The sequence below is a fragment of the Paenibacillus cellulosilyticus genome (assembly GCF_003182255.1).
Classification (GTDB): Bacteria; Bacillota; Bacilli; order Paenibacillales; family Paenibacillaceae; genus Paenibacillus_T; species Paenibacillus_T cellulosilyticus.
The window spans coordinates 1-48,520 of record NZ_QGTQ01000040.1 but is presented as its reverse complement, the minus strand read 5'-3'; the positions used below and the strand labels follow the sequence as shown (position 1 = coordinate 48,520).

The following is a 48,520-nucleotide window of genomic DNA, read 5'->3' as shown; positions in this document are numbered from 1 at the left end:
TTGGTAATTCGTTCGATACGTTGATTTGTTGGGTCATTTCGAGTAAACTTCATATACAGCGCCTCCTGATGGGTTTTAGGACATTGATCCGTTCACACCCCCATCATACGAGGCGCTCCTTTTTTTGTCCAAGCTCAAATCTTAGACTCTACAGGAATGTTTAGTGTTTCGGGGGACACCGCCCCGTCCGTCGTGTGACCAAGCATCGCGCTGGGAGCAACGTGAAGTGGCAGTGCCGTTCCTCAAGCCGTGGAGCGAAGCGCACACGACTATGAACCAGTTCCGTGAGCGGATCTCAGACCGCGAACGACCGATCTCCCACAAAGCTGGCTGAGCGCCGCAGTACCTCAGCGGAGAGGGCAGCATCATACTGTAGAAGCGCAGCTTTCGCCTTTGAATCAATACAATCTGGGGACAACAGCGATCGGAAGAATGATGCTGCCCTCGGAGCGCACGAACACGCCTCGTCTTTTCCCAGCCTACTAATCCCCCTACATCAAAGCAATAACGAGCAGTTCAAACAGCACCAGCGGCAGAATCGCATTATAAGGCGCAAAGCCGCGCGGATCGAACCAGGCACATTGCAAGTACAGGCAGCGCTCATCCACATGGACGATAATGCCCGAATATTTATGCCCATCGACCGTCTCTACCATCACATGGCGGTGCATGTAGTTACCGCAGATCGGATTGATCTTATTGCGAATGTCGAGCACATGCTTCGCATGAGCCGGATCGGCTTTGTAGATTACCTTTTGCTCATGAATCGCTACTTGTTTCGGCTTCTCGTGCTTATCGTGTTTCTCGTATTTGTCATACTTCTCGTACTTGTCGTAATGGTCGTACGCATTGTGTTGACCATAGGGTTCGTATTGGCCATACTGACCGTAGTGATGGTGCTCGTGATGCTGATGAGGTTGCTTGTCGTATTTCTCGTGTTTCTCATGCTTGTCATGCTTTTCGTATTTATCGTGCTGCTTCTCGTATTTATCATGTTTTTCGTACTTATCATGCTGCTTCTCGAGCTTTTCCACCTTTAGTGGCTTCTCCAGTTTTTCTGGCTTCTCCAAGGCAAATCCCTCCGGGCACTAGGCATATTGCTATATGCTATGCGGGCGATGGCCCGGCGGTGATTAGAAAGCGCCGATCGTGTACAATGAAGTAAGGTAGACCTTAAGCAGAGCAGGAACGAGGTGGTAGGGTGAACGTTTCCTTTTCCAGCGTATTTTTCATCAACTTGAGCGTACTCATCACGATCGCTTATTTATTCAACATTGGTTACAAATATTTATTCCCGAGCATCTCCGAGAGGATGAAGAAGGGCATCTCATTGTTTGTCTTCATTCTGGCGGGCTGGCTGACGATGCTGTTCGGCTTGCAAGTAGGGGAGACGCAGCTGTTCGATCTGCGATTTGTCCCGCTTATTATGGCGATTCTTGTCTTCACGCGTCCGAGTACCTTCGTCTTGATTGGCATCGGGATCGGCGTCGGAAGGCTTATGTATGGGCTGAACGAGACCTCTTGGGCGGGCTGCATGAACATGGCGCTGCTCGGCGTATTCGCGGCGGCCATTAACGCGTTTCTACAGGCGGTGGATTGGCGGTTCGTCTGGAAGACGACGGTTGCCGTTGTCGTCATTAACGTTCTGAACGCATTCGATATTGCGATGATGGGATCGATTCCGTTCCATGAATACTGGACGGATGTAGCGCCAATTACGCTGCCGTTGTCCACGCTGCTTAGTGGTTTCTTCGTCTTCATGATCCGCGACTTCCATAAGGAGCAGCTGCGGATAGGCGAGCTGCGGGGCATGAACATTATTCTGCGCCGGCAAACGAAGGAGCTGCGAGAGGCCAAGCGGGACCTTGAAGAGAAGGCTAGGCAGCTGATGCTCGCCTCGAAGTACAAGTCGGAGTTTCTCGCCAACATGTCGCATGAGCTCAAAACGCCGCTGAACAGCATTTTGCTCATGTCCCAGCTTATTCGGGACAATGACGACGAGCGTTATGGGATGGATGAGGTGCGCTACGGCGAAATTATTAATGCAGCGGGCAATGAGCTACTGCAGCTTATTAACGACATTCTTGATCTGTCCAAGGTCGAAGCGGGCAAAATGGATATCGTTATCGAGCCGATCTCACCGCTCGATCTTGTGCAAATGCTGCAGGCGATGTTTCAGCCGATGGCGGACCAGCAATCGCTGCCGTTTATCGTGGATATCGCCGAAGATGTGCCGGACACGATGTATACCGATGCGCTCCGGGTGAACCAAATTATGCGCAATCTGCTCGTTAACGCCTTCAAATTCACGGAGCAGGGCTCCATTACGCTTCGTATCGCAATGGAGACGTTGACCGATACGGCAGTAACGAAGCGCCGCATTCGTGATTGGACGACCGCGCTTTATCGCGGACGCCCGACTTCGTCATCGCCGGGGATTATCGTTCGGTCCGGTCAAACGACGACGGGTCGTATCCGCAAGAGCGTCTATGAGGCTGCTGTTGCACCAGCGCTCTCTGTGCTCAAGCGAGGAGAAGGAGCTGCGAGGCAGGAAGCTGCGGCTGGTCAAGATGATGCGGAGGTACAAGCATCTGCCGTATTGGAACAGCAAGCACAACAATCCGATACCATACCAAACGATATGCAGGACACGGCTAGCAGAAGGCTGCGGAAGCAGGAGATGGTGCAGCAGGAACGCTGGCTGACGATGTCGGTGGTCGACACGGGCATTGGCATCGATGAGGAGAAGCAGCATCTGATCTTCGAAGCATTCCAGCAGGAGGATGGTGCCGTTAACCGTAAATACGGCGGCACCGGACTTGGACTGTCGATCAGCCTGCAGCTCGCTCGGCTGTTGGGTGGTTCGTTGTCGCTTGCGAGCGTGAAGGGAGAGGGAAGCACCTTCACCCTGCGACTGCCGCTGCAATCGGCACCGGATATAGAGCCAGAAGAAGAGTAAAATTTTTGTCTAGAAAAGTGTTGACTTCCGTTCGCCCGCGAGGTATATTATAAAAGTCGCTGATGCGACGAAGCCTCTTAACAAGGCGGACATGCTGATGTAGCTCAGCTGGTAGAGCAACGCATTCGTAATGCGTAGGTCGGGGGTTCGAATCCCTTCATCAGCACCACTTATGAACTTTCGAACGCGATTCCTTCGGGAATCGCGTTTTTTGCGTTTTTATAAAGTTTCATTTGCTCGGTCCAGAGACTGATGCATGTTCAGGCTTTCGGCGCTGTAAGAAGCGGCAATGTTTAAGTATGATAAGGACAGATCAGTTGTTCATGAATCGGACTTGGGCGCAAGAATGGCATTTTGTTATGCAATACCAGCGTAACAGTGTTATGTTACACGGTTGCGCAATGTATCGACCGATCGGAAAGGAGAGGCAAGATGGAACAAGAGCTTATTTCAAAAAAGGATTTGCTCGAGGAGATGGGAATTTCCTACGGCCAGCTGTATCGCTGGAAGCGGAAGCGGCTCATTCCAGAGGAATGGTTTATCCGCAAATCGACGTTCACGGGGCAAGAAACCTTTTTCCCCAAGGGGCTTATTCTAGGACGGATCAGTCATATTCTTTCGATGAAGGATGATCTTTCGCTCGACGAGTTGGTTGGTAAGCTATCGACGCTGCAGTCTGATATCCGCCTACGCATAGAGGAGATGCACGGTCGCATCGTATCACCGATCACGATGGATCGCTATGCAGAGAAGATGCTCACGGACGGTACGCTGGCTTTCGATCAAGCCTTTTATTTGTTCGTGGCAGACTGGCTGCATCGGGTGCTGCCCGGTGGGATGACAGAAGAGGAGGGCGCTCGTCTAATCAAACTGCTCGTCAGCCGGATACCGCAGCTTGAAGAACGGGCTTGTAATCTCGTCGTGCTGCAAACAGCCGGTAAGCAGCGAGTCATCTTATTGTTAGAGGGCGGTCCGCTGCACACGGAGGAATCGACCGTAATCGCGGCAAGTCTATCCATTGATGAAGCAGCAGAGGCCTTCAAGGCGAAGCTGTACGCATATGAATGATAGCTTTAGACAGGAGGATCCGATTATGGACATCAACAAAGAGACAAGTCGCGGCGATCTGACGATTAACGGAACGGGGCGGGCGGCCGGTGGCTGGTACCGGTACGTAAACGTGGATGGGATTGCAACCATCAACGGCAGTGTGAAGTGTGAGACGCTCCGAGTGAATGGGATTAGCAAAATAAAGGGCGGCATTGAGGCGGATCGGCTCGACGTGAACGGCATTATGAATGGAGAAGGCGATATTGCTGCCAATACGGTCGCTATTGATGGGAAAGTACGGATGCGTGGTTCGGTTGCTGGCGACGCCATCCGTCTGAACGGATGGCTGAAGCTCTCAGGTGACTGCGAAGCGGAGAAAGTGATTGTGCACGGCGGGTTTGAGCTGGACGGACTTCTGAACGCGGGGCAGATCGAAATTGGTCTTCAAGCTCGCTGCCGGGTGAATGAGATCGGAGGCACGTCCATTCGGGTGAAACGGACGAATAAGCGCTGGGTCGGACCGTTGCGCTATTTAGTACCCATGATCGTACCGAAGCTGGAGACTCAGATGATTGAAGGAGACGACGTTACGCTGGAGGCGACATCGGCAGGGATCGTTCGCGGGCGCAGCGTCATTATCGGACCTGACTGCACGATCGGACGAGTGGAATACAAAACGGAATTGAAGGTTGATCCATCGTCTACGGTGAGGGAACGCATACAGATCTAACGGAGGAGGAAGAACGGTGATGAACGCATCTTATCGGGGGAGTGCCCGGGTGGTCGGTAACGGCTCGATCGCAGGCGGCTCCTATGACACGGTTAGAATTGTCGGTGACAGCGAAGTGCTGGGTCCAATTGAATGCGATACGTTCAGCTGCATGGGCAACTGCAAGATCAAAGGTCATGTCCATGCAGACAAATTGTTCAAGGTAACAGGCGACGTCACAGTCGAAGGCGAGTGGAGCGGCGAAGAGCTGAAGCTGCTCGGACAGCTCAACGTCCGTGGGAATGTACGCGGAAGAATCGTGAAAGTGACTGGAAACCTGGAGGCGCAAGGATCCGTTGAGGCGGAGCATCTTACAATCAAAGGCGCCATTACTGTTGACGGTTTAATAAATGCCGAGCATGCGGACATTCAATTATACGGTCCATGCCGAGTGAAAGAGATTGGCGGCAGACGAATCGATATACGCAGAAGCTCTTGGATGTCTGTTAAGAACTGGATCAAGTCGCAAATGAAGACGGAGCTGACCGTATCGGTTATTGAAGGGGATGATATTACACTGGCGTATACGAAGGCGGATATCGTTCGCGGCAACAAGGTTCATATCGGCAAAGGCTGCGAGATCGGCCGCGTGGAATATCGGCGCTCTCTACATGTTGCGCGTACAGCTAAGACGGGCGTTGAAGTTCGGTTATAGGTAAAATGAACGTACAGTAACAAATCAACTTGTCGCTTATAGGCGGTTATAAGTGAAGGATGGGCAGATGCTGCCCATCCTTCTTTGTGTATAACCAGCATTCACCTCCACCTGTCCGATAAGTGGGACTGCCCGGATACGCATTTGACTCCTCCGCAGCTGCCAGGATGCCGGGAATGGTTCAGTTCTAGTACGAGCTGAATAATGCGCGGATATCGGCTAGTTCTTGTCCATACCTTCTCGACGTCCTGACATAGGATATGGTGAGCATTCGAAAAGGAGAGGGAAGAATGACATTGAAATCGGCTACTATGAGTTTCACGCGCGTCCGTTATTCCGTTGCACAAAAACGCGGTACGCGGACAAGCTGGTCGTCCTCGAACTCGTGCGGCTGCGGACGCAGCAGCGGAGGCTGTCGCTCCGGCGGCGAGGATCCAGCAGTGGATGCAATTCAGGACGCTGGCAAAGAGATAAGCTGCATTTTCAACCTTATTCAGCACAGAGAGGTAGCAGAAGAATTGGCGAAAGCGATTCGTTGGCGTGAGAGCCGTGTTATTCAAGAAATTCTGAAGCATTGCGGTTGCGATTGCAAAGTTGTCGGCTTCTTTTGCACAGGCGAATCCGATTGCGTACGCATCTGCTGTGAATTTGGCAAATGGAATGAAGTTAAAGTGACGTTCGACATCTGCATCAAACGTAGAAAATCGTCCTGCGGTCGATAATAGCATCATCATATACACGGTTACAGCGGCTTCCAACTAGGAAGCCGTTGTTTCTTTGTTGGGCGGCAGGCAGGGGATGTCACGGGACAATAAGGGAGCGCATATGCTACAGCACGTGAGAGTATGGGCTATTGTTGAAGGGGGCATTGAAGCATGCCGACAATTCCAAATTTCCCTCCGCAGCTGCTGGAGGAGCACCGGTTGTGGCACCATGCCAATCATGTGAACGGGACATTCGTGCCGGTGGGCTGGGGCGAAAGGTTCCTGCGATTCCATCGCCAGTTCATTCGCCGGGCATTAAGCTGGTATGAGCAGCAGGGGCTTGATACGCGCTGGGTTGCGCCGTGGCCGCAAGTTCCTGAAGCCATTCGGCGTGCGCCGTGCTATAACTGGGCTGCGGAGAATCGGATTGTGAATCAACCTGAATCGTTCGCTACGCTTGATGAGCTGGGGCGCTTTATGGAGTCAAGCCAAGTTCACGCATGTATCCATGTGACGGCGGCGAGAATCTATGGCGAGCCGGATATTAATGATTTCGACGTGGCGCCGCGCAACACGGTGTTCTATAGCATTCATGGGCTAATCGATAATTGGTATCGCAATTGGGAGCAGACGACAGGCCAGCAGCGCGGGCGCAGACCGATGCGTACGGATGAGAAATAGACGATCTTCTTGGCTGAAAAATAAAACCGGAGCATGCAGCTGCATGCTCCGGTTTCTTTGTGTACTGCGCAAAATAATAAGTGCTTAATTAAGTAAGCTCCTGCAAGGCGCGGAGCACTTGAATGTAGTAGGCCGGATCGCGCGGCACGAATTGTGATGCACGAACCGTCGTATGGCTGGCGACATTCACGCTGCCGCTGTCGCTCTCTTGAACCATAATGCCGGAAGCTTCAACGGCTTCGATCTGCCCCGCGAACAAGGCGATCATATCGCTCAGCTCCGCTTCATAGAGACCGGCAACCTCATCGACCTGCAGGCGCATCGCTGCCAGCGGCTCGTCCCATACGAGACCGAACACATGGCTGAATTCACGGTCGATGTAAGGAACACCATTCGCTTCGCCTTCGTCTTCCTCCTGCCAGCGCAGAATCGGGACAAGCTGCTCGAATGGCACTGCTACGCCAAGCTCTTCTTCGAGCTCGCGCACGGCTTGAGCGACCGTCTCGCCCGCGGACAGATGACCTGCTGCTGTAATGTCGTAGCAGCTCGGATTGGTATCCTTGGTTGCTGTACGGAGCTGAAACTGGACGAAGCGTTGTTCGCCCTCGCGCCGGGTCAGCCAGCAGTGAAACGTCTGATGCCAATAGCCCTTCGCATGGGCTTCCGCTCTTGTCGCTTGACCGATCAGATTCATGCCCTCATCGAATATATCGAATAGCTCAGCTTTCATGTATTGCCTTCACTCCTTCTAAATGGCCGTTCCACCATCAACAGAGGGTTCCAGGTGCGATGTGCAATGTTTGCAGCGAGTCGCTTTAATCGGTACAGAGGACAAGCAGTACGGGCATTCCTTCTCCGCCGGTGCCGCTGGCTTCTCTTCCTCGACACGCTTCGGCAGTTTACTGATCAGCTTGACCATCAGGAACACAGATGCCGCGACGATCAGGAAATCGAGCACGACGTTGATGAACTGCCCGTATGCGATGACCGGAATGCCGTTCTGTTGAGCTTGTGCAAGCGACATAGTACCGCTTTCGTCGATGTCATTCAGGTTGATGTACAGATCGACGAAGCTCATCCCGCCCAGGAGCAGGCCGATTGGCGGCATGATGAGATCGTTAACGATCGAGGAGACGATTTTGCCGAAGGCGCCACCGATAATGACACCGACTGCAAGATCGATCACGTTGCCTTTTACTGCGAACGCCTTAAATTCTTTCAACAATGTTTTCATTTCTACCGTACCCTTCCTACCACCATAATCTTCGGTTTTCGTTCTATTATACCCGCAATTCCGGTCCGTCGAACAGAATCGATCGCTAGAATTGAAGTAAAGCGGGACTAGCGGAATAATTAGGCCTAATGTACTATGTAAAATAATTGGAAAATAAAAAGGATTATATGGAAAATTGTCGAATTGTAACGAAGCGACTAGACTCAGTGAAGAAGGTTTGTGGCTATCTATGAATGATTACCTAGGTATGAGTGTTAGAACGGAGCTTCTCGTATTTTTAATATTGGCGTTCGTCATTATCGTTTTCTCTTCCTTCACGATGTTCACGCTGATCGGCCATCTCAAGCGAGAGCAGAACCAGCGCCGTCATATATGGCTCTTGTGCGGCTCTGCTGTTATCGGAATCGGTCAATGGGCGATGCACTTCTTGTCGCTGTTATCGACTGAGCAATATGCTTTTATTAATGTCCAAATGCTGCTGACACTCCTTGTAGCGGCGGGGCTTGCTTATTTCGCATTCCTAGTTATTGGTACGGAGCGGATTCCATACTTTTCTTTGCGGATTTTTACGGCGGCGGTGCTGCTCAGCTTAGGGGCACTGTCGTTACATTATTTGAGCAGATTGTCCTCCTCGTTCCTATCCATTGATTTTGACCCGGTTCTATTTTCTTTGTCGTTTGCGATTATGTTAATTGGTACAATGATCGCCCTGCTGCTCCATGAGACGAATATGGAGACGTCAGTCTGGCCGGCGAGCATTGTCCTCGGCAGCTCTTGTATGATGATGCATATGCTCGGCATGAGGGGGCTGGTCATTCGGTACAGCGAGGTCATGACAAGCGAGCGTCTTAATGAATTTTATATTGTACTCGCTGTTGTGCTGGGCGCTGCGACGTTGACGATCCTTGTTATTAGTCTTATGACGCGAGTAACCGATCGGCGTTTCCGGCTTGCGGATCAACGCTATAAGCTGATTGTCGAGAATTCCATCGACATGATCGCCGTGCTGAGCGGCAATCATTGGGAGTATGTGAACCGCTCTGGACTTGTGATGTTCAATGCATCCTCGCCGGAAGAGATGGTCGGCAAGTCGATCTATTTGTTCCTCGATCCGAAGCATCATGAAGAGATGGCAGGCTACATCGGAACGCTGGAGCCAGGTAAAACATACGGTCCCGTTGAGCTCGAATGGTTCACTGTCACCGGCAAGCGGTTGTATAGCGAGATCGTACTAGCGCCAACGTCGATGCACAATCAACCCGCTTTCCAAATTATTATTCGAGACATCTCGGAGCGGAAGAAGAACGAGGAGCTGTTGATCAATTCCGAGAAGCTGTATGTGGCAGGCCAGCTGGCCGCGGGCATTGCGCATGAAATTCGCAATCCGCTCACTTCGCTGAAGGGATTCCTGCAGCTTATTTCCTCCGGACGGGGAAGCGGCAAGAACTACTTCGATATTATGAAGTCGGAGCTGACACGAATTGAATCCATCGTCAGCGAGATGCTTATGTTGTCGAAGCCGCAGGTGTATGATCTGACGCATCAAGATACAAGACGCGTCTTGTACGATGTGGTGACGCTGCTCGAAGCACAGGCTGCGCTCCACAATACGCAAATATCGGTTGATGCTGGCGTGGAGCCGCTCTGGATATTCGGTGTGGAGAACCAGATCAAACAAGTCTTTATTAATATACTGAAGAACGCGATTGAGGCGATGATCGATGGCGGGACCATATCCGTCGTCTGCAAGCGGGAGGAAGATATGGTCCTGATACGAATTGCGGATGAAGGGCCGGGCATCTCGCAGGAGCAGCTGTCCAAGATGGGGCAGCCGTTCTATACGACGAAGGATAAGGGGACAGGGTTAGGTCTCATGGTCACGTACAAAATCATCGATAACCATCAAGGCACCGTTCAGGCCCATAGCGAGGTTGGAGAAGGGGCGGTCTTCACGATTTCGCTGCCTTACGCAGCGCCGCCAGCGAATAAGCTGGATCATATGCCTGCCGAAGAGCAGTCTCCTCAGCGGGCTGCATCAGATACGGTGCTGCGCGTTGTGCCATGGCCCCCGCAGATGGGCATGAGTACACGCGAGCGCAGCACATAGTCGATAGATGGTGGATCGCAGCACGGCAAAGCCCCGTCTGTTCCAGCTCTGTTAAAGAGCGGAATAGACGGGGCTTTTGTTTGCCGTGATCAAGTATTTATTTCTCCGAGCGTGTATCCTCAGGATGGCGCCGCGGATGCTGCATATGCGCCTCCGGATTATCGTCATCGTCATGCGGCACGAGCCGCGGGTCCGTGTGACCTTTATGATGGTTATCAAAGTCCAGCTCGACCAGTTCCCATTCCGTATTACCGAGCATCGGATCGGAGGGGAACAGCTGACCGCGCTCCATTTTCTCTTCGCGGCCCCATTCGTTGCGATATACGCCTTCTACTTCAACCTGTTCGCCGGAGATTGGCCCCATCTTATTATGCTGATTGTCACGACTCATACGGATATCCTCCTTCGTGCTACTCGCCCGAATACAGCACCATCGCTGCCAGCCTTGCGATGACCTTCCATATCAGGCTCACAGCCCGTGTTTAGGAACGGCCGCGCTGTCTGCTTCAGATTGAAGTTCGCTCGCTGTTGACTTATTGGCCTGGCCCCGATCGGCTAGCGATTGTTGTTTACGTGCTGATTTCTGTTTGTCAGATGGCAATTTGCCGGACATACTTGGATATTCTCCTTCCATGATGGCATGGCTGGTCTTCACCAGCGCTTCGGAAGCTGCTTCAACAGTGTGCCACAACAGACGCTAATTTATAACGGCTGACGCACACGGAAGAGGGAATTGGGCTTGTACGACATTTGTCGGGAAGGGAGGAGCCAATAAGCTTATACCGAATGGGCATCGGCGCAAAATGAAGGCAGGAAATCCGTAACGATCATTGCAGCCGCAAGCCGCATGAGGGGCATTCTTTGTGCGATTCCGTTACAGTGTCGCCACAAGCGGGACAAGCTTCCACGAATGGTTCCAAGGCGGCCGCCGATTGTGCGGCCGCTTCTTTGTTGTCGGCTTCGCTTTTAGCGGCTGGGCTCGAGCGAAGGTGGGCAGGCGTCTCGAACAACGTCTCGACCATGTCCTTGATTACCTTATATTTACCTGAATCATCGGATGATAGCTTAATGATTAAGAACATGGCCCCTAGCAGGCCACAGGTCAGCAGCAGCACGAGGGAGGTCGCGCCAACTGAGAACCAGTTGATGCTCATCGTCATTGGTGGGGTCGACTCCCTTTCATTTGAGCGCGTATTTGCGTTCCAGCTGCTTGCCTAAGAACCACATGACGGCCAGTACCGTAATCAACACGAAGATCCGCCATGGCTGGCGTCCGAGACTGGAGATGTCGGCACTGACGATCGAGATACTGAAAATCATGACGGATTTGCCAAGCAATGTGGCGAAGAAGAACGTCTGGAATGGCAGCTTGCTTAGCCCTGCAACAATATTAATGAGTGCGGATGGCGTGAATGGGAAGCAGGCCAATAGAAACAATGGCGTGAACCCTCTATGCTCGACCCAATCGAAGAAACGCTGCGACTTGGGGAACCGTCTTCGGAACCAGCCTCCCAGTCGTCGGCCAAGCTTGCGGGCAAGCCAGAACACGATGTTAGCCCCGATCGTAGCGCCGATCCAGGACAATAGGAAGCCATACCATAACCCGTAAATGTTGGCATTGGCTGCGACGATGACAATGAGCGGAAGCGCAGGTATGAGCGCTTCCGCGATCGGCATGAGCAATCCAGGCAGCGGTCCGTACGCTGAGTAGCTGCGAAGCGTACGCTCCATATGCTCGAGATCGAGTGTTTTGAGATGATGCAGCCAATCTTGCCATTGACTCATGCTGATAACTTCACCTTATCCTTTCTTGCGTGAATCGCTTTGCAACTCTGTGAAACGATGAAACGGAAACCACAAGTAGAAGAGGCCGATTAGCCCAAACAGCGCGGCGCTGTACCAGACCACCGCCGGTACGCCGATCCGCGATGCAATAACGCCGCCTACGATTGGCCCGATCATAACACCAATTCCTTCAACCGTCGAGAACAATCCCCAGCCAAGCCCCTGCTGTTTGACAGGTACATAGGAAGCGAGAAGGGCATTCCAGGCGGGAAGGACGGCGGCATACGAAAGTCCGAGTATGGCTGCGAGCAGCAGGCATTGCCAGAATGAAGGCGTCAATGCGAGCGAGTAGAGCATGATCCCGAAGCAGGCGAAGCCGACAACGAGGAACCACTTCTTCCCGCCAAGCTTGTCTGCTAGTCGGCCAAGCGGCATTAATCCTCCAACGGTGAAGCCTCCTCCAATGATAAGAAGCAGCGAATATTGAGCGCCGGTTAGGTTCAAATGATCAGTGGCGAAGCTTGGCAGCACCGGCACGAGCATGCTGGCACCAGTCGTCTGCAGAACCATGCCCGGCAGCAGAAGCCGCATCTGGCGAAGCTTGCGCTGAAGGATGCTTAGCTGCTCCATGAATGGAATCGTCGCCACGCCCGCAGCGCGTCCCGGCTTCATGAGAAGCGACAATGCGAGTGCAGCAACGGAGGCGATCAACAGCATCATATAGGTGCCGAACTGCGTGTAATCGAGCAGCACATTGGCGACGATTGGGCCTGCGCCAAGTCCGATGAACCAAACCGTATACAGATAACCCATCTGTGTTGCGCGTCTCTCGTTGGATACGCGGGTGAGACAGACAATCCAGATCGGCGAAATACCGATACCGAACAAGGCGGATGCAAGGATGAACATCCAGGGGCTATGGCTGTAAGGCAGCATCGCGATGCCCGCAGTCGTAAGCGCAAGACCGACCTGAACGACGATTCGGGCGGAAATACGATCGAGCAAATAGCCGATAATTAACTTCAGTATCGTATCGGTTACGTAGTGGGCCGTAACGGCAATTCCGATGACATCCAGCGATAATCCAAGCGTCTTCTCTCCGTAAATCGGCATGAAGCTGATGACGCCTGCGCCTCGGATGAACTCGACAAGAAACAGAATAGCGGAGAATAGTAGATTCTCCGCGTTGAACCATCGGACAGCTGTAATCACGGCAAAAGCTCCTTCAAGAAGTACTTCAATAATGAGTAGGAGAGGACGCCTCTTCCATTATAAGACATTGTTGCAAAATATCCAAAGCAACCGTATCGGCCGCTCCGCTGCGGCCGAGCGCGCGTGCCGCCTGTCGATGGACAGCCAATTGTATCGGATTATGCAGCAGCGACCGAATAGCGGCGCTGAGCTCCTGCGGGTGACGGGCAATCTGAGCAGCGCCCTTGCTGTGCAAGAAGAGGGCATTGTGCTTCTCCTGCCCGGGCACGGGACGGTAGATGAACAGCGGCAAGCCGGCTGCAAGTCCTTCGGACAACGTGATGCCGCCCGGCTTCGTGACAAGACAGTCTGCAATCGCCATCAGCTCATGTATGGTCTCCACATAGCCGAACAGATGCAGTCGTCCGCCGGTTTCCGCTAGTTGATGTTGAAATCGAATGCGAAGCGAGGCGGCCAGCGTTTCATTGCGACCGCATACGAGTGCGATATGAACAGCTTTGTCCTCCAGCAAGGCTTCGCATACCTCCGGTACATCCGGCATGACGCCAGCGGCGCCAGCCATGACGAGGACGATAGGGCGATCTTCAGGGAAACCGTATTTGGCATACCATTGCGGATTAGGCTGGAGTTCAGCAAAGCTTGGCTTAATCGGAATACCGCTCACAGTAATACGGCGATCGGCGATTCCGAGCTTCACTAATTCAGTTTTTAATTCGGCAGTAGCCACGAAGTAGCGGTCCACATGCGGATGCACCCAGCGGCAGTGAAGGTCGAAGTCGGTTACAACAGCAGAAGTTGGGACATGAGGGTACGCTTTTGTACGAGAGGCAGGAGCAGCGAATACGGGGAATGTATAAACAACAGCATCGGGGCGTTCGGTCAGCAGTAAGCGTCGCAGCTTTTCTTTGCCGAAGGAATGGAGCCAGCCTCCGAACAACGAGTCGTGCTTCATCGGTCTCGTTCGGTCGTAGACCCAGCCATAAAGTGTCGGCAGCTTCGAGTAGCTGTGCATGTAGAAACGGCGGGATACTTCATTCAGCAGCGGGCTGGCCTGAGCCATCAGGTCGACGAGCCTAATGCGGCTCGCTTCAATGCCCTGGCGCTGCAGCGCATCGCGGATGGCACGGGCAGCTTGCAGATGGCCATCTCCATACGAAGCGTAAATAATCAGAATGCGACCGGCTAGCATGCGACACACCTCCTGCACGGAGTATACGATGCAATTGTCATCGGAGCGTTATCGGTGCTTGAATTTGGGGTTGAGATTACACTGTGCTATTATAGCGAGGTGATCATTGCCATTTTGTCATATACAAGATTAGGAGAGTGAAATGAAGATGGAATTTACGAAGCTTGGTAAGTCCGGTCTGCGCGTAAGTCGTCTCTGTCTTGGCACGATGAACTTCGGTGTTGATACCGATGAGCAGGAATCATTTCGCATTATGGACGCCGCGCTGGACGCGGGCATCAACTTTTTTGATACGGCTAACATTTATGGCTGGGGCGAGAACGCAGGACGGACGGAAGAAATTATCGGCCGTTGGTTCGCACAAGGCGGCGGACGCCGCGAACGGACTGTGCTGGCAACGAAGCTATATGGCGATATGCATGATCCACTGGATGGACCGAATCGGGAAGCGGGTCTATCCGCGTACAAAATCCGCCGTCATCTCGAAGGCTCGCTCAGAAGGCTGCAAACCGATCATATCGAGCTTTACCAAATGCACCATATCGACCGCAGCGTAAGCTGGGAAGAACTGTGGGGCGCATTCGAGATCGCCGCTGCACAGGGCAAAATCGGCTACGTCGGCTCGAGCAACTTCGCGGGTTGGGACATCGCTGTCGCACAAGGCGAAGCGAAGGCTCGCGGCAGCATTGGTCTCGTCTGCGAGCAGCATAAGTACAACCTGCTCTGCCGTCTGCCAGAGCTTGAGGTGCTGCCGGCTTCGAAGGCGCTCGGACTCGGCGTCATTCCTTGGAGCCCGCTCGATGGCGGCCTGCTTGCAGGCAATGCCCGCCATGGCGGCGGCAGTAAGCGGAGCGGCGATGCGAAGCGGCTGGAGAAGCACGCGGCGCAGCTGGAGCAGTTCGGCGCGCTATGCGACGAGCTCGGGGAGCGCGAGGATACGGTTGCGCTCGCATGGCTGCTGGCACAGCCAGCTGTAACGGCGCCGATTATTGGCGTCCGTACGATGGAGCAGTTCGAACGCACGCTGCGTGTGGTCGAGGTGAAGCTCGACGAGGAGACGCTGAAGCGTCTCGACGAGATTTTCCCAGGGCCGGGCGGCGAAGCGCCGCGGGCGTACGCTTGGTAATTTCATAGCTGGAGGGCTCTGGTCGATTGAAGCGGCCAGAGCCTTTTTTGCGGGATAGATCGAGTGAATTCCGACTTAGAACCAGCCATCCGCGTCCGATACAAGCAGCAGAATGAGCACGATCCCAAGCAGCGCAGAAGTGATAATCGGAGTAACGCGGCTGCTTCTGCCGGCTCGTTGAAGTGCAGTACGTGCATACATCCAGGTACCGGCAGCAATAAGAAGCGATTCGAGTGCGATCGATATCCAAGGGTACTGCCACAGGCCGAAACCTAGCAGAGGCAGATCGCCCCAGTTTCCTGGCAATAGGGGCATGTCGGCTCGATGGACAAGAAGGTCGAGCAGCCAATGGCTGAATACGACAGCCCCAATGATGACACCGGCTTGCTTGCCCCAAATCCATCTTCCTACGCACGCAGCAACGATTGTAAGTAAGAGTGCACCTAATAAGGAGTGTGTATAGTCCGCATGAATGACGACGCCTCCATAGCCGCCCCCGTACACCGTCTCATCCATCGATTCCGTCCCCGTCATCACCAAAGGAATGAATACAACATCCAACAGCTGTGAGCTGACCATAAGTGCCCATAATGGCACCTTACGGGTTCTAGACTTAACCAACGCGGCTAAGCCAAAGTGTCCTGCGAACATCAACAACACTCCTTTTTTTCACAAACTAATACCATTAGTTTTATTGTCGAGAATAAGTTAACCTTTTTATTCCAATTGTGTCAAGAGGCAAACATCCTGGATCAAGGTTACGAAATGTAACTTTTATTCACAAAAACTTAAATTTGTAGTTACAATTTGTATCACTCTATGCTAGAATCATCGTGGGAGAGGTTGATAGGAACTAGTGCGTAGGTAGGTATTCAGATTGCATGAAGTGCTAAAGCGCTAGAGCTTTACGGCCTCTGAACCACACAACGCCTTACAAATACAATTGAGAGAGGAAGTATCAGAATGGAGCAGTCTAGAAAACAATGGCAAACGCCAGCATTGGACGTGCTTGATGTCAAAATGACGATGGCAGGCCCAAGGCCGGGCGGCGGTGGCCCTGGCGGCAGCGGTGGTCCTGGTAGTGGCGGCGGCCCAGGCGGCAGTGGGGGTCCTGGTGGCGGCGGCGGTCCTGGCGGCAGCGGCGGCTCAGGTGGCGGCGGTCCTCGCATACCAGGATTTCCAGGCGGTCCTGATCCATCCTAATTAATAATCGGCCCCTATAGGACATGCTCATGTAGGGGCCGATTTTTTTATCACAATGTTAATGGGAGGCGGAAGGATGGGCAGCAGGGAGGAAGGAACGATGTATGATGCTTTTGGTATGCGCATTGCATGCTGTATCGAGATGCCGGAGTTGTTCGCGTGCGAGGCGCCAGTTGGTGAACAACCGGACGTGGATGTTGTAATCGGTGACTTGACCGATGCGTGGAGCCGATATGGGCAGCAGGGTGGATACTATGGATTTGGAGAGGGCCTGTTTCTGTTATACGTGCCAGGGGCAGCGATCTTCGAGGTGCGAGATGGTAGACGAATTACGATTTCTCCGTTCCCAGAAGCCGATGATCGAACGATTCGATTATATCTTCTTGGAACGTGTATGGGCATGATTCTGATACAGCGGAGAACAATACCACTTCACGGGAGTGCCATCGTCATGGATGGTCAAGCGTATGCTTTTGTTGGCGAATCAGGGGCAGGCAAATCCACGTTAGCAGCGGCGCTTATCAACAGCGGGTTTCAGCTCATGACGGATGACGTCATTGCGGTATCGCTCGATAGCAGCGGAGGCGGGGCATTGCCAATCGTACATTCTGCTTATCCGCAGCAGAAGCTGTGGCAGAACAGTCTCGAGAAGCTTGAGATGGAAGCGGGTCATTATCGAACGATTTATTCGAATAAGTTCGCTGTACCGGTCGCAGATCGGTTCTATGTCGGGACGCTTCCGCTTGCGGGCATCTTCGAGCTTGGTCCTACCGATAAGAGCGAAGTCGATTTTAAGCCATGTGTTGGTTTAGATAAACTAAGAATTTTGCATCAGCATACGTTCCGGCGGTTTCTGATCGATTATATTGGCGAGCAGCAGTGGCATTTTCGGACATTGTCGGCCATTGCCGATCGGGTCCCTGTCTATCAGCTGTACAGACCAGCCGAAGGGTTTACCGTTTCGCATCTCATGACGCGAGTATTGGATACGGTTCGTGGTGTTGTGACCAGCTAAGGGGAGAATGGAATTGGCACAAATTTATCTGTTTATCCGCAAGCTGCATCATTTTGCTGGCGTCAAATTGTATATCAGCTTTATCGGCATGTTACTGTGCAGCGGACTCGAAGGTGTAAGTATTTTGCTGCTTGCGCCTATGTTGAACGTTCTTGGACTCTTCGATTCGACCTCTTATCAAATCCCGTATATTTCTTCGCTGGCTGCGCCTCTATCTCATGTGTCGGAGGACTATCGTCTCCCGTTGTTGTTAGCATTGTTCGTTCTATTGATTATGATCAAAACCTATCTGGACCGCGTGTTCGCGATTATGGACGCCCGGATCGAGCAAGGGTTTTATCGTCAATTGCAGCTAGAGGTGTATCAGGGGCTGATGCTGTCCAACTGGTCATTTTTTCTCCGCAAACGTAAAGCCGACTTCATTCATATTGCCACCTCGGAGCTGCCTCGTGTGAATTACGGTGTTTATCAATCGCTTAACTTATTCGCGACCTTCTTGTTTACTATCGTTCAAGTAGGCATTGCATGGATGCTCTCGCCATCGCTTACGGGAGGCGTTCTATTATGCGGTATTCTGCTCGCGCTCTATTCGAGAACATTCGTCAAGAAATCAAGAAGGCTTGGCGAGGAAGCAACCAAGCTGTATCAGCAGTATTATGCAGGGATGACGGATCATCTGAACGGCATGAAGGACATTAAGAGCAACGGAATGGAAGAGAAGCATATTTCGTGGTTTCGATCCGTCTGTGAGCGAATCGAGAACAATAGCATTGTTTTTACACGAGTGCAGACGACTTCCGGCGTTTACTATAAGCTGGCCTCAAGCTTGCTGCTGGCGGGATTCATTTATATGGCCTATGCGGTGCTGAAGGTCGAGCCTGCGAAGCTCATTTTGATCTCCGTTATATTCTCGCGTTTATGGCCCAAGTTCGCCACCCTGCAGTCCAGCTGGGAGCGCCTGGCGCAATCGCTGCCTGCCTTCACTACCTTGGCTAATCTGTTGAAGGAATGCGAGGCTGCGAAAGAACTGACACTGGCAGATCTACATCTCGATGACAAAGCGCCGCGTATGACGCAAGGAATCGAGTGCCGTGGATTGTATTATCGTTATGGCGATAACAAGACGTACGCGCTTGATAATATAAATCTCTACATTCCAGCTAATAGCATGACGGCGATCGTCGGTAAATCTGGGGCTGGAAAAAGCACGCTGATCGATACGCTCATCGGAATGGTGAAGCCGGAGAGAGGCGAGGTACGGATTGACGGACGTCCGCTTATTAGCGCCGAAGGCGAAAGCGGGAACGGAAACGGCAGTCCGTTTGCGTTCCGGCAAACGGTCAGCTACGTCTCCCAGGAGCCGTTTCTATTCCATGCAACGTTAAGAGAGAACCTGCTCATTGCCGCACCGGATGCATCGGAGGCACAAATGTGGGAAGCGCTGAAGTTCGCGGCTTCGGAGGAATTCGTTCGTCGTCTGCCGCAAGGGCTTGATACGGAGCTGGGCGATCGCGGCATTCGGCTCTCCGGGGGAGAACGTCAGCGGATCGTGCTCGCAAGAGCCATTTTGCGCAAGCCGTCCGTCCTTATTCTTGACGAGGCGACGAGCTCGCTTGATAGCGAGAACGAGGCGCATATTCAAGCTGCGCTGGAGAAGCTGAAGGGGAGCATGACGATAATCGTCATCGCACATCGGTTGTCGACGATCCGCCATGTGGATCAAGTCCTCGTGCTTGAGCAGGGAAGACTGATCCGCCAAGGCGGCTATCAACAGCTGGCTGCGGAGTCAGACAGCGTGTTCGGCAAGCTGCTCAGCTATCAGCAGACCGGCTATGCTGCGGCTTCCGTTTCTAGCCAATGACACGGGACGTTGCTGTGGCTGGACGCTGCAGTTTTGATGCCAGGTCTGCGAACGTATCGAGCGCACGATGAATCCGATCATAAATGCCGGCATGATTCTCGAAGTCGCCGCCTTGTTCGAATGCCTCGCGCTGCGATCCGCCGACAGAGATCCATTCCGGGCTGTTGATGCCATGCAGATTGCGAATAATCGCCTGCAGCTGCTGAAGCGAGCTGACGCCAACCGGACCGCCCGCCGTGCTGATGGATAAGACGGTTTTGCCGCTGAAATGGGACTGTCCGAGGAAGTCGAGCGCGTTCTTCAGCACGCCTGAGAAGCTGCCATGGTATTCAGGGGTTGCGAGAATTACGGCATCCGCCGCGAGCATCGCTTGCTGCAGCGCTGCCGCTGGCTCGCTTGCTCCAGCGTTAAGGTCTGGGGAATAGAGCGGCAGCGGCTGTGCGTGCAGATCGAACAGTCGAACCTGATGGCCTTGCTGAGCCAGACGTTTGCCTGCATAGTCGGCTACCTTCGTGCTTGTTGCTCCTTGACGATTACTGCCAGCAATAATAACGATTTGCATGGCTTACTCCTCCTCCGTTAAGCGCATTGGCTTAATTTCTATGTAGCCTTATCGTAACGGATTTGAAGCCTTGCAGCGTCAGTGGTAAGGATGATTATGGAAGAGGTTGTTGTTCGGCTTCGGTTGCAGTCCTTTCTACGACTTTCGTCGTAGAAAGGCTGAAAGCGTGTGGGAGTTGAGAAGCGGGAGGGCACGGCCTCTTGGAACCGTGCTCCTAATCGAGGCCGTGTTTCACAGCGAATATTGCAGCTTGCGTACGATCAGCGAATCCGAGCTTATCGAGCACGTGGCTGACATGCGTCTTAACGGTTTTCTCTGTAATCGTCAGCAGATCACCAATTTCCTTATTGCTCTTGCCTGCGGCAATGAGCCGGAGCACCTCCATCTCGCGTTTGGTCAACTCGGCCAGACGGGAGGAGGAGGTGTCTTCGTCGTTGCTTACGGCTTCCTGCGTGGAGAGCAAATTCATCAATCGAACCGCAGCATCGGGATGCAGCTCGACCTGTCCCTGCCATACGCGCCGAATGGCGCGAACGAGTTCATCCGGTTCTATATCCTTCAGCAGATACCCCTTGGCGCCAGCGCGAATCGCAGGGAGGACGTGGTCCTCGTCTGAGAAGGACGTCAGCACGATGACCTTCACATTCGGATGGGACTGCTTTAGCCGTTTCGTTACCTCAATGCCGTCTAGGATCGGCATATGCAGGTCCATCAGAATCATATCGGGCGACAGCTCGTTCGTCCGATCGATCGCTTCCTGACCGTTCGACGCTTCGCCGACAATGCGCAGATCGGATTGGGTCGATAGGAACATTTGCAGACCTTTGCGCACCATCGCGTGATCATCGGCAAGCAGAAGCTTGATCGTCATCGTTCGTTCACCTCACTCCCGTTGGATCGATCGGACGCAAGAAGCGGAATGGTCACTTCGACGGCTGTACCGCCGCTGTGTCTGCGCGAGATCGAGATCGTTCCGCCAAGCGCTTCCGCGCGCTCGCGCATCGTCGATAAACCAATCGAGGTAGCCGTGCCTCGCAGCTTCGGGCTGCCTTCCGGCATTCCTTTGCCTTTGTCGGAAATTTGAAGCGTCACTTCTTGGCTCGTTATCATCAGCGTCACATCGGCAGATGTTGTGCCGGCATGCTTGCTGACGTTGTTCAGTGCCTCTTGGCCGATACGCCATAACGCATCTTCGATCGGGCGAGGAAGTGTACGTACGCCATCAAGCTGTGTATGAATACGCAGACCAAGCCGCTCGCCGTATTCACGAAGCGCCGTGACGAGTCCAGCTTGCAGCTCGGAAGGGCGAAGCTGAAGAATAAGCGAGCGCATCTCCTTCAGCGCGCTTTGCGATAAACTCTGCAGATCGCGGACGGCTGCCAGTGCAGCCTCCGTATCCGGCTCCGGGCCGGTCAGCAGGCTTTCGACGCCGCGGGAGGTCATCGACAACGAGAAGAGCAGCTGGCTGACCGAATCATGCAGATCGCGAGCCAGCTTATTGCGCTCTTCGATCCGGGTCAGCTCCTTGCGATGATCGGCAAGCAGCGTACTCTCCAGCGCTCCCGCGATATGCTCGGCAAGCGCTTCGAGAATCGGGCGGTCCTCTGCCTTAAGATCATCGCGCTTCGTGCTGCCGATGACGAGCACGCTGTAGCCGATATCGCCGAATGGCAGCGGGATAGCCGCAGCCTTCGCCAGCTTGGTCGATGGCCGGCGTTTGCCGTCGCCGGTTTCACGAACGAGCAGCAGGGCAGCCTCTTCGGCAGCGACGGTCCTCAGTCGACGGTTTGTTACAGCTTCACCCAGCCAGCCCGCTTGTTCGAGCGTCATACGCTCAGTCAGCTCGAACGATTCATCACACAGGTAAGTGGAGCGCAGCGAGAGCTTATCACCAGTGGACTCATAGAGCGCGGCGATCGGCCACTGGAAGTGCTCGCCGATCAGATGCAGCGCTGCCTTCGCCACCGGCACCAGATCGGAGCATCCGCCGGTCCGCCCAGTGAGCGCGCGGCTGAACTCGTCCAATCGAGCGAACATTTCAGCACGGCGCTGCTCAGCGGCATACAGATGAATGCGTTCGATGGCGCTGCCCATTTGGAAGGCAACGGATTGGAGAAGCGCAAGCTCCTCATCGGTGAAATGTACCTTCCCTGGAGCAGCCACATTGAGCAGTCCGACGAGCTCCTTGCCCGTTCGCAGCGGCACCGTTGCATGATGAGTGATGCCTTGCGTATCGCCCCAGCGGAAGGTAACCGCGTCCTCAAGCCGCTTGCAATTCAGAATGTTGATGGCATTGACGAGTCGGCCATCCCAATACCGATCGAGACACCAGCAGGAGCCATGATTCATCCGCTTGCCATTGTTGCCGGTCAAGGCAGGAGGGAGATTCTGCTCCGCAACGCAGCGGAAGTCCATATAGCGGTCGGATAAGAAAATCCAGCCGGTCGTCAGCCCCGTCAGTTCCAGCAGCTTCTCGAGCACCGAATGCAGCATAGAAGATAGCTCATGCGATTGATTCAGCGTCTCGGCAATTGCCTTGAGCAGCACCATTTCGTGTACGCGATGCTTCGGCATAATGAGCGAAGAGGAGCCAGGTGCCAGCGCAGCCTCCGCACATCTCTTATCTTCATGAATCGAAGCGTTGATTGCCTTCTCACATTCGTCATCGCACTCGACTTGGATGGAATCCGCGCGGTTATGATCGCGTCCTGGCTGCTCATCTTCGCTGCGCAGAGCCCCCTTATCCGGTGATGCCATCGTCCATTCCTCCCTAAATCAACAAATTAAACAGCAGTGGATCTTTGTTCAGCTCGTAGAACGTCAATCCTTTGGCATACATCCGTTCCATGAGTGCGGCATAATCTTCCCGGTGCTTCAGCTCTATGCCAACGAGCGCCGGTCCGTTATCTTTGTTGTGCTGCTTCGTATATTCGAATCGTGTAATATCGTCATTCGGGCCAAGCACATCATCGAGAAACTCGCGCAAGGCGCCTGCACGCTGCGGGAAGTTCACCATGAAATAATGCTTCAACCCTTCATAAATAAGCGAGCGTTCCTTAATTTCCTGCATCCGGTCAACGTCGTTGTTGCCGCCGCTAATGACGCAGACGACCGATTTGCCTTTGATTTGATCCCGATACAGGTCCAGCGCAGCAATCGGAAGCGCGCCTGCCGGCTCAGCGACGATCGCATTCTCATTGTACAGGTCCAGCAGCGTTGTGCATACTTTGCCTTCTGGAACGACCAGCACATCGTCAACGAGCTCTTGGCACACTTCGAACGTCAGATCGCCGATCCGCTTAACGGCAGCGCCGTCCACGAACTTGTCGATCTCATCAAGCGCGACGACCTTGCCTGCATTCAGCGAACGCTGCAGGGAAGGGGCGCCCTTCGGCTCAATGCCGACGACGCGGGTTGTAGGGGAGACAGCCTTCACATAAGAAGCAACGCCTGCCGCCAGACCGCCGCCGCCTACTGTAATGAATATATAATCGGGCGAGCGTTCCGCCGCCTCCATAATTTCCATGCCAATCGTGCCATTGCCGGCGATGATCTTCGCGTCGTCGAAGGGGTGGATGAAGGTCATTCCCGTCCGTTCGCTTTCTGCGACTGCCTGTGCATACGCATCATCGAACGTATCGCCAACAAGCACGATCTCTACCTCTGAGCCGCCGAAAAAGGATACCTGCTTCACCTTCTGACGAGGCGTCGTGCTTGGCATATAGATTTTGCCGCGAATGCCGAGCGTGCGGCAGGAGTAGGCTACGCCTTGCGCATGATTGCCTGCGCTGGCGCAGATGACGCCGTGCGCAACCTGCTCCGGCGACAGCGATCGGATCATATGATAGGCGCCGCGAATTTTGAACGAACGGACAATTTGCAGGTCCTCCCGTTTCAGGTAGACGTCGCACTCATAGCGCTCGGACAGCACACGGCTGTGCTGAAGCGGCGTACGCGTCACGACCTCTTTCAAGTGCAGGTGGGCTTGCATGATTTCTTCGAGTGAAACTTTGCGTGATTCGTGACTGCTCGGTGCGTTCATCTGGCGTCATCCTTTCAATGGCTCATAGCCCATAATAGCATTGTACACAAAAAAATCTCGTCCCTCATAGGGACGAGATTAACTCGCGATACCACCCTTGTTCTGCTATCTTAGCGTAACGCACGGTATGCCTTCTGCAGCAGGCGAGTGACCGAACGCTTATCGTCATAGACAGCAACACTTTGTCGCGTACGTGTTCATACGCGTTCCCTATAACGGGGGACGGCCGTCCGCGCTTACAGCTCGACAATGTTGAGCTTCTGGTTCAGCACGGCTTCTCGGGGAGGATGTTCGATCCGAGCGCACACATCGGCTTTCAGCGGCTGCCGACTCTCTGGGGAGTGCGTGATACGGTGAACGTGTTCCCTTCGTTGAATGTAACATGTCATCCTCTTGCAATTATGCTTCGTTTGGATTGGTAATGTTATACTCCCGTCTGAACATTTTGTCAAGCTGTGTTATTTGGTAACCCCGGATCGCCGAGCAAGTTTGGCCTGTGACGCCAGCATGGAGAAGGCCATGCCGCGTGTCGAGATGACGAATAGGACTAAGGCGAATGGAAGGCCGATCACAGCGAAGAGGCCAAGACCAATCCATAACGAATGTGAAACCCCTGCTGTCGGAAGCGATTCAGGCAGCACGTACTGATTGAAGAGCATAGGCGCAACATAGGACAGCATCATGAAAGGCAGCCCGATGGCAGATAGTACCGGATATTTCGCGGTGCTGTACTGCACGTGGCTGACAAGTGTCCCGAATATGATGTAAACGGTGAACAGGAGCAGGACATAGGCTGCAGTGTATAGGCTATTGCTCGTTCCAATGGAATCCGGACGGTTCACGATATAGCGGATACCTGCGCCGACCGCTGCGGCGAGTAAGGCACCTCCCAGCCACAAGGCGGTAGTCGCCCATATCGCCAGTAGGCGGGAGAAAGCGAGCTTAAGCCGGCTGTAAGGGAAGCCAAGCATCCATTCGAGTCGGCGTTTGCCCATATCGTTCGCATACGTGAGCGTCATATGCGTAATGATGAAGATGCTCGGAATGACGAGAATAGCCCGAATCATGTCAATCCATTCGCTGTTACTGAGGGAGAAATAGCCGCCGACCATAATAGCTAACACAAGAATACCTCTAACGAGCTGCAGCCACTTGTTAGCTGCAATGCTGCGATGTCTGGAGCGCTCCAATTGAAACAGGCTGCGGAAGCCGGCTGCGGTTGGACGACCGCGGACTGTGCGTTGTGCGGCGCTCGCAGGCCGATGCAGATGGACCAAGGCTTTACCTGGTTCATGTGAGGCAAGGCCTTTCATTGCAACCTTCGCGACACCGACAATCGCAACGTGATACAGAATCCATCCGAGCAGCGCCCCGGCACAGGCATACAGCAGCACCATTGGCGTTTGCAGCCAACGATCGGTTTGCACTTCACCTTGAAGCAGACTGCCCAGATTTCCCATCGGGAACCCCCAAAGGACGAGGTAAGGGAAGATGAGAAGTCGATACCATCCGTGTAAGGCGATAGGCGCGAGAGTGGCAAGGCATGTGATCAGCAGGACGATGGCGGCGAATAGCAATCCGTACGAAGCGGCGTCGGCCCATAGACGTCCCAAGCTCGCATGGAATGGCGATTCCGTCAGAACGGCAGCGCTGAAATTATGAACCGTCACAATGAGCCAGATCGCCGCAGCGATATGCGCGTTCAGCCGAAGAGAGGCGAGCAGCTTCGCTCGCACAAGCGTGCGGCGATCCAGCGGAAACGTCAGCCACCACTCTTGGAATGGCTGAGACGGTTGTTGAAGGGCGCGAATACTCATTGGCGCAATGAAGGAAACCCAAGCAAGGGAGACGCCTAGCACATAGACGGCTTCCGGCTCATAGCGGTCTCCGAATCCGATGCGGCATGCAAAGATCGCGATGATAATGCCGAGTACCCAATAGGATGCCGTTTTCTTTGTTGTAGGAAGGTAGGGGGTAAAAGCGCTGTGCTCGAACTCGACGATCGGACTAAAAGGACGTTGGCGGCGGCTCATGCGAACACTTCCCTATAGCAGGATTCAACGGAACGGCCGTCATCGCGAAGCTTCTCCGTATCGTATACGCCCTTGATCGTGCCGTCGCCGATCAGAATAATGCGGTCGAACATCGATTCCATCTCGCGGATGTCATGCGTAGCAATAAGGAAGGTGCGGTCGCCGTCAGCCGTTTCTTCCGCGATTGCGGAGGAGATGCGCTCCCGCGACAGCAGATCGACGCCTGTGAATGGTTCGTCGAGTATAACGAGCTTCGTCCGCCGCGATAAGCAGGTTAACAGCTGCAGCCGAGCCTCTTGACCGCGCGACATCGTCCCAATGCTCGTGGAGCGGTCTACCTCCTGCTTGCGTACCCACTCGCGTTCGAGTGCAATGTCCCAGTCCGGATAGATGCCGGCTGCATAGCCGAGCCATTGATCGGCTGTCAGCCAATTCGGCAGGTGCCCGCGATCCGGCAGGAACGACAGCTGTCCGAGCGTCTCTACGCCAGGCTTGCGTCCAAGCACTTCGACAGTGCCGGCCGTAGGCTCTAGGATGCCGATTAGAATGCGCATTAGCGTCGATTTGCCGGCGCCGTTCGGCCCGAGCAGACCAACGATGGAGCCGCTCTTTGCAGCGAACGTGACATTGTGCAGTGCTTTCTTTTTCTTGAAGGACATCTCAACAGCTGTGCATTGGATCGTTATCGTGTGGTCCATCATGATTATTCCTCCTCTTTGGCTAAGGCAATGAATTGCTCAAGCGTCATGCCGATCGATTGCGCGAGCTCTTCCAGCCGCGCAACAGCGGTGCGTGCCAGATCACGGCGTGAGCGCGAGATGGCAGCTTCCTCATTCGTGACAAATGTGCCTTGTCCGCGATACGTGACGAGCAGCGACAGTCGTTCCAGCTCTTGGTAGGTTTTCATGATGGTTGTTGGGTTGACGCGCAGTGAGGCAGCAGTTTCGCGGACAGAGGGGAGCCTAGTGCCTGGCGCCAGCTGGCCCTTGGCAATCATCGCGCGTATCTGTTCGACGAACTGCTCATACAGCGGGCGGGACGGATCGATCTGGAAATCGTCAATCCGCCAAATCATATCTGGGGGCATCGAATCGTTCACCGGCCCTTCTTTGTCTGAAGTGTATGGGTACAGACCATACACTAGATATTGGAAACAGTGTATCATGCATCACCGTACACTGCAAGGGGCGAATGCCAGCTAAGTAGGGTAGTTGAGCTCATATGCGCTAATAGGTTGATATCGCTAGATTTAAAGCCTATAATTTTTAGAAAAAAGACAAGGTTGATTGTATGGACAATAAAATCGTAGATGTCGCCAAGAGGGCCGGCGTATCGGCTGCTACCGTATCGCGTGTGTTGAACGACAGCAGCCTTGTGTCGGAGAAAACAAAGCAGAAGGTACTCAAGGCGGTTGAAGAGATGGATTATCATCCGCATGCGGCTGCCAAGCAGCTGCGCTCCCAGCGTACGATGACGATCGGCGTCATCGTGCCCGACATTATCGTTTCTTACTTCTCGGAGATCATCAAAGGAATCGAGAATGCGGCGTATGCCCGCAAGTACAAGGTTATTATTTGCGACTCGGACAACGAGCTGGAGAAGGAGATGGAGTATCTCGGCCTGCTGTCCAATCGGACGGTCGACGGCATGATTCTCGTCACCCCGTTCGTCAGCGATGACATTATTAAGGACTACTCCCAGAAAGGGTATACCCTTGGCGTCATCGGCAGAGCGATTGATGATGAGGTCATTCTGAGCTGCAAGACGAACAATGTGCAGTTCTCGGAGGCGGCTGTTCGCCATCTGATCGAGCAGGGGCACAAGCAGATTGCTTATATCGGCGGCTTTTCGGATTCGATGGAAAACTATGAGCGGATGGAAGGCTACTTGAAGGCGCTGAAGGATAACCGCATTCCTTTCAAACCAGGACTTATTGATTCCGGACACTTCATGGAAAGCGGCGGATACGAAGCAACGCTGCGGCTGTTCGAACGCCAAGAGCCGTTCACCGCTGTATTTACCGCTAATGACGAGATGGCGCTCGGCGTATACCGGGCTTGCCGGGAGAGGGGGGTTCGTATCCCAGAGGACTTGGCCGTTGTTGGTGTCGACAACAACCGGATCACGGGGTACATCGTGCCTCCGCTCAGCACGGTAGAACAGCCGAAGTACGAGATGGGCGTCTGCCTGGCGGAGAAGCTCATCGATCAGTTGAACGACTTGAACGCGAGCGAACAAAATAAATACGTCATTGAGTCGAGGCTTATTGTACGTGACTCCTCGAATTATTTGCGGAATTAAGATTAATCGCGGCAAGCGGCAGAAGAGCTGTCTCCGGCACACTAGATGTGCTGGGGACGGCTTTGTTTGTTTCGAGGGAGGGGCGTCTTCGGCAGATTAAGTGCACGGGGGCCGACTATTTGTTTCGAAGGAAGGGCGTCTCCGGCACATTAAGTGCAATAGCGGCAGCCGTTTTTTTAATGTCGGCGTTCATAGGCCCGCCCTTCAGCCTGCGGTCTCCCGCCCTTCAGCTTGCGGTCTCCCGCCCTTCAGCCTGCGGTCTCCCGCCTTTCAGCCTGCGGTCTCCCGCCTTATTGCCGCGTTGCTCTCGTTCTAACGGACTCAGCAGACGCTATTGGCACGAATTTACTGCATGATTGTGGCTAACGGACTGAGATGGCGCTATTCGGTGCTTTTGGCGGTTAATTCAGCATTAGAAACCCAAATAAGCTCATATGAGTCCGTTAGCGAAAGAATAGGCGATATAAGATGCGATAGAGTCCGTAGGGTCCGTTAGCGCAAGAAGTTGCAAGAGGCTGATGGTGTCCACACAATGTACATTAGTGTTTGTTAGCGCAAGAGGCTGATGGTGTCCACACGATGTACATTAGTGTTTGTTAACGCAAGAGGCTGATGGTGTCCACACAATGTACATTAGTGTTTGTTAGCGCAAGAGGCTGATGGTGTCCACACAATGTACATTAGTGTTTGTTAGCGTAAGAGGCTGATGGTGTCCACACAACGTATATTAGTGTTCGCTAACGCAAGAGGCTGATGGTGTCCGCAACGCACAGTGGTGTTCATTAGCGCATGGAGCTGATGATGTTCGTGACCTTCGCTGATGCCCGTTAGCACAAGGGGCTAAGTTTGTGTTATGAACGTAGGTGGTCAGTCCCGTACATGTCGAGCCGCAAGGAGCGAGTAGGCGAATGGTAAGGATGGAAGAACGAACGAACGAGCAAGCAAGCATGCTTGCTTGCGAATGACTTTGAATGGTTGTTATCTTGTACGCAGCGTGATGGTCAGGCGTTCTATCTAGTCCGGTGGCACCAAAAGTGGAAGTGTGGAAGGGTACGCAACGACCGAAATATAAGCTTTTTCGACTAAAAATGATATCGATTTCATTTAGGACTCGTTCGATCCTCCTCGAAAACCCCTATAATACCGCTTAAATCAATTCATTTGTACCAAATCGTATCTGAAACAAAACATTTTTTGAAATTTACTATTGTAATCGATTTCAAAAGTTGCTACTATCAGATTATCAAAACGGACTAAAGAAAGTGATGCGATGAACGAGAGCAAAATCATCGATGTTGCGAAGCGGGCAGGCGTATCTGCCGCAACGGTTTCTCGGGTGCTGAATCAAAGCGGACTCGTGAAGGAAAAGACGAAGAAGCGGGTGCAGCAGGCGATTGAAGAGATGAACTATACGCCCAATGCGATGGCCCAGAATCTACGGTCTAGAAAGACGATGAAGATTGGCGTCGTCGTCTCCGATATCGAGGTTTCCTACTATGCGGAGATTATTAAAGGGATCGAGAACATGGCCAATTCGCTCGATTACAACATTATCATTTGCGATGCTCAGAACCTGAAGACGCGAGAGTATGACTACGTATCGCTGCTGCAGAACCGGACCGTGGACGGTATGATCTTCGTCACGCCGTTGATGAACAACAAGGAGCTGATCGCGCTTGTCGAGGACGGTTATAGCATTGCGGTTATCGGACGGTTCATCGAGCACGAGCAAATTCCATGCGCCTTCACCGATAACGTGAAGATCGGCAAGGATGTTGTCGATCATTTGATCGAGCAGGGACATGAGAAGATTGCGTTTCTAAGCGGCTATGCCGATGCGATCGACAGCTATGAGCGTCTAGAGGGTTATATGAAAGCGCTTAAGGAAGCGGGAATGCCGTTTATTCCAGAGCTGATCGATAACGGTGACTTCAACGAGTCGGGCGGCTATGAAGGATTTCTAAGGCTGCGCGAGCGCAACGCTGATCTAACAGCTGTGTTCGCGGCGAACGATGAGATGGCGCTGGGCGTGTACAAAGCATGTAAGGAGCTGCTCATCCAGGTGCCCGAGCAGGTGGCGGTTGTCGGTGTCGACAACATCCGGATTACGAGGTTCATTACGCCGAATCTCAGCACAGTGGAGCAACCGAAATACGCGATGGGTGCGCTGCTTACGGAGAAGCTGATCGACCAGATGAACGGCAATGAGTTTCAAGATAAGCGGTACTTCAAGGTCGAGTCGAAGCTGCTTGTTCGAGAATCGTCATTGTTTGCGAAGCATCGATCGGCCGAGGAACAGCTGGGGCCAGGGTAGTCGGATAGCCGGCCAGCAGCAGTGATTTGTAAGGCTTTTTTTAAAGGTAAAAAAGAAATCGATTACATTTTGACGAAAGACGTAACGGAGGTGTCGGGTATGAAAAGCTTCTTCCAGGAACTGAACCGAAACAAAACGCTGTTCCTTATGATTGCACCAGCTTTATTGTTCTTCATCGTCTTCTCCTACGTCCCGATGGTAGGCGTCTACTACGCCTTCACAAGGTTCGACTTCGCCGGGGGACTGTTCGGCAGCGAGTTCATCGGCATGAAAAACTTCGAGTTCCTATTCAACTCAGGCGTGTTATGGAACCTCACGAAGAATACGGTTTTGTACAACATCGCCTTCATTCTGATCAGCAATATGCTTCAGCTGCTGTGCGCGATTTTTCTCAGCGAGCTGCCTGGCAAGCTGTTCAAGAAAACGACGCAGTCCGTTATGTTCCTGCCGTTCTTCGTTTCGTTCGTTCTGGTTGGCGCATTCGTCTTCAACCTGTTCAACTCGGACAACGGCGTTATTAACACGGTATTGCAGCAGCTCGGCATGCAGCCTTACGACTTCTACGTCCATACGGCGCCTTGGAAATATATCATCGTCTTCTTCCACGTCTGGAAAGGTCTCGGCTACGGTACGGTCATCTATTTGGCGGCTATCATGAGCATCAGCGACGAGTACCATGAGGCGGCGAAGATCGATGGCGCGAACATTTTTCAACGGATCAGACACATCATTATGCCGATGCTCGTTCCGACGTTCATTCTGCTCATTTTGCTCAGCCTCGGCGGCATTCTGAAAGGCCAATTCGATCTGTTCTATCAAATCATCGGCAACAACGGCATGCTCTACAATTCGACGGACATTATCGATACGTACGTGTACCGCTCGCTCGCCGTCAACTTCGACATCGGCATGGGTACGGCAGCAGGCTTGTATCAATCGTTCTTCGGCTTCGTCCTGATCATCACGGTCAACTACATCATCCGGAAGGTGCGCAGCGACTACGCGCTGTTCTAAGCATAGGCTTCCGTTGCGGCTTTTGCTGCATATCACACCGTAGGTCGGTGTGAGGCTACCGCAAAATCTTTAGGAGGAATCGGCATGAAAATCAAAATGGAGAAATCGACCATCGTCTTCAACGCGATCGGGTATGTCATTATTACGATGCTGGCCGTGCTGTGCTTGCTGCCCTTCCTGTTAATCGTATCCGGCTCGTTCACGCCAGAGATGGAGATTGTAGCGCAAGGGTTCAAATTACTTCCGAAGCAGTTCTCGTTGGACGCTTATTCGGCGGCCTTCAGCAATCCGAAGCAGATTTTCGATGGCTATAAGGTGACGGTGCTCATCACGCTGATCGGTACGGCCTTCGGCTTGTTCCTGACGTCGATGGCAGGGTTCGTCCTATCGCGTAAGGAGTTCAAATACAAGGATAAGCTGGCGTTCTTCATCTACTTCACGACGTTGTTCAGCGGCGGTCTCATTCCTTGGTACATTCTGATGGTCAAGTACTTGGATCTCAAAGACTCCTATCTTGCGCTGCTGCTGCCGGGGCTGCTCAGTGCGTGGAACATCATCTTAATGAAGAACTTTATGAAATCGATTCCAGAATCAATCACCGAATCGGCCAAAATCGACGGAGCCGGCGAATTCACCATTTATCTGAAGCTCATCCTGCCGCTCTCTACACCGGGTCTTGCTACGATCGGCTTGTTCATGGCGCTTGGCTACTGGAACGAATGGTTCCTTGCGAACCTGTTCATCACGACGGAGACGAAGTTCCCACTCCAGTTCCTGCTTTACAAAATACTTGCCAGCGCGGCCGTCCTCAAAACGAACGTCGCAGGCAATCTGTCGCCGGATTTCCAGCCTCCCGCTGAGACGCTCAAGATGGCGGCGGCTGTTATCGCGACGGGCCCGATCATTTTCCTATACCCGTTCGTTCAGCGGTTCTTCGTGAAAGGTCTTACGATTGGCGCGGTCAAAGGTTAGAACCGGCATAACCCGGCTAACATAGATGCTTTCTTACTTATAAGGAGGAGTCAAAGGCATGAAGAGACAGATAAAAACGTTCAGCACGCTGCTCATCGCGTTGATGATGATGGTCACCGTTCTAGCAGCATGCGGCAGCAGCGATTCGGACAATGGAAAGTCGACAGGCACCGATACGAGCACCGATACGAAGTCGACGGATACGGCGACGGACACAGGCGGCGATGACAAGACGGCGGATGCAAGCAAGCCGGATACGTCGAAGAAGGTCCAGCTCGTCTGGTACCTGCTCGGCGATGCGCATAAGGATACGCCTAAGGTTGTTGAAGAGTGGAACAAAATGCTGGAGAAGGACCTGAACGTAACGGTGAAGCTGAACTTCACGACGTGGACGGACTGGACGACGAAGTACAACCTGCTCCTCGCCTCCGGCGAGAAAATCGATATGATCTTCGCCTCCTCATGGGCGGATTACTACAAATTTGCAAACCAAGGCGCGTTCATGCCGCTTGACGATCTGCTGCCGACGTATGCGCCGGAAACGTGGAAGAGCGTACCGCAGCAGGACTGGAAGGAAGCGACGGTTAACGGCAAAATCTACGCAGTGCCTGCAACGTATCCGGAATATACGCCGGACGGTATCGTATACCGCGAGGACTGGAGAAAAGAGCTCAATCTGCCGGAAATCAAGGACCTCGACTCGATCGAAGCGTACCTGGACGGCGTGAAGAAAGCGAAGAACGTTACGCCTATCAACGGCAAAGCGTACAACGAAATTTTCACCATGTTCAAATCGTACTATAACTACCAGCAAATCGGCGGCGACAGCGGTGTTGTTGTAGCGAAATCGTATGATGCGCCGCGCGACATTGTTGCTTATCCGTTCACGACGGAGTTCGAGCAATGGGCGCACAAGATGAAAGAATGGAAAGACAAAGGCTTCTGGAAATCGGATACGCTGTCCGACCAGAAGGAAGCAGGCGATGCGATCAAGACGGGCCAGGGCGCTGTGTACTGGCGTAACGCGCCGGGTGCAGGCGGCTACATCATGGGTCTGCAAACGTCGAATCCAGACATTGAGATGGGCTACTTCCCGTTCAGCCGATTCAACAACCTGACGATGCCTACGCTGTCGGTTAACAATGCAATGGCGATTCCGAAGAGCGCTGCGAACCCAGAGCGTTCCCTGATGGTATTGGACAAACTGCGCAACGATCCGAAGTACTACGATCTGATGAACTACGGTCTCGAGGGCACCAACTACTCGGTGGATACAACGGATAGCAAATATATCGTATCGCCGCCTGCAGGTACGCCGAAGGACGACAAGGACCATACGGCATACGGCGTTGCAAGCTGGGGCTACCGCGTCGAGTCGATGGAGCGCGTGAAGCAAGCAGGCGGCTGGCCGGGCTTCGACGCTTTGCTGACAGAGTTCAAATCGCAGAGCAAGCCGAATATTTTCGCAGGCGTTCTGATGGACTATGCACCGGTAAAATCGCAGCAAGCAGCCGTCAACTCGGTCATCCAGCAGTACGGCATGCCGATTATGATGGGTCTTGTGCCGGACGTCGACAAAGCGATTGCGAACTATCGCAAGCAGCTTGAAGCGGCTGGCGTGAACGATGTGATGGACTACATCAAAGAGCAAGCGAACAAATACTACGACTCGCAAGGCATCAAATAATAATAAATCTTCAAGCTCAAGGGGGATGATTAGCGACTTGCGCGCGGCTGCAATAGAAGGGCCCGCACGCGCGTCCTCATCCCCCTTGTTTGTTTGAGTTCAACTGAAGGGAGAGCAATCATGCTGCAGACGACAATGACGCTCAGCACAATCGACGGCGTGAGCATTCCTTTCCAGAATGGCATGCCGGTACCCTCCTTCGAGGAGCAGAACCGCACGGTCATCTCTTTGAATGGGGTATGGTTGAAGCGGCGTTTAGCGATGGATCATTCATTCTCGCTCGCTCCGCGCGGCGAACAGTGGCTGCGCGAGCTGGAGACGAAGGAGGGAGAGTACGTTCGAGGCTCCGTGCTTAGCGAGTGCGAGTGGGAGTCGCATCTTGTACCGCTGCCGGAGAACCGGTTGAGCGGAGAAGCGCAGGCGAAGGCGGCCGAGACGTATGAGGACGGCGTCTGGTATCAGCGAACCATTGTAGTGGAGCATTTAGATCGCAGTCTCGCCTATACGTTCAAATCGCTTGGCATCAGCTACGTCGCCGATCTATGGGTGAACGGCTGCTGGATCGGCTGTCACGAAGGCGGCTTTACGCCGTTCGCGTTCGATGTGAGCGATGCGCTGCGGGAGGGCGAGAACGATATCCGCATTCGCGTCGATAATCCGCCTTGGGGCAGCCGCGTCGATACGATTCCTGCAGTGGCGGGCACCGACTTCTTCAACTATACGGGCATTATTCAAGATTTATGGATCGAGGCGGCACCATTAGCGTCGATCGTAAGGGCGGATATCGTACCGCTTGATACGGACGGTCGGCTGCAGATTACAGTCGTGCTGATGAATCAAGGGCATGCTGCGGCTTACGTCTGTCTAGAGGGCAGCCTGTACGAGGCGGATTCGCAGTCGGACCATTTTCTCGCATCCCCTCTAGCTTCTACGATTGCAGATATTCCGGCGGTTACCGATCGGGCTCTGCGCAGCATGCTTACGCTGCAGCCAGGTCAAGTGCGGGCGGTTCGCTTCGAGATTACGGTACAGAATCCGAAGCTGTGGTCGGCTTGGCAGCCGAACCTGTATGTGGCATCCTTCACGCTTACGGCCTCGCAGGTGGGGAAGACCGAGACGCAGGATACATGGTGTACGCAGTTCGGCATTCGAACGATACGAGCGCGCGGCACGCAGATCGAGTTGAACGGCTCGCCGTTGTTTCTCGCGGGTATCGCTCGTCACGAGGAATGGCCGGATACCGGCCGAACCGCTTCGTGGGATCGCATCCGGGCCGATCTGGAGCAAATCCGGGCGATGAATGCGAATATGGTTCGCACGGGTCACTACCCGAACCATCTCCATACCTACATACTGCTGGATCGGCTCGGACTGCTGGCGATGAGTGAAATTCCGCTCTGGCAGTTCGAGACGGCGCATTACGAGGCGCAGAACGAGAAGCGGCTGGCGGATCAAATGTGGCGGGAGATGGTGTTCTCGCAGTACAACCGACCATCGGTCATCATGTGGAGCACGCAGAACGAATCGAAGGACGTATGGCTGCGCCTTGCTTATAACGAGCGCTTGGTGGCCGATCTGCGCGGCAGCTACGATGACGGTCGGCTGCTGACGCAAAGTTCGGCTGCTGATCAGCCGGGACCGCATGATCCTTCGATGGCTCCGCTCGACGTGGCGGCATGGACGATGTACTTCGGCATTTTTCACGGCGGCACTTATTACGAAGGAACACGTGACTTTCTGGCGGAAGCCCATCTTGTCTATCCCGATAAGCCGATCTTGAATACCGAGTTCGGTCATTGGACAGCCGGGGCTGATTCGGAAGAAGCGAAGCAGGTCGCGACCTATCAGGATACGATACGGGCGCTCATGGAGCATGCAACGGTGAGCGAGGCAGGGGAATGGCGTCCGGACGGCTATGTTGCGGGCATCGACTTCTGGATTATGTACGACTGGTATGTGAATCACAACAACTGGATCGATACGTTCGGCATCTGCCATATGGATCGGACGACAGAGAAGTCGATTGCTGCGCTAATTCGGGCGGATTATGGCTCGATTACAGGAGGTAGCGGCGGCGTTGTCCTAGCAAGAGAAGGAGTTCGTAATGAAGAGAGTCGTTAGCATTGCGCTGGCCGGGGCAATGCTCGCCCTGACAGCGGCATGCGGTGGAACCGGAGGCGATTCGGCGTCGAATGAAGTGCAGGTATGGCTGACGACGCCAGACAAGAGCAAGCTGCTGTCCCAAGAGGAGAGCGTGAAGCAGACGTCCAGCGAAGAGGCGCAGGATGGTGACATCGTCCTCGACGAGACGACGAAGTATCAGCAGATGGACGGCTTTGGCGCATCAATGACGGATTCTTCCGCTTACTTGATCGCCAGCAAGCTGAACGAGCAGCAGCGAGAGACGCTGATGAAGGAGTTGTTTGACCATGAGCAAGGTATCGGCATCAGCTATATGCGTATCCCGCTCGGGGCATCGGATTTTGCGCGGACGTTGTATTCGTATGATGAAATGCCGGAAGGTCAGACCGACCCGCAGCTCGCGAACTTCTCGATCGATCATGACAAGGAGTTTCTCATTCCGACGCTGAAGCAGGCGCTGGCGGTCAACCCGGATTTGAAGCTGATGGGCAGTCCGTGGAGCGCGCCGGGATGGATGAAGACGAGCGAATCGATGATCGGCGGCAGCTTAAAGGCGGAAGCCTACGAGCCGTATGCGAACTATTTCACCAAGCTGATAAAGGCGTTCCAAGCGGAAGGCGTACCATTCGATGCCGTAACGCCGCAGAACGAGCCGCACTATGTGCCGGATAATTATCCAGGCATGCGGATGGAGCCATACGAGCAAGCGGCGTGGATCAAGGACAATCTGGGTCCGGCCTTCGAGAAGGGGGGCATCAAGACGAAGATCGTTGTCTGGGACCACAACTGGGATGAGCCCTACTATCCGATGACGGTGCTGAACGATCCTGACGCGAACCGCTATATCGACGGCTCCGCGTTCCACGGTTATGCGGGCGAGGTCGGCAGCCAGTCCCAAGTGCATGATGCGCATCCTGACAAAAATATTTACTTCACCGAAGTTTCCGGCGGTGCGTGGGCGACCGATTTCGGAGGCAACTTGCAATGGGATATGCACAATTTGATCATTGGCGCGACGCGCAATTGGGCGAAGGTAGTGCTGAAGTGGAACTTGGCACTTGATGAGAACTACGGTCCAACGATCGGCGGCTGCCAAAATTGTATGGGCTTCGTGACGATCAATCAGCAGTCGGGCGATGTGACGTTCAATTCGGATTATTATTCGATCGGTCACGCGAGCAAATTCGTGCGATCTGGCGCCTATCGGATTGAGTCGGGTCCGTCGGACGAGACAGGCATCGAGCAGGTTGCGTTCCAGAACCCGAACGGGTCGCTTGTGCTCGTTGCGATGAACCGTGCCGGGGAGGAGCGGGAGCTTCGCGTTCGCCACGGCAGCAAGTCGTTCTCTTACAAGCTGCCTGCTGGCGCTGCGGCGACGTTCGTGCTGCCGGCATCTGAGAAGAAGGATTAGAGAGAATGCAAGTACAAGTTCAAAAAGTACGGTTTTCAGCACCGAGAAGGTTGGATCAAGCGGGGAATGAGGATCGGAGCTTAAGTGTTGTGCTACGTGAGAACCGGAAGTCTCAGCTTCATCCAAGATTCGACGCCGAATACGCTACTTGTGATGCTTCGTGATCAAAAGCGGACTTTTTGAACCACCTTTACAACGATTAGGAGGGAAACCCATTGACCAATCATGAAGTCGAGGTATGGATCAGCTCGGAGCTTGATCCCGGCCGCAGCCGCTGGTTCGAAGGGCCGCATGCGCCGGACTTTGCGCTAAGCCCGCAGCCGAAGCTGGAGCTGACGCCGCCTAGTCCGTCGACTGCATCAACGATTATTGTGAAGCCGGACCATACGTATCAACAAATGCTCGGGATCGGCACATCGCTGGAGGAAACGACGATCCATAATCTATCGAAGATGGATGCGGACCAGCGTGCAGCGATTATTCGGCAGCTGACCGATCGGGAGAATGGCATCGGGTTCAATCTGTTCCGACTGACGATCGGAACGTCGGATTTCACAGCGGAGCCGTTCTATACGTACAACGATTTGGAGGAAGGAGAGACCGACTTCGAGATGAAGCGGTTCTCCATTCAGAAAGATATCGATCTGAACATTATTGCAACCGTACAGGAGCTGCAGAAGGGATCGCCGGACACGGTGTTCTTCGCCTCCCCTTGGAGCCCGCCGGCTTGGATGAAGACCAATGGCAGCCTGAAGCGCGGGAGTTTGAAGGAAGGTGCCGAGTATACGGAAGCGCTGGCTCGCTATTATCGGATGGCGATTCAAGCGTATGAGCAGCAGGGCATTCCGATCTATGCGATGACGCTTCAGAATGAGCCGCTGCTAGAGATCGATTATCCAAGCTGCTATATGTCACCGGCTAGGCAGAAGGAGCTTGCAGCTGCGTTAAGACGAGAGTTCGAAGCGCATGGCATGAAGACGAAGCTGTGGATTTTCGATCATAACTTCCATGATGCGTGGGATTATATTGCACCGATTCTTAATGACGAAGAAGGCCGAACCGTCGTAGACGGCCTTGCGCTGCATGATTACGAAGGATCGCCGGCCATCATGAGCGAGCTGCATGCAGCTTACCCCGATAAACCGATCTATCTGACGGAGCGGGCATTGTGGGGGACAGCAGGAGCCGACCGAATGGCGCAGTATTTCCGCAACTACGCGTGCAGCTACAACTCGTGGGTGACGATGCTCGACAGCGAGATCGGTACACATCAATGGGTCGGTACGCCAGGCCCGACGATGTTCGTCCAGGATGCGGTGGAGCCGAACCGGTATTGGAAGACGCCGGAATACGACTTGCTAGCGCAATATGCGAGATTCGTTCAGCCTGGAGCGTATCGCATTGAGAGCACATACGGCTCGACGGATACGGTCACGAACGTCGCTTTCCGTAATCCGGACGGCAGTCTTGCTGCCGTCGTCATCAACCAGACGGATTCGGAGCAGCCGTTCCGAGTGCTATGTGAAGGTAAGCAATTCGCGGCGGTTCTGCCTGCTCGTGCAGTTGGCACCTATGTATGGCGTGGCTAGTATGCACCTCTCGCAGCGGCAAGATGAAGTGAGCAGCGGATTCCTATAATCAATGGATCATCTCCGAACGTTAGATTGGAGCATGATATACGTCTGCCATTCGAGCTCTACTTGAGGGGGCACAATGGCAGGCGTTCTATAGGTGCTACGGAAGCCTAGCTGTGCAGCAGCCCGACTACGCATAGGAGGTGATGCTGGAAGAGGATTAATATCGTTTAAAATGTAATCGATTACATCGCGCGTTCTTCTAAGAATTCATGCATTCATAGATTCATAGATTCATCGATTCATTGTTACATTTGCTCGCTCGATTCATTCCATTCATTGATACGAAGGGGAGTAACATTTCGAATGAGACATTCGCGAATAAGCAAACCAATTGCATTCGTCCTCATGCTCAGCCTCATGCTGTCCGGCTATGCAGGTCTGTATGTCCCAAAGGCTGCAGCTGCGACAGAACCCGTTGAAGCGTGGGTGACAGAAGGAAATAAGAGCAAGCTGCTCAGCGCAGAGTCAGGCCTTGCATTCGGAGCAGACGGCGCGGCGGTTAACCCAACGATTGACGTTGATGAGCATACGACTTACCAATCGATTGACGGCTTCGGCGGAGCGCTGACAGATTCGTCCGCATGGCTGATCCAGAACAAGCTGGATGCAGCTTCTCGTGACGAGCTGATGAATAAGCTGTTCGGCCGCTCGGGCGGCATTGGCATCAGCTATATACGTCTGCCGATGGGCTCGACGGACTTCGCATTAAGCAACTATACGTATGATGATGTTGCGGCGGACACGACGGACGAGAACCTCAATCAGTTCTCGATCCACACGATCAGGCTTACATTATTCCAACGATCAAACAGGCGCTTGCAATCAATCCCGATCTGAAGATCATGGCAACGCCGTGGAGCGCACCGGCATGGATGAAGACGAGCGGTTCCTTGATGAAAGGGAAGCTGAAGCCGGAATACTACTCGGTTTACGCGCAGTATTTCGTGAAGTTCATTCAGGCTTATGAAGCGGAAGGCATCGCAATCGATGCGGTCACGCTGCAGAATGAACCCCATTTTGAACCGGACGGCTATCCGGGCATGAGAATGGAGCCAGCGGACGAAGCGGCGTTCGTCAAGGTGCTCGGCCCTGCTTTCCAAGCGGCGGGCATTACGACGAAGATCATCGTCTGGGACCATAACTGGGATGATCCGAACTATCCGATCGAGGTGCTGAGCGATCCGCAGGCGAAACCGTACATTACGGGCTCTGCATTCCACGGCTACGCAGGTTCGGTCGACAGCCAGACGCTCGTTCATGACCAGCATCCCGATAAGGACATCTATTTCACCGAAAGCTCGGGCGGCGAGTTTGCCAATGTGTTTGGCGATAATGTCGCATGGGATGTGCAGAACTTGATTATCGGCGCGACGCGCAACTGGGCGAAGACGTCGCTCAAGTGGAACCTTGTGCTCGATGAGAATCATGGCCCTACGAACGGCGGCTGCACGGATTGCCGCGGTTTCGTCACGGTCGACAGCCAGACGGGCAGCTACAAGCTGAATGAAGAGTACTACGCGTTTGGCCAAGCAAGCCAATTCGTACTGCCGGGCGCTGTAAGGATCAAGTCGAACACGTTTGGCGCAGGCAGCATCGAATCGGCTGCGTACCGCAATCCGGATGGCTCTAAGGTGCTGATCGCGCTTAATTCCTCGAAGCAGTCGCAGCTGTTCAAGGTACGCTGGGGGGCGCAAAGCTTCACGTACACGTTGTCGGCGGGCGCCGTTGTGACGTTCGTGTGGAATGGAACACAGGACAGCGCAAGTTATGTAACGCCTTATTCGAAGATTGAGGCAGAAGATTACAATGCGATGAACGCTGTTCAGCTCACTACGACGAGCGACAATGGCGGCGGGCAGAAGGTAAGCTCGGCGAATGCTGGCAGTTATATCGCCTTTGACAATGTGTCGTTCATGAACGGGACCGCAAGCGTACAGGTGCGGGCGGCGACGAGCCAGGATGCGGTGATCGACTTCCGACTCGATAGCCCAACCGGACAATCGGTTGGCAGCGTTCATTTGGGCAGCACAGGGGGATCGGAGACGTGGACGACCAAATCGGCTGCCGTTCAATCGGTAATCGGCGTACATACGCTGTATGTCGTATTCACGGGTTCGGTTAATTTGAACTGGTTCCGTTTCTCCTTCGATAACATCCAGGACAGCTACGACTACTTGGCGCTGTACGGCGGCTTTGAGAAGGGTACGCTGGAGGGCTGGCAGGAGATCGTGCCTGACGGACAGGATTCTGCACACAAGGTAGATAACGGCTCGCCTCGAAGCGGCAGCTATAAGCTGGTGCATTACCTTGGCACCGATTATGAGCAGTCGACCTTCCGCACGGTTCAAGTACCGAACGGCACTTATCGCGCATCGGTATGGTATCAGAAAGGCTCGCATTCCGATGTCCAGCTAGAAGCAGCGAATTACGGCGGCGCTGCGCTGGCGGCGAATGCAGGGACCACTGATTATGTTGGTCAATGGACGCAGCTTTTCATTCCGGAGATCAAAGTGACGAACGGTCAAGTGGACATCGGCGTTCACTCGGACATCGTAGGCGGCGAATGGGCAGCGTTTGACGATTTCTCGCTCGTCCGCGTAACGACGAAAGCATCGGCATTGCCACTCGGTACAGATGCACCGGCAGCACCAACAGGTGTAACGGCTGTGCCGAATGGTTTGAGCGTTCAGCTGCAGTGGAACGACGTTGCAGGTGCAGCTGGATACAAGATCTATCGTTCAATTCTTGATTCGTCCAGCGGCACGGATTCCATTTATGCCGATTATCAAGAGGTTGGCATGACGCCGGCAGGCGCTGTCCCATATACCGACCGCGGACTTCTTGGAGATACAACCTACTACTATCGCGTAGCAGCGTACAGCGAGACGGGCGAATCGGCTGCTTCCGATAGCGTATCGGCACACACTGCTGCAGTTGCGGATACCGAGGCGCCTGCTGCACCAACCGGCTTAACAGCATCGGCAGGTATCGAGCAGGTGAAGCTGACTTGGGACACGAACCTTGAGAACGATTTTCTGCAATATAACGTTTATCGCAATGGGGTGAAGATCGCTTCGGTTGACCCTGTAACGAATACCTGGTACACGGCAGTTCAGCTTCGTGCAGGATCGGTGTACAGCTTTGAAGTATCCGCAGTCGATCTGGCGGGCAATGAATCGGACCGCAGTGCAGCTGTCTCGGCAGTGCCGCTAGCTGCAGGCGTACTTGTACCGTTGGATAATATGGACTTCGAGAAGGGCAGCTTCGAAGGCTGGTCGGAATGGCATCCGGATACGCAGGGGATTGCGAATTTCGTAGACCAAGATACGCCGCGCAGCGGGCAGTACAAGCTGACGCACTGGAGCGGATCGGATTATTTGCAATCGACGTACCGTACGTTTGACCTGCCGAACGGCGTGTACAAGGTTCAGGTATGGGTGCGCACAGGCGGCGGGCAGAACACCTTGCAGCTCGAAGTGAAAAATTACGGCGGCAATCAGCTGACGAAGGATCTTCGCAGCGCAAGCGGCGGTACGTGGACGCCGTTCTACATCGATAATGTCATTGTAACGAATGGACAGCTAGAGATCGGCGTCTTCTCCGACGCGAAGGGCGGCAACTGGACGGCGATCGATGATTTCGAGATTTATCGTTATCCGACGCAGGTTACGGGAGTGACGCTCGATAAGAGCAGCCTCGCGCTGCGCCTGCCTTCGAGCAAGACGGGCAAGCTGACAGCTCGGATTAGTCCGGCGGATGCATCGAACAACAATGTCGTATGGAGCAGCAGCGCTCCAGCGATTGCAACGGTATCGAATGACGGTACAGTAACAGCGATCTCCGCTGGAACGGCGACGATTACGGCGACAACGGAGGATGGCGAGTTTACAGCATCAGCGACCGTGACGGTAACAGCTGATAAAGGCAGCGTAATCACGTCACCCGTGCTTGTACCGTCGACACCTGACGCTTTTGCTGAGCCAAAGGTTGAACATAAGGGCGGTACATCGACCATCAGTGGGCTGACGGCAGAAGATGCATCATCCGGTGGTGTGAATGCTGCCGTATTCCAAGTCCCAGCGAAGCTGGTGCAAGAAGCGGCTGATCGTTCGGATACGAATCACATCATCACGCAGTTGCCTGCAACGGCAGCGCAGCTGGATCGCGTGACCGTATCGTTCCCAGCTTCTGCGCTTAGTGATGCGGTACAGGATGGCGCAGCATTGTCTATCTCCGTCAGTTGGAACGGCATTAGCTACGAGCTGCCGATCGGTTCGCTTGGCTCTGCCATGGACGCAGTCGATTCGCAAGCTGAACTTCTGATCGCCATCACGAAGGTAACAGGCGACAAGAAGAAGGCTGCAGCAGCGGCGCTGACAAGCCGCGGCGCATCGCTGTTGTCGGATCTGGTGGCATTCAACGTATCGCTTGTGACGGGTGGCAGCGAACAGGAGATCCAAGATTTTGGCTCCTATACGGTAACTCGTGTATTGCCACTACCTGCGGGAACGAATACAGCGAATGCAGTAGGCGTATCCGTTGATGCGTCCTCTCATGTGCGTTTCGTGCAGACCGTGTTTGGCCCATCGGCTGAAAGTGGCGGCGTGCAGGCAGTTATGACGAACAACCATAACAGTGTCTACGGCGTCGTTCAATCGTCCGTCGGCTTCAACGATGTGACGAATCATTGGGCGAAAGATTCAATCGAAGCGTTGGCTTCGCGATTCATCGTACAAGGCACCGGTAACGAAACGTTCGAGCCGAACCGTTCGGTAACACGCGCAGAATGGACGGCGATGCTCGTACGTGCATTGGATCTGTCTGATAAGCCAGACAAGGCCGCGGCATTCTCCGATGTTCAAGTGAGCCAATGGTTCGCAGGTGCGATTGGAGCAGCAGCGGAAGCGGGCCTCGTGCAAGGCTTCGAGGATGGCACGTTCCAGCCGAACGCGCTCGTGACGAAGCAGCAGATGGCAGTCACGCTGGCGAAGGCGATTGCACTTGTGAAGCGGGAGCAGAACTCCGCTGTTAACTCGCAGCAGCTGGAAGCTGTATTCAAGGATGCAGCGGACATTGCAGGCTGGGCGAAGGATGCTGTAGTTCAGGTGTATGACGCGGGTATCGTTCATGGTGATTCGCAGGGCCTGTTCCAACCGGCGAAGCCGTCCACCAGAGCCGAAGCTGCGACTGTACTCTATAACCTCTTAATTACATTGAAGCGAGTTTAAGAGGTTGTTCAAAAAAAGTGAAAACCGTCCTTTTTGAACTCGCACTTTAAGTGAATGGCGAAGACGCCTAGCTGGTATAGGCTGGGCGTCTTCATTCATGTGCGGAAGGGAGGTGATGGATTATGTAGCCCGTTCGTAACGTCGCATGGCTGCTCAATCAACCGACGCTTCAATCAGCAAGTTGCGCTGCACACGATTCGATTCTATTGAATGGCCATTTCGCTTTACTCTAAGGAGGTATTATTCATGTCTAAGAAGAAGCTTCTGACCGTCGTGGCGGCGCTGGCGATTGCCGCACCTGCCGCAACGGTAGCACCGTCACAAACGCTGGCTGCAGGCGAGACGGCGCAGGTATGGCTGACCAATCCAAACAACGGTACATGGCTGACGAGGCAAGCGGATGTTAATTTTGCCACGTCAAGCGCGAATGCGGACTACACGATCACCGTCAACGACGGCGTGACGTATCAATCGATGGACGGATTCGGCGCGTCGCTGACGGACTCTTCTAGTTGGCTGCTGTACTACAAGCTGTCGGCGGCGAAACGAACGGAGGTCATGAACAATCTGTTTGGTCCAAGCGGCATCAACATAAGCGCGCTTCGCCAACCGATTGGAGCCAGCGACTTCAACTGGGAGAGCTGGACGTACGACGATACGACGAACAATGTGGACGATATGAACCTGACTTCCTTCTCGCTGTGGCGGGAGGATGCTTACATTCGTCCGATGTTGGATCAAGCGTACGGTGTGAACCAAGGACGGATTAAGATTTTCGCAGCGCCATGGAGTCCTCCGGCTTGGATGAAGACCGGCAAAACGCTGCTCGGAGACAGCGGCGGCTCACTGCGCACGGACGCCTACACGGCGTATGCCGATTATCTCGTCAAATACTTACAGCAGTACAGAGATAAAGGGACGCCGGTCTACGCGATGTCCGTTCAGAACGAGCCGAAATACGGACCGCATTATCCGGGTCTTGTCATGTCGGCGACGGAGCAGGCTAATTTCATCAACGTGCTGGGGCCGAAGCTTTCGCAGAACAGCCTTTCTGCCAAAATCATCGCTTATGACCATAACTACGACGACATCAGCTATCCATCCACCGTGCTCAATAACGCCTCATCTTATGTTAGCGGCAGCGCATTCCACTACTACTCCTCACTCAGTCACTCGAATTTGACGACGCTTCACAACAATTATCCAAGCAAGGACATCTGGTTCACGGAAGGCGGCAGCGGCACGTGGATCGGCGGCGGCACAGACAAGGGGATGTTCCAAGATCTGATGATGCATACGATTCGTTTTCCGAGAAACTGGGCGAAGTCGTACATCATGTGGAATGTCGCCTTGGATCAAAATGGGGGTCCAGCGCTTGACGGCGTCGGCACGACGAACCGCGGCCTGCTTACGATCCGCTCGGACGTGAACGACAGTGTAACGTACAATCCGCAATACTATGGCCTCGGCCATAGCAGCAAATTCGTTGATCCAGGTGCGGTTCGCATCGACTCGAACACCTATCAGGACAATATGGAGGACATTGCGTACCGCAACCCGGACGGCTCGATCGCCGTCATTTTGTCCAATCGTCTGACCAGCGCCAAGTCTGTCAAAATCCAATGGGGCTCGCAATCGGTTACGTATCAAGTGCCAGCCGAGAGCGCGATCACGTTCAAATGGACGGCGGGCTCGTCTACGTCTACGCCAGTGGTGCCGCAGCTGAATACGAACTACAAGATCGTCGCTAAGCACAGCGGCAAAGCGCTCGACGTGACCAGCTCGTCGACAGCCGACGGTGCTAATGTGCAGCAGTGGGAATATGCAGGCGGCAATAATCAGAAATGGTATCTGAAGGATGCGGGCAACGGCTATTACAACATTATTAACGTGAACAGCGGCAAAGGGCTGGATGTTGCCGACTCCTCGACAGCCGATGGAGGCAATGTGCAGCAGTGGGCCGTATCGGGATCAGGCGGCACGAATCAGCAATGGCAGGTCGTCGCGGTGAGCGGCGGCTATTACAAAATCATTAGCCGCAACAGCGGCAAATCGCTCGATATTACAAGTGTATCCACCGCAAACGGCGCCAACGTGCAGCAGTGGGCATATACCGGCGCAGACAACCAATTGTTCTCGTTCCAGCAGCCGTAATCGATCGTCACGGGGAGGCAGCCGCAAGGGGCTGCTTCTCTTTTTTTTCGACAGTTTGTCAGCCTGCATGCAGCAATTCCTTGTCGAATAGTAATGTAGGGATGTAGTTTCCAAAAGAGGGTTGACAATGCGATTGATAATCGTTATCATTGGAAACATCCAATTGATAATCGTTATCAAGCGATCGAATGATTCGGTACGAATAGGAGGCTGACATGATGGAGGGCGGAGAAACACTAAGCAAGCAGACGCCTTGGGATTGGATGACGTATCCGTTCTCGTCGGTGAAGACAGATGGCGACCTTCTATACGCAGCCTCGCCTGGCAACGGCATTTATTGCAGTGATGAGTCTGGTGGTTGGCAGCATATTAGCGAGCAGCTGCCGGCAGAGCTTGTAGTTAATCGGCTGCAGCTGAACCAAGGCAAGCTGTATGCGTGCACGAACGAAGGCTTATATACATTTGAAGACGGGCAGTGGGAGCAGCCGACGCATGCGGTCCCATGCTATCAATATAAAACATCAGGACAATGCAGCTTTATGAGCACGGACTACGGATTATGGCATCGCTGCGGAGATGGCGCTTGGCATAAGGTCGCGTATCCGGAGCGCAAAGTGTACGATTTTCTCAATGTACCGCAGTTTCTCATTCTCGGACACGAGGAAGGGATTGCTGTCTACGATCGGTTCACCGATGAGTGGGCGGACTTCCCGCTTGGGGTTGGCGTTACATCGCTGACGGTTTATCAAGGTCATCTGCTTGGTGCGGGTGAAGGCGGAGAGCTGATAGTTGGTAACAAAGGTGGCGGCTTCGACGTTGTCAGCTTCGGCAATCGGCTTGTATTCACGCTCATTCGGCATGGACGAGATGTGTATGCTTGCACGGATAAAGGCTTGTATCGCATCGGCTACCTTTGCGGTCAAATTACGATGTTCGCGGTGAAGCTTGGCTTCCCGGTAACGGATGTCGATACGCATGACGGCCAGATGTATATGGCCACGTTGTTCGAAGGGATTCAGCAGATGGATCTCCCGTAACCTTCGGAAGGAAGGGAACGCTGCTGCAACAAGAAGTAAGGCCCGACGTCGCAGGCGTGTGTACGTCGGGCAATGATGGCGAATGCTTCACTCATTCGCGTTTCACGTTTCGTACTACCCCCTTTTAATTGAATAAGGCAGCGGCGCCCATGTGCCGCGCCGCTGCCTTTCCTGCCAGAGATGCTGGCAGGTCTTTTTTTATTTAGGGGGATATCGCGAGCGCTATCGGTTGTCGCTGCGCTTATTTGGCTCTACAGCGCCTCTGAAGCAAGCTAAACATTCCTGTAGAGTCTAAGATTTGAGCTTGGACAAAAAAAGGAGCGCCTCGTATGATGGGGGTGTGAACGGATCAATGTCCTAAAACCCATCAGGAGGCGCTGTATATGAAGTTTACTCGAAATGACCCAACAAATCAACGTATCGAACGAATTACCAA

38 protein-coding genes, 1 tRNA gene and 3 pseudogenes are annotated in these 48,520 nt (G+C 53.7%); 25 read left to right on the top strand and 17 right to left on the bottom strand.

What is annotated here, in order from left to right:
* Nucleotides 1-491 precede the first annotated feature (491 nt).
* A complete protein-coding gene (locus DFQ01_RS28570) occupies nucleotides 492-1,070 on the bottom strand; it encodes a hypothetical protein (protein WP_110047342.1) in 579 nt (192 codons plus the stop codon).
* Between the two features lie 242 nt (nucleotides 1,071-1,312).
* Between DFQ01_RS28570 and DFQ01_RS32050 the strand changes: the two are divergent.
* The 8 genes and pseudogenes from DFQ01_RS32050 to DFQ01_RS28535 all read left to right on the top strand — a co-directional run.
* Nucleotides 1,313-2,098 (top strand): annotated as a pseudogene (locus DFQ01_RS32050) (ATP-binding protein); the annotation flags it as partial.
* 390 nt (nucleotides 2,099-2,488) lie between these two features.
* Nucleotides 2,489-2,920 (top strand): annotated as a pseudogene (locus DFQ01_RS32270) (ATP-binding protein); the annotation flags it as partial.
* A 132-nt stretch (nucleotides 2,921-3,052) separates the two neighbouring features.
* Nucleotides 3,053-3,128 (top strand) — tRNA-Thr (locus DFQ01_RS28560).
* 263 nt (nucleotides 3,129-3,391) lie between these two features.
* On the top strand, nucleotides 3,392-4,027 hold the full coding sequence (locus DFQ01_RS28555; RefSeq protein ID WP_110047340.1) for a DUF4004 family protein: 636 nt from the start codon (nucleotides 3,392-3,394) through the stop codon (nucleotides 4,025-4,027).
* A gap of 25 nt (nucleotides 4,028-4,052) precedes the next feature.
* Nucleotides 4,053-4,739: a bactofilin family protein gene (locus DFQ01_RS28550; protein WP_174812514.1), complete on the top strand. Its 687-nt coding sequence runs from the start codon at nucleotides 4,053-4,055 to the stop codon at nucleotides 4,737-4,739.
* A 19-nt stretch (nucleotides 4,740-4,758) separates the two neighbouring features.
* Nucleotides 4,759-5,433, top strand: a complete 675-nt coding sequence (locus tag DFQ01_RS28545; protein WP_110047338.1) for a hypothetical protein — start codon at nucleotides 4,759-4,761, stop codon at nucleotides 5,431-5,433.
* 290 nt (nucleotides 5,434-5,723) lie between these two features.
* On the top strand, nucleotides 5,724-6,155 hold the full coding sequence (locus DFQ01_RS28540; RefSeq protein WP_110047337.1) for a hypothetical protein: 432 nt from the start codon (nucleotides 5,724-5,726) through the stop codon (nucleotides 6,153-6,155).
* A gap of 153 nt (nucleotides 6,156-6,308) precedes the next feature.
* Nucleotides 6,309-6,818, top strand: coding sequence for a hypothetical protein (locus DFQ01_RS28535; RefSeq protein ID WP_110047336.1), 510 nt, complete (start codon nucleotides 6,309-6,311; stop codon nucleotides 6,816-6,818).
* Between the two features lie 88 nt (nucleotides 6,819-6,906).
* Here the strand turns inward: DFQ01_RS28535 and DFQ01_RS28530 are convergent, their stop codons facing one another.
* Both DFQ01_RS28530 and mscL read right to left on the bottom strand, forming a co-directional pair.
* A complete protein-coding gene (locus DFQ01_RS28530; RefSeq protein WP_110047335.1) occupies nucleotides 6,907-7,548 on the bottom strand; it encodes an NUDIX hydrolase in 642 nt (213 codons plus the stop codon).
* Nucleotides 7,549-7,566: 18 nt separating this feature from the next.
* Nucleotides 7,567-8,052, bottom strand: coding sequence for a large conductance mechanosensitive channel protein MscL (gene mscL, locus DFQ01_RS28525; protein ID WP_110047334.1), 486 nt, complete (start codon nucleotides 8,050-8,052; stop codon nucleotides 7,567-7,569).
* 247 nt (nucleotides 8,053-8,299) lie between these two features.
* Here mscL and DFQ01_RS28520 point away from each other — a divergent pair, with 247 nt between their 5' ends.
* Entirely contained in the window at nucleotides 8,300-10,159 is a 1,860-nt protein-coding gene (locus DFQ01_RS28520; protein ID WP_174812515.1) for an ATP-binding protein, read from the top strand.
* A gap of 97 nt (nucleotides 10,160-10,256) precedes the next feature.
* Here DFQ01_RS28520 and DFQ01_RS28515 read toward each other — a convergent pair whose 3' ends face one another.
* The 6 genes from DFQ01_RS28515 to DFQ01_RS28495 all read right to left on the bottom strand — a co-directional run bounded on the left by DFQ01_RS28515 (nucleotide 10,257) and on the right by DFQ01_RS28495 (nucleotide 14,345).
* Nucleotides 10,257-10,550 (bottom strand): transposase, encoded by a 294-nt coding sequence (locus DFQ01_RS28515; RefSeq protein ID WP_110047332.1) that lies wholly within the window; start codon nucleotides 10,548-10,550, stop codon nucleotides 10,257-10,259.
* A gap of 78 nt (nucleotides 10,551-10,628) precedes the next feature.
* The gene (locus DFQ01_RS31280) at nucleotides 10,629-10,772 is read right to left on the bottom strand and encodes a hypothetical protein (protein WP_174812516.1); all 144 of its coding nucleotides are present in this window, start codon (nucleotides 10,770-10,772) and stop codon (nucleotides 10,629-10,631) included.
* Nucleotides 10,773-10,986: 214 nt separating this feature from the next.
* A complete protein-coding gene (locus DFQ01_RS28510; protein WP_110047331.1) occupies nucleotides 10,987-11,319 on the bottom strand; it encodes a hypothetical protein in 333 nt (110 codons plus the stop codon).
* Nucleotides 11,320-11,338: 19 nt separating this feature from the next.
* On the bottom strand, nucleotides 11,339-11,944 hold the full coding sequence (locus DFQ01_RS28505; RefSeq protein WP_110047330.1) for a TVP38/TMEM64 family protein: 606 nt from the start codon (nucleotides 11,942-11,944) through the stop codon (nucleotides 11,339-11,341).
* A gap of 15 nt (nucleotides 11,945-11,959) precedes the next feature.
* Nucleotides 11,960-13,156, bottom strand: coding sequence for an MFS transporter (locus DFQ01_RS28500; RefSeq protein ID WP_110047329.1), 1,197 nt, complete (start codon nucleotides 13,154-13,156; stop codon nucleotides 11,960-11,962).
* A gap of 25 nt (nucleotides 13,157-13,181) precedes the next feature.
* Entirely contained in the window at nucleotides 13,182-14,345 is a 1,164-nt protein-coding gene (locus DFQ01_RS28495) for an MGDG synthase family glycosyltransferase (protein WP_110047328.1), read from the bottom strand.
* A 148-nt stretch (nucleotides 14,346-14,493) separates the two neighbouring features.
* Between DFQ01_RS28495 and DFQ01_RS28490 the strand changes: the two genes are divergently transcribed.
* Nucleotides 14,494-15,471 carry an aldo/keto reductase gene (locus tag DFQ01_RS28490; RefSeq protein WP_110047327.1) on the top strand — a complete coding sequence of 326 codons (978 nt, stop codon included), beginning with the start codon at nucleotides 14,494-14,496 and terminating at the stop codon, nucleotides 15,469-15,471.
* A gap of 75 nt (nucleotides 15,472-15,546) precedes the next feature.
* Here the strand turns inward: DFQ01_RS28490 and DFQ01_RS28485 are convergent, their stop codons facing one another.
* Nucleotides 15,547-16,122: a metal-dependent hydrolase gene (locus DFQ01_RS28485; RefSeq protein ID WP_110047326.1), complete on the bottom strand. Its 576-nt coding sequence runs from the start codon at nucleotides 16,120-16,122 to the stop codon at nucleotides 15,547-15,549.
* A gap of 312 nt (nucleotides 16,123-16,434) precedes the next feature.
* On the opposite strand from DFQ01_RS28485, the gene DFQ01_RS28480 reads away from it, so the two are divergent.
* The 3 genes from DFQ01_RS28480 (at nucleotide 16,435) to DFQ01_RS28470 (ending at nucleotide 19,550) form a co-directional block, all read left to right on the top strand.
* On the top strand, nucleotides 16,435-16,674 hold the full coding sequence (locus DFQ01_RS28480; protein ID WP_174812517.1) for a paeninodin family lasso peptide: 240 nt from the start codon (nucleotides 16,435-16,437) through the stop codon (nucleotides 16,672-16,674).
* 76 nt (nucleotides 16,675-16,750) lie between these two features.
* Nucleotides 16,751-17,689 (top strand): aldolase, encoded by a 939-nt coding sequence (locus DFQ01_RS28475; RefSeq protein WP_110047325.1) that lies wholly within the window; start codon nucleotides 16,751-16,753, stop codon nucleotides 17,687-17,689.
* A gap of 13 nt (nucleotides 17,690-17,702) precedes the next feature.
* A complete protein-coding gene (locus DFQ01_RS28470) occupies nucleotides 17,703-19,550 on the top strand; it encodes an ABC transporter ATP-binding protein (RefSeq protein WP_245946920.1) in 1,848 nt (615 codons plus the stop codon).
* On the opposite strand, the gene DFQ01_RS28465 is transcribed toward DFQ01_RS28470, so the two are convergent.
* The 7 genes from DFQ01_RS28465 to DFQ01_RS28435 form a co-directional block, all read right to left on the bottom strand.
* Entirely contained in the window at nucleotides 19,540-20,112 is a 573-nt protein-coding gene (locus tag DFQ01_RS28465) for an NADPH-dependent FMN reductase (protein ID WP_110047323.1), read from the bottom strand. The genes DFQ01_RS28470 and DFQ01_RS28465 overlap by 11 nt on opposite strands.
* 214 nt (nucleotides 20,113-20,326) lie before the next feature.
* The gene (locus tag DFQ01_RS28460) at nucleotides 20,327-20,983 is read right to left on the bottom strand and encodes a response regulator (RefSeq protein ID WP_110047322.1); all 657 of its coding nucleotides are present in this window, start codon (nucleotides 20,981-20,983) and stop codon (nucleotides 20,327-20,329) included.
* Nucleotides 20,980-22,869, bottom strand: a complete 1,890-nt coding sequence (locus DFQ01_RS28455) for a GAF domain-containing sensor histidine kinase (protein WP_245946919.1) — start codon at nucleotides 22,867-22,869, stop codon at nucleotides 20,980-20,982. Before DFQ01_RS28455 ends, DFQ01_RS28460 begins: the two co-directional genes overlap by 4 nt.
* Before the next feature lie 13 nt (nucleotides 22,870-22,882).
* Complete coding sequence (gene ilvA, locus DFQ01_RS28450; protein WP_110047321.1) at nucleotides 22,883-24,154, bottom strand: threonine ammonia-lyase IlvA; 1,272 nt, start codon at nucleotides 24,152-24,154, stop codon at nucleotides 22,883-22,885.
* A 458-nt stretch (nucleotides 24,155-24,612) separates the two neighbouring features.
* Nucleotides 24,613-26,187, bottom strand: a complete 1,575-nt coding sequence (locus DFQ01_RS28445; protein WP_110047320.1) for a hypothetical protein — start codon at nucleotides 26,185-26,187, stop codon at nucleotides 24,613-24,615.
* A complete protein-coding gene (locus tag DFQ01_RS28440; RefSeq protein ID WP_110047319.1) occupies nucleotides 26,184-26,888 on the bottom strand; it encodes an ABC transporter ATP-binding protein in 705 nt (234 codons plus the stop codon). The genes DFQ01_RS28445 and DFQ01_RS28440 overlap by 4 nt, the downstream gene beginning before the upstream one ends.
* A 2-nt stretch (nucleotides 26,889-26,890) precedes the next feature.
* On the bottom strand, nucleotides 26,891-27,286 hold the full coding sequence (locus DFQ01_RS28435; protein WP_245946918.1) for a GntR family transcriptional regulator: 396 nt from the start codon (nucleotides 27,284-27,286) through the stop codon (nucleotides 26,891-26,893).
* Nucleotides 27,287-27,477: 191 nt separating this feature from the next.
* Between DFQ01_RS28435 and DFQ01_RS28430 the strand changes: the two genes are divergently transcribed.
* The 12 genes and pseudogenes from DFQ01_RS28430 to DFQ01_RS28380 all read left to right on the top strand — a co-directional run bounded on the left by DFQ01_RS28430 (nucleotide 27,478) and on the right by DFQ01_RS28380 (nucleotide 48,084).
* Nucleotides 27,478-28,488, top strand: a complete 1,011-nt coding sequence (locus tag DFQ01_RS28430; protein WP_110047317.1) for a LacI family DNA-binding transcriptional regulator — start codon at nucleotides 27,478-27,480, stop codon at nucleotides 28,486-28,488.
* 1,270 nt (nucleotides 28,489-29,758) lie between these two features.
* Nucleotides 29,759-30,802 carry a LacI family DNA-binding transcriptional regulator gene (locus DFQ01_RS28425; protein ID WP_110047316.1) on the top strand — a complete coding sequence of 348 codons (1,044 nt, stop codon included), beginning with the start codon at nucleotides 29,759-29,761 and terminating at the stop codon, nucleotides 30,800-30,802.
* Between the two features lie 99 nt (nucleotides 30,803-30,901).
* Nucleotides 30,902-31,816, top strand: a complete 915-nt coding sequence (locus tag DFQ01_RS28420; protein WP_110047315.1) for an ABC transporter permease — start codon at nucleotides 30,902-30,904, stop codon at nucleotides 31,814-31,816.
* Nucleotides 31,817-31,900: 84 nt separating this feature from the next.
* A complete protein-coding gene (locus tag DFQ01_RS28415; RefSeq protein WP_110047314.1) occupies nucleotides 31,901-32,788 on the top strand; it encodes a carbohydrate ABC transporter permease in 888 nt (295 codons plus the stop codon).
* 58 nt (nucleotides 32,789-32,846) lie between these two features.
* Nucleotides 32,847-34,475, top strand: coding sequence for an extracellular solute-binding protein (locus DFQ01_RS28410; protein ID WP_110047313.1), 1,629 nt, complete (start codon nucleotides 32,847-32,849; stop codon nucleotides 34,473-34,475).
* Nucleotides 34,476-34,595: 120 nt separating this feature from the next.
* The gene (locus DFQ01_RS28405; protein ID WP_110047312.1) at nucleotides 34,596-36,596 is read left to right on the top strand and encodes a glycoside hydrolase family 2 TIM barrel-domain containing protein; all 2,001 of its coding nucleotides are present in this window, start codon (nucleotides 34,596-34,598) and stop codon (nucleotides 36,594-36,596) included.
* Nucleotides 36,580-38,028, top strand: a complete 1,449-nt coding sequence (locus DFQ01_RS28400; RefSeq protein WP_110047311.1) for a glycoside hydrolase family 30 protein — start codon at nucleotides 36,580-36,582, stop codon at nucleotides 38,026-38,028. Before DFQ01_RS28405 ends, DFQ01_RS28400 begins: the two co-directional genes overlap by 17 nt.
* 215 nt (nucleotides 38,029-38,243) lie before the next feature.
* Nucleotides 38,244-39,617, top strand: coding sequence for a glycoside hydrolase family 30 protein (locus DFQ01_RS28395; protein ID WP_110047310.1), 1,374 nt, complete (start codon nucleotides 38,244-38,246; stop codon nucleotides 39,615-39,617).
* 351 nt (nucleotides 39,618-39,968) lie between these two features.
* Nucleotides 39,969-41,341 (top strand): annotated as a pseudogene (locus tag DFQ01_RS31800) (glycoside hydrolase family 30 protein); the annotation flags it as partial.
* A gap of 135 nt (nucleotides 41,342-41,476) precedes the next feature.
* Nucleotides 41,477-44,893 (top strand): S-layer homology domain-containing protein, encoded by a 3,417-nt coding sequence (locus tag DFQ01_RS28390; protein WP_245946921.1) that lies wholly within the window; start codon nucleotides 41,477-41,479, stop codon nucleotides 44,891-44,893.
* A 246-nt stretch (nucleotides 44,894-45,139) separates the two neighbouring features.
* Complete coding sequence (locus DFQ01_RS28385; protein WP_174812518.1) at nucleotides 45,140-47,047, top strand: RICIN domain-containing protein; 1,908 nt, start codon at nucleotides 45,140-45,142, stop codon at nucleotides 47,045-47,047.
* Between the two features lie 215 nt (nucleotides 47,048-47,262).
* Nucleotides 47,263-48,084, top strand: a complete 822-nt coding sequence (locus DFQ01_RS28380) for a hypothetical protein (protein WP_245946917.1) — start codon at nucleotides 47,263-47,265, stop codon at nucleotides 48,082-48,084.
* The last annotated feature ends 436 nt before the right edge of the window (nucleotides 48,085-48,520 follow it).

Bases quoted from the DNA above. Each gene is read 5' to 3' on its own strand.
- DFQ01_RS28455 (WP_245946919.1), bottom strand. From the start codon at position 22,869: ATGGCATCACCGGATAAGGGGGCTCTGCGCAGCGAAGATGAGCAGCCA.
- DFQ01_RS28545 (WP_110047338.1), top strand. From the start codon at position 4,759: ATGAACGCATCTTATCGGGGGAGTGCCCGGGTGGTCGGTAACGGCTCG.
- DFQ01_RS28445 (WP_110047320.1), bottom strand. From the start codon at position 26,187: ATGAGCCGCCGCCAACGTCCTTTTAGTCCGATCGTCGAGTTCGAGCAC.
- DFQ01_RS28535 (WP_110047336.1), top strand. From the start codon at position 6,309: ATGCCGACAATTCCAAATTTCCCTCCGCAGCTGCTGGAGGAGCACCGG.
- DFQ01_RS28515 (WP_110047332.1), bottom strand. From the start codon at position 10,550: ATGAGTCGTGACAATCAGCATAATAAGATGGGGCCAATCTCCGGCGAA.
- DFQ01_RS28490 (WP_110047327.1), top strand. From the start codon at position 14,494: ATGGAATTTACGAAGCTTGGTAAGTCCGGTCTGCGCGTAAGTCGTCTC.
- DFQ01_RS28540 (WP_110047337.1), top strand. From the start codon at position 5,724: ATGACATTGAAATCGGCTACTATGAGTTTCACGCGCGTCCGTTATTCC.
- DFQ01_RS31280 (WP_174812516.1), bottom strand. From the start codon at position 10,772: ATGTCCGGCAAATTGCCATCTGACAAACAGAAATCAGCACGTAAACAA.
- DFQ01_RS28465 (WP_110047323.1), bottom strand. From the start codon at position 20,112: ATGCAAATCGTTATTATTGCTGGCAGTAATCGTCAAGGAGCAACAAGC.
- DFQ01_RS28430 (WP_110047317.1), top strand. From the start codon at position 27,478: ATGGACAATAAAATCGTAGATGTCGCCAAGAGGGCCGGCGTATCGGCT.
- DFQ01_RS28425 (WP_110047316.1), top strand. From the start codon at position 29,759: ATGAACGAGAGCAAAATCATCGATGTTGCGAAGCGGGCAGGCGTATCT.
- DFQ01_RS28510 (WP_110047331.1), bottom strand. From the start codon at position 11,319: ATGACGATGAGCATCAACTGGTTCTCAGTTGGCGCGACCTCCCTCGTG.
- DFQ01_RS28505 (WP_110047330.1), bottom strand. From the start codon at position 11,944: ATGAGTCAATGGCAAGATTGGCTGCATCATCTCAAAACACTCGATCTC.
- DFQ01_RS28475 (WP_110047325.1), top strand. From the start codon at position 16,751: ATGGGCAGCAGGGAGGAAGGAACGATGTATGATGCTTTTGGTATGCGC.
- DFQ01_RS28520 (WP_174812515.1), top strand. From the start codon at position 8,300: ATGAGTGTTAGAACGGAGCTTCTCGTATTTTTAATATTGGCGTTCGTC.
- ilvA (WP_110047321.1), bottom strand. From the start codon at position 24,154: ATGAACGCACCGAGCAGTCACGAATCACGCAAAGTTTCACTCGAAGAA.
- DFQ01_RS28415 (WP_110047314.1), top strand. From the start codon at position 31,901: ATGAAAATCAAAATGGAGAAATCGACCATCGTCTTCAACGCGATCGGG.
- DFQ01_RS28440 (WP_110047319.1), bottom strand. From the start codon at position 26,888: ATGATGGACCACACGATAACGATCCAATGCACAGCTGTTGAGATGTCC.
- DFQ01_RS28530 (WP_110047335.1), bottom strand. From the start codon at position 7,548: ATGAAAGCTGAGCTATTCGATATATTCGATGAGGGCATGAATCTGATC.
- DFQ01_RS28555 (WP_110047340.1), top strand. From the start codon at position 3,392: ATGGAACAAGAGCTTATTTCAAAAAAGGATTTGCTCGAGGAGATGGGA.
- DFQ01_RS28420 (WP_110047315.1), top strand. From the start codon at position 30,902: ATGAAAAGCTTCTTCCAGGAACTGAACCGAAACAAAACGCTGTTCCTT.
- DFQ01_RS28380 (WP_245946917.1), top strand. From the start codon at position 47,263: ATGATGGAGGGCGGAGAAACACTAAGCAAGCAGACGCCTTGGGATTGG.
- DFQ01_RS28385 (WP_174812518.1), top strand. From the start codon at position 45,140: ATGTCTAAGAAGAAGCTTCTGACCGTCGTGGCGGCGCTGGCGATTGCC.
- DFQ01_RS28400 (WP_110047311.1), top strand. From the start codon at position 36,580: ATGAAGAGAGTCGTTAGCATTGCGCTGGCCGGGGCAATGCTCGCCCTG.
- DFQ01_RS28410 (WP_110047313.1), top strand. From the start codon at position 32,847: ATGAAGAGACAGATAAAAACGTTCAGCACGCTGCTCATCGCGTTGATG.
- DFQ01_RS28390 (WP_245946921.1), top strand. From the start codon at position 41,477: ATGAACGCTGTTCAGCTCACTACGACGAGCGACAATGGCGGCGGGCAG.
- DFQ01_RS28550 (WP_174812514.1), top strand. From the start codon at position 4,053: ATGGACATCAACAAAGAGACAAGTCGCGGCGATCTGACGATTAACGGA.
- DFQ01_RS28460 (WP_110047322.1), bottom strand. From the start codon at position 20,983: ATGACGATCAAGCTTCTGCTTGCCGATGATCACGCGATGGTGCGCAAA.
- mscL (WP_110047334.1), bottom strand. From the start codon at position 8,052: ATGAAAACATTGTTGAAAGAATTTAAGGCGTTCGCAGTAAAAGGCAAC.
- DFQ01_RS28405 (WP_110047312.1), top strand. From the start codon at position 34,596: ATGCTGCAGACGACAATGACGCTCAGCACAATCGACGGCGTGAGCATT.
- DFQ01_RS28485 (WP_110047326.1), bottom strand. From the start codon at position 16,122: ATGTTCGCAGGACACTTTGGCTTAGCCGCGTTGGTTAAGTCTAGAACC.
- DFQ01_RS28480 (WP_174812517.1), top strand. From the start codon at position 16,435: ATGGAGCAGTCTAGAAAACAATGGCAAACGCCAGCATTGGACGTGCTT.
- DFQ01_RS28495 (WP_110047328.1), bottom strand. From the start codon at position 14,345: ATGCTAGCCGGTCGCATTCTGATTATTTACGCTTCGTATGGAGATGGC.